Raw genomic sequence first — 56,736 nt, 5'->3', positions numbered from 1 at the left:
GATGCCGTCGCTTCACTCGCGCCCGATGAAGGAGTCCGAGCTGGAGCAGATGGTGCTGCGCAAGGAAGACGGCACCTGGAAGATCCTCACCGGCATCTGACTCCGTCGGGCCCTCACAGGCCCAACAGCGCGGCGAAGCCCTCGGGCCCCATGGCATTCAATGCCCGGGCCCGGTTGAGGTAGGTGCGGTAGTCCTTGCGCACCAGCTTGTCCGCAGGCAGCGGGGACAGGTGGTAGTCGCGGATGCGGCTCGCCGTGAAGCGCACCGCCCCGTAGAGCGCATGGCCGAAGAGGTTCGTGCGCTCCACGGCGGATAGCGGCCGGACGTCCACGTAGCCGCGAATGAAGGCCCGGCACAGCTCCGGCAGGTACTGCCCGCCGTCGAAGCACCAGGCATTGAGCGTGATGGCCACGTCCAGGCCGTAGTCCTCCCGGCACGCCATCTCGAAGTCGAAGAAGGCGCCCACGCGGTCCCCCAGCCACTTCACGTTGTCCATGAAGAGGTCCGCGTGGATGACGCCGCGAGGCTCCAGCCCCTGCCGCGCCGCGCGCGACGTCTCCATGTCGCGTTGCAGCTCACGCGCCACGGCCGCCAGCTCCGCATCCGGGTGCGCCACCAGCGCCTCCAGCCAGCCGCTCACCGTCTCCGGTCCGTAGGGATTCTCCCTCGAGCCGGAGAAGGACTGCGTGTCGCGGTGCAGCTTGCCCAGCTCCGCGCCCAGCCGCTCCAGGTGGTCGGCGGTGAGGGCCGGGTGGCGCAGCTCCTCGCCCGGCAGCCAGCGGAAGACGCTGACGCGGCCACCCTCCAGCTCCAGGAAGGTCGCGCCGTCACGCGTCGTCACCTGCACGGGCCCGGGGAAGTGGTACGCGGCCAGGTGCGCGAGCAGCGCGGATTCGAAGCGCAAATCGTCCGCGGAGCGCACCGTGGTGTGGCGCACGAAGTAGCGCCCGCTCTGCGTCTCCACGCGGTGGTTGGTGTTGATGGAGCCCTGGGGAATGGGCGTCACCTCACGCACAGCCCCGAGCCCGAATGCCTCCGCGACCCGCTCGAATGCCTCGCGGGGTAGCGCCGTGTGTACCGCCATACCTCTGACCTCCCACGTCCGTGTTCACGCCGCCGCCCCCCGTTGACAGTCGAGGGGACCGTTCCTATCTGAGCGCGGCTTCTATACCCGGCACAACGGCCGGCGCACATCCAACTCCAGCGCAGGGGACAGGTCCATGGGCACCGAAGGGCGCAAGGACTGGCAGCGGCGCGAAAGCCTCACCAGCGCGCTGGTTCAGGTGGGCGTGGTGGCGGTGCTGCTCGCGGGCGCGGTGGTTTTCTTCGTCCACCGAGGCACCGTCCGCAAGCAGACGGAGGAACACCTGCGCGCGGCCCGCACGGCCGCCATGCGTGGCAACCCCGCTGACCTCGCCCGCGCGATGACGGAGCTGGACGCCCTGTTCCAGCTCGACGCCGAGGCCCGTGACGCCCAGGCCCTGGCTGCCGACATCCAGACGGTGCTGTGGCTGGAGCACCGGCAGCCCGGCGCGGACGCCAAGGCCCGCGAGCACCTCTCCCGCGCCGCGCAGTTGGAGTCGCAGTCCGGCGAGCGCTACGGCGCCCACGCACTGCATCTGCTGGCCGCGGGCAAGTCCGCCGAGGCGGAGCAGTACCTGGCCGGGCTCGAGGCCCGCGGCGCCAACAACGCCCGGCTGACGCTGGCCCGGGCCCTGGCGCTCCAGGCGCGCGGCGACCTTCCCGGAGCGAGGCAGGCCTTCGCTCGCGCGGCGGAAGCGTCCTGGCGCGATCCACGCTTCACCACCGCGTACGGCGAAGCCCTGATGGACGAAGGCCAGTACCCGCAGGCGGTGGAGGCCTTCGCCAAGGCCACCAGTGTCAACCCGGACCACCTGCTGGCCCGCGTGTCCACCGCGCTGGCCCACACCTACCAGGGGCGCAAGATGGAGGAAGCGCAGCAGGTGCTCTCCGGCGTGGAGGCCCGGGGCGCGGAGCTGACGCCCGGACTGAAGGCCCGCGCGGGCGCGCTGAAGGCAGAGCTGGCGCTGGCTCGCGGCGCGCCCGACGAGGCCCTCTCCGCCGCGGACGAAGCGCTGAAGGCCGTTCCCGATGAGCACTACGCCCTCTTCGCCCGGGCCCGGGCCCTGGCGGTGAAGCATGACGTCCAGGCCCGCGCGGCCTTCGAGGCGGCCGTGGCCCGGCGCCGCAATGCCCCCCTGCTCTACCTGGACGGCGCGCGGGCGCTGCAGACCGCTGGTGACACCGACGGCGCGGTGGCCCTGCTGGACGCGTACGAGGCCACCTTCGGTCCGGTGCAGACCACCACCCCGGACGGCAAGAAGGCTGGCCTCTTGGAGAAGGACAGCCGCTACTGGCTGGCGCGCGGCGGCGTGCTGGAGGCCGCCTCCCGTCAGGACGATGCCCTGGTCGCCTACGACAAGGCCCTGGCGGCGCGCGGCGTGGAGCTGGCCCAGGCGCAGTACGCCAAGGGCGCGCTGCTGCTGGCGCGCAAGGACTACGAGGGAGCCCGCCCGCTGCTGGCCGCCGTGGCACCCGACAGCGGCGCGGGCACGATGGCGGAGGCCTACACCGCCATGGGGGACCTGCTCTTCGCGCAGGGCGAGCACGCCGCCGGCTGCCAGCACTACTTCTTCGGCCTCGCGCGAGAGCGGGCGCAGGGCACGCCCCGCGAGGCGCTGGCGGAGCGCGTGGAGGACATCCGGAAGCGGCTGGAGTCCGCCGGCCAGGCCAGCATGGCCAAGGCCTGGAAGGCGGAGTCGAGCTCGCTCCTAGAGTAGGTCGGTGGGGCTGATGGACTCCGGCCGGGCGCGCACCACGCGCCACTCGCCGTCCTCTTCCTTCTCGAAGGCGCCTTCGATGAGGTAGGCGTTCAGCACGCTGTCGGCGGCCAGGTGCTCCACCTTCTCCGCCTGGGAGCGGCCGAAGATGAAGCGCGCCTGGAACTCCCCTTCCGAGGGCGACACCTCGCGCACCTCCAGGTTCGTCACGAAGACGCGCACCCACTGGCCACGCAGCACCTGCGCGGTGAGGATGCCGCGCACGTCCTTCTTCGACCAGCCGCCCTGCCCGTTGGAGCGGAAGCGCTCGGAGACGTGCTCCATCACCCCGCCCACGTCCTTCGCCTCCGCGGCGCGCGTCATCACCACCACCTGGCGGCGGATGGCCTCCTCCACGGTGAGCTGCTGCCGCGGCCAGAAGTACAGCACCGCGCCGGCCGCCAGCAGCGCCAGCACACCGCCCACCACCTGAGAGCGCGTCACGTTCACCATGGCCCCCCTCACGCGGCCTCGGGCTCGAGCACCAGTTCGTCCGCGTCGATGATTTCCGCGGGCCGCAGCGCCTCGCCAATCTGCTTCAGCCGGCGGTCCGACAGCTGCTCCAGGTACGTGCGGATGTCCGGAACGGCCGTCACCAGTTCGTGGAAGGCCGCGCGCTCCAGGAAGGCCGCAGCCGTCTTGCGCGCCGCCGCCACCGTGGCCGTCGCGCGCAGGCCCGTCAGCAGGGAGATTTCGCCCGCGACCTCGCCCTCGCGCAGCATGCCCAGCGTCACCACGCCGCCCGCCGGGTCCTCCTTCTGCACCACCAGCTCACCGGCCAGCACCAGGAACAGCCCCGGCGAGTGCTCGCCCTCCACCAGCACCTTCTCCCGAGCCTGGAGCGCCCGGAAGGTGAAGCGCCGCAGCAGCGCGCCCCGCTCCGACTCCGGCATCGTCTGGAACATGGGCGAGGTGGCCATCAGGTTGCGCGCCATGCGCTGCTGCGCGAAGTCCGCCAGCACCTGCGGCACCGCGGGGTGGCTCTTGGCGACCGCGTTGAGGTGCTCGCGGCGAATCTCGAAGACTTCCGTGTCCGACACCGCGGACACCGTCGCCGTGGGCGGAGCGCCCGTCAGCAGCGCGATTTCACCGAAGATGGAGCCACCGCCGAGGAAGCCCAGCGTGCGCGCCTCGCCCTCCATCTGTCGCGTCACCTCCGCCTTGCCGGCGACCAGGACGTAGAGGGAGTCGGCGGGCTCGCCCTCGCGGCTCACCGCCTCCTCCGGCTTCACGCGGCGCCACGCCATCAGCCGCACCAGGTCCACGAAGGCATCCCGGTCCAGCTCCGCGAACAGCGGCAACGGCGGACGGCTGTTGGGGTCCGCGGCGCCGCCCGGGTCCGTCGCGGCCAGCACTTCGATGGCGCGGCTGGACAATTCCTCGCCCTGCAGCCCCATCAGGTCCGTCTCCACCTTGCCGTCGTAGAGGGTTTCGGGCGGCAGCGGCGGAGGCACCACCGCGCGGCCCGGCGCGTTGCGCACCGCGCGCGAGTGCACTCGAAACAGCGTCTCCTTCAAGCGCCGCTCGTTGGGCGCCAGGTCCAGCGCCAGCTTGCACGCGGCCATGGCGGACAACAGGTAGTCCCGGCGCAGCAAGCCCTCCGCGCAGGCGTGGTAGGCGGTGACGGCGCGCTCACGCTCGCCCAGTTCCGCCAGGCAGCGCGCGGCCAGCATCCGCGAGCGGTGGTCCGCGGGGACGCGGCGAACCGCCTCGGCGAACACGGCCAGGGCTCGCTCGAACTGGCGCTCCTCGATGAGGTCCATCCCGAGCTCACGCAGCGACGACTCGTTCATCCCTTTTCTCCCCGGCAAATCATGGTCGGCCCGCCGCCACTCACGGCTGGAGCTCGCTCAGATACATCTCCGCCTTGCGCTTGACGTCGGAGCCTTCCGAGGCCGTCTCGATGACGACCTTGAACATCTCCGCCGCGGCCTTCGGATCCCTGTCCCGCTGGATGTAGGCCCGGAGGAAGAGCTCCTCCGCCTTCTTCTGCAGGTTCTCCAGTCCTTCACGCGCCCGCCCGTCACCCGGGTTGAGCCGCAGCGCCTCGCGGAAGTGCGAGCCGGCCGCGCCCAGGTCGCCCTTCTTCAGCGCGCTCTGCCCCGCCGCCAGCGATGACGACGCGAGCTGTTCGTCGATGGTGTTCCCCAACGAGCCCCGGAAGCCAATCTGGCGGTACAGCTCCGCCGCGCGCCGCAGGGGCTTCGCCGCCGCCTCCAGCGAGTTCGAATCCAGCTTTTTCTGCCCGTCCTCCAGCGCGCGCCGGAACTGGGGAATCAGACGCTTGAGGGCCAGGGCCCGGTCCTTCACGTCCTTGTCCGCCCGGTACTTGTCCATCACCCGGTCGCACTCCAGGACGGCGCGCTGGTAGTCCCCCCCGTTGAAGCGGCGCTCCACGTCGGTGAAGGCCTCGGCGATGAACTCCTTGCGCTTCTCCTTGGCCACCTCCGCCGCGCGGGCGTTGGCGTTGCGGGTGCGGCGCGACGCATCCTGGGCCTCCTTCGCCAGCTCGGCCTCCAGGTCCGTCAGCTTCACCTCGTAGGCCGGCCGGTTCAACGGCGGCAACTGCGCGATGAGCGGGCGAATCGTCTCCGGGTCGCGCGAGGCGAAGGACTCCTCCACCTGCTGGAGCCGCCAGGCGATGTCCTTCTCCTCCAGCTCCGTCGCCAGCTTGCGGCGGATGTCATCCGTCTTCGCCGTGCCCTGCGGCGTCGCCTCCAGCTTCGCGCGCGCCTCGTCGAACTGCTTCTCCTCGATGAGGGTGCGGACGGCATCCAGCGCGGTCATCACCTCCAACTGCGTGCGCGCGCCCCGGGCCAGGTTGTCCGCGTCGATGCCCGGCACCAGCTTCTCCGCCTCGCCGACGAGGCGGACGGCGTTGGCGAAGTCATCCGCGCGCACGGACTCGCGCGCCTGCTGCATCAACACCTTCGCCTTCTCCACCTTCGGGTCCGGCGGAGGCGGAGGCGGAGGTCCGGACGGAATCAGCATCAGCCCGATGACCAGCACCACCACCAACGCGCCACCGCCGCCGATGAGCGCCTTCTGCTTGCCCGTCAGTCCACCGCTGTTCGAACGCGTCGGCGTGCTGCGGATGGGCGGACGGGGCCGGGGTACGGCCACCGCGCCCTTGCTGCCGGAGTTCTCCTTGAGCGAGTCAGGCAGCTTGTAGTTGGCGTTGGTGGCCTCGTTGAAGCGCGGGTCGTTCGGATCCACCTCGCTGCCACGCGCGGCGGCCTGGTTCTTCCGCTTCTCCTCCGCCTCGCGGGCGGCCGCCTCGCGCTCGCGCTTCTCCGCAGCCTCGCGGACCTCCGCCTGGGCGCGCAGCTCCTTGATCTGCTCCGATTCGTCCACGAAGCGCAGGCGCGTCTTGCCCATGGAGATTTCGTCTCCATGCTTCAGCAGACACTCGTCCACGCGCTGGTCATTGACCTGGGTGCCACTGACGCTGCCCAGATCCCGCATCACCACGCCGGCCTGGCCGTACACCAACTCCAGGTGTCGGCGGGACACGGACTGGTCCTCCAGCACGAAGTCGCAGTCCTTGTTGCGGCCCACCACCATCCGCACGCTCTGGAAGCGCTTCTTGCGGCCCTTGTCCGGGCCGTCCAGCACATGCATCTGCACTGGCGGTCCGGCGCGCGTGGCGTCCGCGTTGTCGTCTTCGTCCTCGTCGCGGGAGCGCCGCTCCTCCTCCACGGACTCGATGGAGGCCACGCGCGTCTCACCCGTGCGGGAGCGGCCCGGTGACTCCTCACCATAGAGGTCCGGGTTGGGCGGCCCATCGTCTGGGTAGCCGTCCTCGCCGGATGCGGGAGCGGCGAAGTCCTCGTCCTCGGACGCAGGACGGCGCCGGGAGGGGGACTTCATGGAGTCTGGGTCCTCACCCGCAGAACCACCGGAACGGCCGGCGCCAGCACGGGAAGAGGGAGGAGGACGAGGAGGCATGGGGTGGGTTCCAGTCTCGAAGCGCCGGACATCTTAGAGCGCCGTCTCCATGGTGGGAATGCGGACAGGCCGCGGATCAGGGAAAGAACGGGGGCCCTTGAGCGTTGCTCCTGGCGGCGCCCCCTCCTATGTAGGCTGTCACATACCCCATCGTCTTCACTGCGGGAGTCCCGAAATATGCCCCGAGCGTCTGCGCCCTCGAAGCGCGCCCTCTCATTGAAGCTCGCCCCACCGGTGGCCCGGCGGCCCACGCCCGTCGCCCTGCTGCCCCAGCCGCTGGTCGAGCGCCTGCTCGCCGTGGCCATGGAGCGGGGGGGCGACTTCGCGGAGGTGTACGTCGAGCGCACGCTCACCACGGCGGTGCGGCTGGAAGAATCCCGCATCAAGAGCGCGCAGACGGGCCTGGTCCAGGGCGTGGGTGTGCGCGTCATCTCCGGCGGCAAGGTGGGCTACGCCTTCTCCGACGACTGGGATGAGTCCGCGCTGCTGCGCGCGGCCTCCACGGCGGTCATGATTGCCCAGGGCGGCGGCGCCGAGCGCAGCTTCCCCGTGCGCCGCGCCGCGGTCCCCAGCCACTACCACGTCAGCCCCCCGCTGATGGACGTGGAGGTGTCGCTGAAGACGGGACTGCTCATGCGCGCCGACAAGGCCGCCCGCGCCTTCGACGCGCGGGTGAAGCAGGTCAACGGCGGCTACGTGGACCAGACCCGGCGCATCGCCGTGGCCAACACCCACGGGCGCTACACCGAGGACACCCAGGACCTGTGCCGGATTTCGGTGATGGTGGTGGCCCAGGGCACGGGCGGCGAGCGGCGCACCGGCATGTACGGCGGCGGCGGACGCGTGCCCTTCAGCCACTGGGACACCTTCTCCCCGGAGGACGTGGCCCGGGAAGCGGCGCGTCAGGCGGTGGCCACGCTGGGCGCGGTGGACTGCGTGGCCGGCCCGCAGACGGTGGTGCTGGCGCCGGGCTGGAGCGGCATCCTCCTGCACGAGGCGGTGGGCCACGGCCTGGAGGCGGACTTCATCCGCAAGGGCACCTCGCTGTTCGCTGGGAAGCTGGGTGAGAAGGTGGCGTCCGACCTGGTCACCATCATCGACGACGGCACCGTGTCCAGCGGGCGCGGCTCCATCAACATCGACGATGAGGGCAACCCCGGCGAGCGCAAGGTCCTCATCGAGAACGGCGTCCTCAAGGGCTACCTCTACGACAGCCTGAACGCACAGCTCATGGGCCAGCGCAGCACCGGCAGCGGGCGGCGCGAGTCCTTCAAGCACCTGCCCATGCCCCGCATGACAAATACCTTCCTGGCCCCGGGCGACCACGCCCCCGAGGACATCCTCAAGGAGGTGAAGCGCGGCCTGTACTGCGCCACCTTCGGCGGTGGGCAGGTGGACATCACCAACGGCAACTTCGTCTTCGAGGTCAGCGAGGCCTATCAAATCGAGGACGGCAAGCTGGGCCGTCCCGTGAAGAACGCGACGCTCATCGGCGTGGGGCCGGAGGCGCTGAAGAACGTGTCACGAGTGGGCTGCGACCCCATGCCGGACCCAGGCATGGGCATCTGCGGGAAGAATGGCCAGTCCATGCCCGTGGGCGTGGGGCTGCCCACCGTGCGCATCGACAACATCACCGTTGGCGGAACCAAGGTCGCCTGAGAGAGAGCACCAACCATGGACTACCAGCAGCTCGCGAAGAGAATCGTCCAGCGCGCCAAGCGCAAGGGTGCTCGCCAGGCGGAGGCCTTCCTGGAGGTGGGCCGCCAGAGCAGCGTGCGCGTGCACCAGGGGCAGATTGAAGACCTCACCCAGTCCACCAGCAAGGGCGTGGGCGTGCGCGTGGTGCTCAAGGACCGTCTGGGCTTCGCCTATACGTCCGACTTCGAGCCCTCCGCCGTGGACCACATCGTGGACCAGGCACTGAAGCTGGCCGAGTTCTCCGCCCCCAGCAAGCTCAACGGCCTGCCCTCCGGCAAGGATTTGGGCCGCTTCGGGGACACCGGCCTGCTCTTCGACACGAAGGTGGCCGAGCTTCCCGGAGACTGGAAGATCAAGACGGCGCTGGAGGTGGAGAAGGCGGCCCGGGCGGAGGACTCGCGCATCATCGCCTTCAACGGCGTGGGCGCCGGGGACTACGTGTCCGAGGTGTACATGGCCTCCACCGAGGGCGTGACGGGCGCGTACTCCGGCACCTACGTGTACCTGTACGCCGCGCCGGTGGCCTCCGACGGCAACGGGCTCCAGACGGGTTACTGGATGGACTACCGCCGCTTCCTGGATGACCTGGACGGGCCGGAGTCCATCGGCCGGGAGGCCACGCGCCGCGCGGTGCGGATGCTGGGCGCGAAGCGGGTGAAGACGCAGCAGGTGCCCGTGTTGTTCGACCCGCAGGTGGCCGCCTCCTTCGTGTCGGACGTGGCGGGCGCGGCGGACGGCAACGCCGTGTACCAGAAGGCCAGCCTCCTGGCCTCGCTGCTGGGCAAGCGGCTGGCGGGCGCGCACGTCACGTTGGTGGATGACGGCCTCATGCCGCGCGGACTGGCCACCGCGCCCTTCGACGGCGAGGGCGTGCCCACGCGGCGCACCCCCATCATCGAGCAGGGCGTGCTCAAGTCCTTCCTCTACGACGCGTTCACCGCTCGCAAGGCGAAGGCCCGCACCACCGGCAACGCGTCACGCAGCTACAACGGGCTGCCCTCCATCGGAACCAGCAACCTGTACCTGGAGGCGGGCACGAAGTCGCCGGAGGAGCTGCTGCGCGAGGTGGACAGCGGCTTCTATGTCACCGCCCTGCTCGGCCACGGCACCGACCCGGTGACGGGCGAGCTGTCCGCGGGCGCCAACGGCCTGTGGATTGAGAAGGGCGAGCTGACGCACCCCGTGCAGGAGGTGACGGTGGCAGGCAGCCTGCTGCAGATGCTCAAGGACCTGGACGGCGTCGGCAGCGACCTCCAGTTCCGCAGCGGCGCGGTGGGCGCGCCCACTGTCCGCTTCCGGCAGCTCACCGTCTCAGGCGAGTAGCCCACCCTTCCACGTCCCCCTACCGTGCGCCGGCGGGGGGACGTGTCAGGGCCTCCTCGTAGAACGCTTCAAGCAGCACGAGGAGGGTGCGCCCATGGCAGCGAAGTCCGCACGCAAGTCCCCCGCCGCGAAGAAGGCGGCCACGCCGCGCAAGCCCCGCCGCAAGAAGGCGGAGCCGAAGTCCCGGGGCCTGTCCCCCGCGGAGGTGGCCAGCGACTCGGTTGAGTACCCCACGGAGCTGCTGGAGGCGGTGCGCGAGGACGGCGGCGAGGTGCTCGGCGTGTACCGCGACCCGCTGGGCGGCCACCCGGTGGTGTTCTCCGTGCTGCCCATCGACAAGGTGGAGCCCACGCCCTACCAGCGCGACGTGTCCGAGCCGCACGTGAAGCGTCTGGCCAACGCCATGGAGCGGTTGGATCGCTTCCTGGACCCCGTCATCGCCGTGCGCAAGGACGGCCGGTACTGGACGCCCAACGGCAACCACCGCCTCAACGCCAGCCGGCGCCTGGGCGCCAAGGCCATTGTCGCCCTGGTGCTGCCCGAAGAGGACGTGGCCTACCAGATTCTGGCCCTCAACACGGAGAAGGCCCACAACCTCAAGGAGCGCTCGCTGGAGGTCATCCGCATGTACCGCGGCCTGGTGGGCGCGGAGCGCAAGGGGCCGGAGACGGCCTTCGCCCACCTCTTCGAGGAGCCCGCCTTCATCACCCTGGGCGCCGCCTACGAGCAGCGCCCCCGCTTCTCCGCGGGCGCCTACCACCCCTTCGTGAAGGCGGTTGAGGACTTCCTCGACACGCCCCTGGAGGACGCCCTGCCCCTGCGCGAGGCCCGGGCCCGGCGGCTGCTGGAGCTGGACGACGCCGTGGTGTCCGTGGTGGACGCCCTCAAGGAGCGGGGCCTCCAGAGCCCGTACCTCAAGAACTTCGTCGTCGCCCGCATCAACTTCCTGCGCTTCCGCAAGGATGGCGGGAAGCCGGACTTCGACGCCACCGTGGACCGGATGCAGGCCAGCGCCCGGAAGTTCAACGTCGACAAGGTGCGGCGCGAGGACATTGGCCGGATGGGCGGCGGGCCGCTGGAGCCGGACGAGGAATCCGCTTAAGGGAACACGATTTGCAGGAGGTTGCGCCCAACATGACATCCCCCACGGTCCTGGTCGTCGACGACGACCGCGCGAACCTCGACTCGGTCATCCGCATCTTCCAGCGTGAGGGCATGGCCACGCTGGCCGCCGCCAACGGTACGGAGGCGCTGGAGCTGCTGCGCCGGCCGGAGGTCGCCGCCATGGTGACCGACCTGATGATGCCCAACATGGACGGCCAGGAGCTGCTGCGCGCCGCGCGCGCCATCCGCCCGGACGTGGAAGTGGTGCTGATGACGGCCTACGGCACGGTGGAGACGGCCGTGGCGGCCATGAAGGACGGCGCCTACGACTTCATCACCAAGCCCCTCAAGCGCCACGCGCTGGTGAAGGCCATCCAGAAGGCGCTGGAGAAGCGAGCGCTGGTGGCGGAGAACCAGTCGCTCAAGGCGAAGTTGGCGGAGATGAACGCGGCGGGTGGGCGCTCCATGGTGGGCCAGTCCCCCGCCTTCCGCGCCATGCTGGACACCATCCGCCAGGCGGCCCCCTCCACCGCCACGGTGCTGCTGCTGGGTGAGTCCGGCACGGGAAAGGAGCTGGCCGCGCGCTCCGTGCACGAGTTCTCCCAGCGGGTCCGCGGGCCCTTCGTCGCCGTCAACTGCGGCGCGCTGCCGGAGAACATCCTGGAGGCGGAACTCTTCGGCGTGGAGCGCGGCGCATTCACCGGCGCGGTGGCCCGGCGAGAGGGCCGCTTCGAGCGTGCCCACGGTGGCACCCTCTTCCTGGACGAAGTCGGTGAGATGCCGCTGCCCGCCCAGGTGAAGCTGCTCCGCGCGCTGGCCGAGGGCGAAATCGAGCGGCTGGGTGGCACGCAGACGGTGAAGGTGGACGTGCGCCTCGTCGCCGCCACCAACAAGGACCTGCAGAAGGAGGTGGCCGAAGGCCGCTTCCGCGAGGACCTCTACTACCGGCTCAACGTGGTGGAGATTCGCGTGCCCGCGCTCGCCTCGCGCCGCGAGGACATTCCCCTGCTGGCGGACGCCTTCCTGCGCCGCTTCGCCGCCAAGAACGGCAAGGTGCTGCGCGGCTTCTCGCAGGAGGCGATGGGCGTGCTGGAGAATTACGCCTGGCCCGGCAACGTGCGCGAACTGGAGCACGCGGTGGAGCGCGCGGTGGTGCTGGCGCGCGGCGAGGTGCTGGACGCCAGTGACCTGCCTGAATCCGTGCGCAAGGGCCCGCTGGGCTCAGCCGGACAGCTCGTCATTCCCATTGGGACGCCCATGGAGGAAATCGAGCGCCGGGTGATCCATGAGACGCTCCGTCACACCCGCGGAGACAAGACGCTGGCCGCACGGCTGCTGGGCATCGCTGCGCGGACCATCTACCGCAAGCTGGAGCGCGAGCAGTCCACCGGGGATGGCCCCACCGCCGCGCCCCCTGGCCCCGACACCGACGACTGACAGGGCGTCACACGGCCCCCCGCCTGCTTTTGACAATTTGTCTGGCGGGGTTTCGGAAGGCCCGTCACGCGTCAGGGGCGCCTGCTATTCCGGAATAATTCCAAGTAGTTGGCCGTAGGTCCTGTCTTGCCCGCCTGGCCCGCGATGGCACCTGGCTTGCTCAATGAGGGCCCGGCTTTCTCCCGGAAGCGTGATGGAACTCTTCTTTCGAAAATACTTTTGGACGGTGAACCTGGTGTTCATCCTGCTCGTCGGATTGCTGGCGGCGAGCACGGTGAACCTGTTCGTCGAGTCCGCCATCTCCCCGGTTCCCACCGGGGGGTCGTCCGCCCGCGCGCCTTCACAGCCGCGCCGCATCGAGACGGCGATGGCGATGCTCGACCTGGACCGTCTGTCACGGCTGACGGGCATCAAGCTCCCCGAACCCGAGCCCGAGGTTCAGGAGCCCGGCGGCGCTTCGGCGGAGGTGGACCCCAACGCCGCGCCCGTGAAGAGCGGCCTGCGGGTCAAGCTGCTCGGCACGTTGGTGGCGAGCAACCCCGACTGGTCCTTCGCCTCCATCCAGGACATGACGACGCAGCGTTCGCAGACCTACATGGTGGGCAACTCCTTGCAGGGAGCCACCGTGGAGAACATCGAGCGCGAGCGCGTCATCATCATCAACGGCGGCCGCCGCGAGTACATCGACGGCAATCCGGGTGACGGCGCCTTCGTGCCGCCCTCGCCCCCGGTGGCCCAGGCCAACACCGCTCCGCCCAGTGATGGCAGTGGCATCCGCGCCACCAGCGAGAACGAGTACGAAGTCCCTCGCGCGGAAATCGACAAGACGCTCAACAACCTCAACAACGTCGCCATGCAGGCGCGCATCGTGCCCGCGTTCAAGGACGGTCAGGCGGTGGGCTTCAAGCTCTTCTCCATCCGTCCGGACTCCATCTACTCCAAGATTGGCGTCCAGAATGGTGACGTCATCCGTCGCATCAACGGATTCGACCTCAACAGCCCGGAAAAAGCGCTGGAGGTCTATTCGAAGATGAAAGACGCAGCCCGCATCGAGATCGAGATCGAGCGCAACGGTGCGCCGATCCGCAAGTCGTACAACGTCCGTTAATCACCTCCGCAGCGCCCGCTCCTCCATGAAGACGCTCCCGTCCTGGATGCTCTGCCTGTGCCTCGCGCTCGCCGTTCCCGCGCAGGCCCAGCGCCGCTCACCGCCCTCTGGTTCCGCCGGAGAGCGGAAGATTTCCCCGCAAGGCCCTGGCGCTACCAGCGCTGGTGACGCCAACGCGGGTCCCCGCCGCACGCCGACGTGCGAGGAGGCCCGCCGCAATGCCCGTTACGGCATCTACTTCGACAAGGTGGAGATCGAGAAGCTGGTCCAGACGGTCGCGGACGCCACCTGCCGCACCTTCATCCTGCCGGAGAACGTGCGCGGGAAGATCTCCATCATCGGCCCGGAGAATGGCCGGGTGGAGGTCAACGCGGACGCCTTCTACTCCGCCTTCCTCGCCGCGCTCGACGCCAACGGGCTCGCCGCCTACCAGTACGGCCGGTTCATGAAGATCGTCGACAAGCGCTCGGCGAAGCAGAACCCCATCCCGACCATCGTCGAGGAGGGTGAGCCGTACACCACCAACGAGCAGATGGTGACCAAGCTGTTCCGCGTGCAGAACGTGGAAGTGGAGCCGCTGCGCGGCGTGCTCCAGCAGCTGGTGTCCAAGGACGGCGACACGATTCCGTATCCGCCCGACACCATCATCATCAACGACGTGGGCTCCAACATCCACCGCCTGGAGCGCATCATCCACCAGCTGGACACGCGCGCCGCCAGCGACGAGATGCGCATCATCCAGGTGCAGTACGCCTCCGCGCAGGACGTGGCCAACACGGTGCAGCGCCTCTTCGAGGCCAAGGGCGCCCGCCCCGGCCAGCCCGCGGCCGCCGGGCGCAATGTGCCCCCCGCCGCGGCACAGGCCACGCCTCAAGCCGGCCAGGGCCAGGAAGGCGCCACCGGCGGTCCGGTGACGCTGTCGCAGATCATCCCAGACGAGCGCACCAACAAGCTCATCATCGTCGCCAGCCCCGCGGCCTTCGAGCGCATCCAGGACATCGTCGGGCAGATTGACATCCCCACCAGCGGCGGCGGACGCATCAACGTCTACTACCTGGAGAACGCCAACGCGGAGGAGCTGGCCAGCACGCTCCAGTCGCTGGCCCAGGGCACCGGCAACGCGCCCCGTGGCCGCACCCCGGTGCCGGCCCGTCCGCCCGGCGCCCCTGGCGGCCCCACCACGACGCAGGCGGCGGAGCTGTTCAGCGGCGAGGTGAAGATTTCGGCCGACAAGGGCAGCAACTCGCTGGTCATCGTCGCCAGCTCGGCGGACTACAAGAACATCGTCCAGGTCATCCAGCAGCTCGACAAGCCGCGCCGCCAGGTGTTCGTGGAGGCCGTCATCATGGAGGTCAACCTGGACCGCAACGCGCGGCTCGGCATGAACCTCCACAGCGGCTTCAGCCTGAGCACGTCGAACGGCGATCAGGTGCCCGGCCTCATCGGCACCAACACCTCCGGCCAGGGCCTGCCGCCGTCCCTGTCGCTCACCAGCCTGGCGTCCTACGGCGGCTTCCTCGCCGGCATCCAGGGCCCCGTCATCCCCGCGCTGGAGAAGCTGGGCATCCCGGCCTTTGGCGTGGTGCTGCACGCCATGCAGCAGAGCTCGGATGTGAACGTGCTCTCCACGCCGCACATCCTCACCAGCGACAACGAGGAGGCGGAAATCACGGTGGGACAGAATGTGCCCTTCCAGTCCGGCTTCAACCCGACCTCGCTGGGCTCGCTCGGGGCCGGCGTGGGCGGCGGCGCGGGAGCACTGGGCGGCGGCCTGCTCGGCGGCCTGGGTGGCCTGGGTTCGCTCTACGCCCCCATCACCCGTCAGAACGTGGAGTTGAAGCTGACGGTGAAGCCGCAGATCAACGAGAGCGACTACATCCGCCTGGTCATCAACCAACAGACGGAGGAGATCGCCTCCACCGACCCGGTGCTCGGCCCCACCACGTCCCGCCGCAGCGCGAAGACGACGGTCATCGCGCGGGACCAGGAGACGCTGGTGATTGGCGGCATCATGCAGGACCGCACGCTGGAGAGCGTGTCCAAGGTGCCGCTGCTGGGTGACATCCCGCTGCTGGGCCACCTGTTCCGCGACACCACGCGCCGCAAGACGAAGACGAACCTGCTCCTCTTCCTGACGCCCTACATCATCCGGGGGCCAGAGGACTTCCGCGTCATCTTCGAGCGCAAGATGAAGGAGCGGCAGCAGTTCGTGGAGCAGTTCTACGGCCAGGTGCCCGGCTACGATGTGGCGGTGGACTTCAGCCGCAAGCCCGGTCCGCTGTCGCGCATGGGCCAGAAGGTGACGCAGGAGGAGCAGCGCGCGGAGAACGGCGGTCCGGGCCTTTCCGGCGAGCGCATCATCACCCCGGCCCCGCCCCCGGCCAGCAGCCCGGGAGCCGTGCCCTCCACGCAGCGGCAGGCGCCGGCCTCCCCGGAGGATGAAGGTGGACCGGCGGTGCGGGAAGGCATGCCGCCTCCAGATGGTTCGGAAGAACCAGTGCCCGCGCCCGCCCCGCAGAACTTCGAGCAGCCCCCGCCCGAGGCCATCCAGGTCCCCGAGGCAGGAGACGCCGAACGCCTGCGCATCCAGCACATCGAGCCGGGGCCGAGGGAGTAGACGCCATGAACCTGACCGCCGACCCCGCCCTCACCAGCGCCGCCACCGGAGGCACGGTTTCCCCGCGCAACGACGCCACGCAGCTCGTGGCACACGGACAGGCCTACCTGTGTGGCCGCCCGCTGGGGGAAATCCTGCGCGCCATCGTCCCCTCGCTCACCGAGGAGAAGCTCCAGGAGGCGCTCGCCATCCAGGACGAGAAGGGGCAGCGCATTGGCGAGGCCCTCGTGGGGATGAAGGCGGTCTCCGAGGAGGACGTGGCCAAGGCCCTGGGGCACCAGTTGGACCTGCCCTACCTGGCGCGCATCTTCGCCGAAGAGGTGGACGCGGAGCTCGTCAAGCGCATCCCCATCAACTTCGCCAAGCAGTCACGCATCCTCCCGCTGTCCCTGGAGGGTGACACGGTGGCGGTGGCGGTGGCGGACCCGCTGGACACCGCCGCGCTGGACCACGTGCGTGTGCTGCTGGGCCAGAGCGTCAGCCAGCGCATCGCGCTGGGCTCCACCATCACCGACGCCATCAACAGCGTCTACGACCGCTCCGTCAACGAGACGGAACAGCTCGTGGACGAGATGGAAACGCAGGACCTGGACGCCATCGCCCACGAGCTGGACGAGCCCAAGGACCTGCTCGACGAGGACGACGAGGCGCCCGTCATCCGGCTGGTGAACTCCGTGCTGTTCCGCGCCGCCAAGGAGCGCGCCAGCGATATCCACATCGAGCCGATGGAGCGCGAGCTGCTGGTGCGCTTCCGCGTGGACGGTGTGCTGCAGGAGGTCATCAAGCCGCCCAAGCGCTACCAGAACGCCATCGTCAGCCGCGTGAAGGTCATGGGGCAGCTCAACATCGCGGAGAAGCGCCTGCCGCAGGACGGCCGCATCCGCATCAAGCTGGCCGGCCGCGACATCGACATCCGTCTGTCCACCATCCCCACGTCCTTCGGCGAGCGCATCGTCATGCGTCTGCTGGACAAGACGGCGACGCTGCTGGACCTGGCGGAAATCGGCATGAGCCAGAAGACGCTCGAGTCGATGGAAGCCGTCATCAAACGCTCGCACGGCATCATCCTGGTGACGGGCCCCACGGGCTCCGGCAAGACGACGACGCTCTACGGCGCCCTGTCGAAAATCAATACGCCCGACCTCAACATCCTCACCGTCGAGGACCCGGTCGAATACCAGCTCAAGGGCATTGGCCAGATGGCCATCAGCCCGAAGATTGGGCTGACGTTCGCGCAGGGGCTGCGCTCCTTCCTCCGCCAGGACCCGGACGTCATCATGGTCGGCGAGATTCGCGACAAGGAGACGGCGGAAATCGCCATCCAGGCCTCGCTGACGGGCCACCTGGTGCTGTCCACCGTCCACACCAACGACGCCGCCGGCGCCGTGACACGTCTGGTGGACATGGGCGTGGAGCCCTTCCTCGTGGCGTCCTCGCTCACCGGCATCCTGGCCCAGCGGCTGGTGCGCCGCGTGTGCCCGGACTGCCGCGTGCCCTTCGAGCCCACCGACGCGGAGCTCAAGGAGCTGGGCCACTCGGTGGCCTCCTTCAAGCAGCGCTACGGCGTGGACCGCATCTACAAGGCCTCCGGTTGCCCCTCCTGCAACCGCAACGGCTACCGCGGGCGAACCGGCATCTACGAGTTCCTCCCCGTGGATGACGACGTGCGCCAGCTCGTGCTGAAGAACGTGGACGCCTCCACCATCAAGCGGTCCGCCACGTCCAAGGGCATGACGACGCTGCTGGATGACGGCGCGCGGAAGATTGCCCTGGGCGAGACGACCATCGCCGAGGTGCTCAGCATCACCCAGGAGGACATGTAGCCGACCGCTCCTCCCTGGGAGGGGCCGGGGTTCCTGAACCATGCCGGTCTTCGAGTACAGAGGTCTCAATTCCGCGGGCAAGCAGATCAAGGGCCTGCTCGAGGCGGACTCACCCAAGACGCTGCGGTCCAAGCTGCGCGCCGACGGCATCTTCCTCACGGATGTGCTGGCCCAGGCCGAAGGCAGCCGCGCCGCCGTGGCCAAGGGCACCAACGCGGCGCTGGTGGCGCGCGACATCGACCTGCGCAAGCTGGGCCGGGGCCGCGTCAACACCGACGACGTGGCCATCTTCACCCGGCAGCTCTCCACGCTGCTGGGTGCGGGCGTCACGCTGGTGGAGTCGCTCAGCGCGCTGGTGGACCAGGTGGAGAAGGAGCGCTTCAAGCGCGCCCTCTCCGACATCAAGCAGCGCGTCAACGAAGGCTCGTCCCTGGCGGAAGCCATGGGGCAGCACCCGAAAATCTTCCCCAGCATCTACGTGAACATGGTGCGCGCGGGTGAGGCCTCCGGCGCGCTGGACGCGGTGCTCACGCGCCTGGCGGACTTCACGGAGAACCAGGCCCGGCTGCAGCAGAAGATTCTCAGCACCATGCTCTACCCCGCCATCATGATGGTGGTGGGCGGCGGGATCCTCGTGGCCCTCATGGTCTTCGTGGTGCCGAAGGTGACGAAAATCTTCGAGACGATGAAGGCCACGCTGCCCCTGAGCACGCGCTTCCTCATCGCCTCCAGCAACTTCTTCCAGAGCTGGTGGTTCATCCTGCTGCCGGCCATGGCGCTGGGCGTGGTCCTCTTCATGCGCTGGACGAAGAGCCCCTCGGGAAAGCCCAAGTGGGACCGCATCACGCTCAAGGCCCCCGTGGTGGGCAACCTGGTGCGCCTGCTGTCCATCTCCCGCTTCGCCCGCACGCTGTCCACGCTGCTCAAGAGCGGCGTCCCGCTGCTGGCGGCCATGGACATCGTCAAGGCCATCATGACCAACACCGTCCTGGCGGAGGTCGTCGAGAAGGCCCGCGACTCCATCCGCGAGGGCGAGAGCATCGCCAACCCGCTGAAGCGCTCCGGGGAATTCCCTCCGCTGGTGTACCACATGGTCGCCATCGGTGAGCGCTCCGGCCAGTTGGAGGAGATGCTCACCAGCGTGGCGGACAACTACGAGACGCAGGTGAACGTGCGCATCAGCGCCCTCACCTCGCTGCTGGAGCCCCTCCTCATCGTGGTGATGGGCGCGGTGATTGCATTCGTCGCGCTCTCCATCCTGATGCCGATTCTGCAGGTGAACTCGGCCATCCGGTGAGGTGTGGCGGAATGATGAACGACATGGCGGACCGTTGGATTCAACGCGTCACCCTGGCGGCAATGGTCGCCATGGCGGCGGCGCTGCTGACCGTGGGGGCCCGGTTGTACGGTCCCCAGCAACCGCGCCCGCCCGCCGGGGCGGCGGACAGCGTCCGGACGCCCTGACAAGAAGACACGACGACACAAGGGTGGCCTGCCAGAAAGTCACCCGGGATGGAGAGCACACATGCGCCAGAGCCAGAAGCAGCAGAGGAAGCAGCGCCGCAACCGCGGCATGACGCTCATCGAAATCATGGTGGTCATCACCATCCTCGGTCTCATCGCCGCGGCGGTGGGCGTGGCCGTCATCCCGCAGTTGGAGGCCGCGCGCCGGGATCGCGCCGCGCTGGACATCAAGAACATCCAGGGCGCGATGAAGCTCTACTACACGAAGAAGGGGAAGTACCCGGACACGGCCTCCGGCCTGCAAGCGCTGGTGGAGGCGCAGGCGCTCGAGCAGATGCCCAAGGACCCCTGGAACAACGACTACGTCTACATCAACGAGGGCGGAAAGCCGGTCATCATCTCCTATGGCGCGGACGGCGCCTCCGGCGGTGAGGGCAACGACGCGGATATCTCCTCCGCGGACGCGGCGACCTCCGCCAAGAAGTGACGAACAAGTCGCGCGCGACACACGTTGACAGGGCTTGGGCATGAAAGAGCACGACGCCATTCCATCCCCGACGCCCTCGCACGAGGGGCCGGACCGCCGCCGGAGACTGGGGCGGTTCCTCCTCGCGTTCGTCTTCGTGGCCGCCACGGGGCTTGCCTTCACGCTGGTCTACGTGACGGAGGACCGGACGCTGGATACCAACCAGCGCCGGGCACGCACGGACATCCGCCAGTTGGAGAGCATGTTCAAGTCCCACCACCGGCTGATGGGCCGCTTCCCCTCCCAGGCGGAAGGCTTCACGCCGCTCATCCAGGCCCGGATCCTGGACCGCGTGCCGGAGGACCCCTGGGGCCATCCGTACGTGTACTGGATGGACGGCTCCACGGGCGCCGTCATCTCCTATGGCGCGGACGGCAAGCCGGGCGGCACGGGACCTGACGCGGACCTGAGCAGTGGCGGTGTGCTGGCCGCCGGTTGGGCGGAGCCATGACGAAGCGGAGCCACCGCGCCCAGCGCGGCCTGACGCTCATCGAAATCTCCATCGCCATCATCATCGTCGCGATGCTGTTCTCCGCGGCGGTGATGGGCATCGGCTCCATCACCGGCGCCAAGGCCAAGGGCAGCGCGGGCGAGCTGGCGGGCCTCATCCGCTCGCTCTACGACTCGGCGGCGCTGCGCGGGCAGACGTGCCGGCTGGTCTTCGAGATTCCCGACCCCAAGAGCGAGCAGGCCACGCGCTATCACGCCGAATGCGCGGAGGGCGCCGTCACCACCGCGAGAGACCGCGACGAGACGCTACGCGCGGAGAACAGCGAGCGCGAGCGCGCCGCGCGCAACCGGAGCAGCGGCAGCGGCCGTGACGAGCGGCGCAACTACCTGTCCGGCGGCAGCGGGACGAACGCCCCCAGCGCGCAGGAGCTGCTGGAGGGAGAGAAGCTGCGCGTGGAGAACGCGGCCCGCTTCTCCTCCTACACGTCCGAGGAGGTCCCCGCGCGTGAGCTGCCGGCGGACGTCAAGGTCTCCGTGTGGACGCGCAACCAGCGTCAGCCGGTGGAGAACGGCGTGGCGTACCTCTACTTCTTCCCGCAGGGCTACACGGAGAAGGCCTACGTCTACGTGCAGCAGGGAGACAACGTCTGGACGCTGGACGTGTCGCCGCTCACCGGCAAGGTGCAGATTGTCGCCGAGGCGCTGGAGGTGCCGCGATGAAGCGCGCCCAGGGTTTCACGCTGCTGGAAGTGGTGGTGGCGCTCGCCATCCTCGGGCTGGCGCTGATGGCCATCTTCGACCTCAACGCGGGCGCGGTGTCCAACCACGTCTACACCAAGCGCCTCACCGTGGCGTCGCTGCTGGCCCGGTCGAAGATGACGGACCTGGAGCAGGACCTCTACGACGACGGCTTCAGCCTGGACGACAAGGAGGAGTCCGGGGACTTCTCCGATGAAGGCTGGAACCAGTTCAAGTGGCGCGCGCGCATCATCGCGCCCAAGACGGACGGCGTGACGCCGGACCAGCTCATTGGCGCCATCTTCAACCTGCCCATTGGCGACAATGCCAGCGGTGATGACCCGCTGTCCGGGCTGGCGGGCCTCTTCGGAGGCGGCGCGGGCGGCAAGGACGGCGCGTCCTCCGGCGGCCCTCAGCCCGCGGGCCTGGGCGGCATGGGCGGCGCGGCCATGGGCATGGCCCAGCCCATGTTCACGCAGATGGTGGAACAGATCACCCAGACGGTCCGCGAGGTGCACCTCACCGTCTACTGGCAGGAAGGCACGCAGGTGGAGAGCATCGACCTGGTGACACACGTCGTGTCGCTCGGGCCGGGCTCGGACCGCAACGGCGGCGCCGCCGCGGCCCAGGGCGGAGGCTCCGACAACCAGTGGGTGACGCAGGACGGGCGGCCCGTGGCCAACCCCATCCCCGGCCCCAACGGCGTCATGTTGGATCCGACGACGCGCCAGCCCCTGCGCCGCCTCTCCGACGCGCAGCAGGACCTGGGCGGCCGCCGGGGGAACATGGGCGGCGGCAGCCCGCTGGGCAACCCGATGATGCCGGGCGGCTTCCGAGGGACTCGATGATGCGGCGTCACACGCGAGGCTTCACGTTGATGGAAGTCATGGTGGCCGTCGCCATCACCGCCCTCATGGGCACGGTGGTGGCCATGGCCTTCCAGACGGGCCTGACGGCGAAGGAGACGGTGGAGGTGGACGCGGACCGCTACCGGCAGGTCCGCGTGGCCATGAACCGCATGGCGCGTGAGATTGGCTCCGCCTACGTCAGCGACCGCTACGACTCCACCCGCTTCCGGGACCAGAACGACCGGCCCAGCAACTTCGTGGGGGAGCGTGGCAAGCTGCTGTTCACCACCTTCTCGCACCAGCGCCTCTACACGGACGTGAAGGAGTCCGACCAGGCCATCGTCGGGTACTTCGTGGAGGCGTCGGAGGACCGGGAGGCCCGCGGCCGGCAGGACCTCAAGCGGCGCGTCAACGCAAACATCGACGAGCGCATGGAGCAGGGCGGCCACGTGGACGTGCTCTTCGAAGGCGTGAAGGAGCTGGAGTTCGCCTACTGGGATTCGGAGAAGAAGGAGTGGGATGACGAGTGGGACACGCGGCGGACGGAGCGCAAGTCCATCCTGCCCACCCGGGTGCGCGTGACGCTGACGGCGGTGGACGAAACGGGCAAGGAAGCCCGTTACGTCACCCAGGCCCGAATCATGCTCAACACGGAGCTGCCGAGGTACTGAGCCATGCCCCTGCCCTTCTTCCAGCAGACGCCCCGGCGGCGACGCAAGCCCCCGCCCCGCCCGGCGCGGCGGGAGCGGCGCTCGCGGGGCGTGGCGCTCATCATCGCCATTGTCTCCATCGCCCTCCTGACGGTGATTGCCACCGACTTCGCCTACAACAGCCGGGTGGACCTGCAGCTGGCGGCCAACCAGCGGGACGAAGTGCGCGCCTACTACATGGCGCGCTCGGGCATCGCGCTGTCGCGGCTGCTGCTGCGCTTCCAGAAGCAGGTGGACCAGACGCCCATCCCCAACCCGGCGGCCATCCTGGGGCAGTTGGGCATCGGCGGCACGCCGCAGGCCGGGCAGGTGCAGCCCTCCTCGCTCAACATCCAGCTCTTCAAGATGGCGCGTGTGGACTGCCACATGCTCCGCGGGCTGGTGAAGAGCGACGGCGCGGGTGGAGAAGTCTCCGCGCTGGAGCCCAAGCAGGACGACAACTTCAAGCTGGATGAAGAGGACGCGGACCCGGCGGCGCGCGAGGTCGCCTCGCAGATGACCATGCGCTCCTTCGGCGGCTTCGAAGGCTGCTTCCTGGCCACCATCTCCGACGAGGAAGAGAAGCTCAACGTGCACCGGCTCATCGCGGGCGCGGGTGACGCGCGGCCCACGGCGCTGCGGCTCATGGACATGATGGCGGACCCGCGCTTCGAGTTCCTCTGGGAGCGAGACGACGCCAACAAGGTGCGCAGCACGCCCCAGGACGTCCTCCTGGCCCTCAAGGACTGGGCGGACGACGACCGGACAGGCTCGGCGTTCAACCCGGTGGACCCGGTGAATCCGCTGCCGGGTGGGTTCTCGGATGAAGGCGCGGCCTACAGCCGTTATGAGCCCGGCTATCAGCCCAAGAACGCGCGCTTCGACAGCGTGGACGAGCTGTACCGGGTCCACGGCGTCAACGACCAGTTCATGGCGGCGTTCCGGGACCGCCTCACCGTCTATCCGGACATCAACCGCCGGCCCAACATCAACACCGACGACCCGGTGATGATGGGGCTGGCCATCATGTCGGTGGCGGACCAGACGCGGCCGGACCCGCGGCTGAGGGACCCGGTGTTCCTCAACGAGCTCATCGAACGCGTGCGCGCCGCGCGCATGTTCAGCTTCTTCGGGATGTCCGTGCAGGACTTCGTCGCGGTGGTGGAAGCCGCGGGCATCCTGGTCGACCCGGCCGTGAAGTCCAACGTCGCGGGCAACCGGCTCGTGGGCGACAAGAGTCAGACCTTCACCATCAAATCTGTGGGAGAAGCGGGCAGCGTGCAGAAGACGCTGACCGCCGTCATCCGGCTCGACGACACTCTGGGCCGGCTCCTGTACTGGAGAGAGGAATAGCATGGCCCGTATCCTTGGCCTGGACCTCGGCAGTCACGCCGTGAAGGGCGTGGTGCTGGAGGCGAAGACGAAGACGCACACCACCCATGGGTTCGCCGAGGTCCGGCGTGCCCAGGAGGGCGAGCGTGCCGACACGCTGCGAGCCGCGGTGCAGGAGCTGCTGGGCCAGCTCCCGCCGGGCAACGTGGACCAGATTGTCATCGCCCTGCCCGGCCCCGCGCTCACCACGCACTCGCTGAGCCTGCCGTTCTCCGACGCCAGGCGCATCGAGGCGACGCTGCCCTTCGAGGTCGGCAGCCAGCTTCCCTTCGACATCTCCGACGTCGTCTATGACTACCAGGTCGTGGGCCTGAAGGACGGCGAAGGCAAGGAGAAGGCCAGCGACCTGCTGGTGGGCGTGGTGCGCAAGGAAGAGCTGGCGGAGCTGCTGGCGCTGCTGTCCGAGCTGAAGGTGGACCCGCGCATCGTCACGCACCCGGGCCTGACCTACCAGAACCTGTTCCAGCAGCACCCGGGCCTCTTCCAAGGAACGGGTGAAGGTGGCGCGGTGGCGGTGGTAGACATCGGCCACGAGCGCACCTCCGTGTCGGTGGGCAAGCCCGGTGAGGGCGTCCAGTTCGCGCGCACCTTCTCCGGCGGCGGCAAGGACTTGAGCAAGGCGCTGGCGACGGAGTTCCAGACGTCGCTGGCGGAGGCGCACCACTGGAAGGAGCAGCACGGCGCGGTGGCCAGCGCGGCCCAGGGCCCGGACGCGGAGCGCGCGGCGGCGGCCTTCGTGCGCGGCCTGCAGCCGATGCTGCGCGAGCTGCGCCCCACTCTCAAGGCCTTCACGGCCCGCACCCGTCAGCAGGTGGGCGCGGTGGTGCTGTGCGGTGGCACCGCGAAGCTGCCGGGTATCGCCGAGCAACTCTCCCGGGACTTGAATCTGCCGGTGCGGGTGCTGGCGCTGCCCGCGGACGCGAAGGCGATTCCCGCGGCGGAGCAGCCCGTGGCGGCCCAGGCGTATTCGCTGTCCCTGCGCGGCAACGCGGCGGGCGTGCGCGCGCCGCGCTTCAACCTGCGCCGGGGCGAGTTCGCCTTCAAGGGCGACTTCGACTACATGAAGGACAAGCTGGGGCTCCTGGCGTCCTTCGCGGCCACGCTCATCCTGCTGCTCATCGCGTTCGGCGTGGTGCGCAACTCCGTGCTGGCGCGGCGCGAGGCGCAGGTGGACGCCGTGCTGTGTGACACCACCCAGCGAATCCTGGGCCGGTGCGAGAAGGACTACAACCGCGCGCTCAACATGCTCGCGGGCGTGGAGAGCCCGGCGGCGGCGCTGCCCCGGCTGACGGCGGTCAACCTCCTGGCGGAGGTGACGGGGCGCGTTCCGGACGACATGCCGGTGAAGTTCACCCGCATCCAGATCGACCTGAGCCGCGTCATCCTCGAGGGTGAGACGGACTCCTCGAAGCAGATCGACACGCTGTCCAACGCCATCAAGAACCACGACTGCTTCAAGGACGTCCGGCAGGGCAAGGTGGAGAAGACGCGGGACGGCAGCAAGATGTCCTTCCGCCTGGACGTGCAGGTGCAATGCCCTGGTGAGCAGGGAGGAGAGAGCTGACCATGGCCAAGCTTCAGGAAGTCTTCGCCCCCGTCCAGACGTGGTTCGAGCGGCTCAGCGACCGCGAGCGCCGCATGGTGTCCATCGCCGGCGCGGCGGTGCTGGTGTTCGTCCTGTTCGCCGTGGTGATGACGTTCACCAACAGCGCGTCCGGGTACCGCAAGCGCACCGAGGAGAAGCTGACCAAGCTGCAGGAAGTGAACACGCTGGCCGCCAGCTTCCGCGAGGCGCAGGCCAACCGTCAGTCGGTGGAGCAGCAGCTCAGGTCCAGCAACGTGCAGCTCATCAGCTACATCGAGGACAAGGCGACGCTGGCCGGCCTCCAGGTGCCCAACATGACGCCCAAGGGCGAGGTGGGCATCGGCGACGGGAAAATCGTGGAGAGCGCCGTGGAGCTGACCTTCACGGACGTGGACCTGCGCAAGCTGACCGACTTCCTGCAGACGGTGGAGAGCGGCCCCGGCGTGGTGAAGGTGAAGCTGTTGCGCATCGAGCCGCGTCCCGCGTCGGACACGCTGACGGCGTGGACCACTGTCGCCACCTACCGGATGAAGCCCTGACCCATGTCCACTGACTCCAAAGCCGCCCGCTGGAAGATTCTCCTCGGCTACGCCGCGTTCGCGGTGGTGGCCTTCGTCGTGGGCCTGCTCGTCACCTTCCCGTACGACGCCATCCGCAAGCGGCTGGTCAGCGAAGCGGCCCAGGCGGGGCTCGCGGTGCGCATCGGTTCGCTGCGCCCTGGCCTGGCGGGCATCACCGCCACCAACGTGCGCGTGAGCAAGCCGCCCCAGCCGCTGAGCGCGGACACGGTGGCGGCCCTCGCGCGGGGCGAAGGCATGCTGGGCGCCGCGGAGCTGGGCGAGCCGCTGGTGCTGGACAGCGTGGCGCTGCGCCCCGCCCTCTTCCCGCCGGGCATCGCGCTGCGCGCCAGCGTCATGGGCGGCACGCTGAGCGCCTCCGTGGGCCTGCTGGGTGACACGCGCGTCAAGGTGACGGCGGACGGGCTCCAGGCCTCCGGCGGCAACCTGCCGGCCTTCACCGGCATGGACCTGGACGGCGAGCTGAACGCGGCCCTGTCGCTGACGATGCCCAAGAGTGGCGCGCAACCGGACCTGTCCCAGGCCAACGGTGAGCTGACGCTGGACACCCGGAACATGGTCATCAAGAGCGGCAAGGTGGCCATCCCCATGGGAGGCGGCACGGCGGTGCCCATGGACCTGCCGCAAATCGACCTGGGCGCGCTCACCGGGCGCATCCAGTTCGTCAAGGGACTGGGCACGGTGGAGTCGCTGCGCCTGAAGAGCAACGAGCTGGAGGCAGTGGCCACTGGCACGCTGAAGCTGGGCAAGCGCCTGGAGTACAGCGAGCCCGGCATGGATGTGAACATCAAGCTGGACCCGGAGTTCCAGAAGCGGCTGGGCCTGGTGGGCGCGGGCGTCACCATCCTCCCGCCGGACAAGACGGACCCCAGCTTCCGCGCCGCCCGGCTCGCCGGCTTCCTCAACCGGCCGACGTTCCTCCCGCGGCGCTGAGCGCCCGCTCCCCCGCGCCCTCCTCCGGGCGCGGGGTTGAAAGCCGAACACCAGGGCGTGTAAAGCGCTCTCAGGCGCTGGACTGCTGAGAGGGCTGGGATGCCGGAGCTGGTGTTCTTTCGTCGTGGCGAGGAGGTGTTGCGGGTGGGGGTGGACCGGGCACGGCTGGTGCTCGGACGCGGCGAGCAGAGCGACGTCGCCATCCCAGACCCCGAGGTGAGCCGCCTCCAGGTCGCGTTGCTGTGGGACGGCGAGCGCTGCCGGGTGGAGGATTTGTCCGGCAAGGGCACCACCGTCGCCGGCCAGTCCATCACCCACGGCGAGCTGCCAGACGGCGCGGACCTGGCGCTGGGCCAATGGCGCGCGGTGTTCCGCATCAGCGGCGGCAGCGAAGGCGCGGACGTCACCACCGAGGTGGGCCACACGACGTCCGTCCAGTCCCGCGACACGCAGGCCCCGCGCTGGCAGCCCGCGCAGGTGCGGGTGAAGCAGGGCCTCAATGAGTCCGTGCACCGCTTCACGGGTGAAGGCTTCACCGCGGGCAAGGACGCCGGCTGCGACCTGGTGCTCCAGGACCGCTTCGCCTCCAGCCGGCACCTGAAGGTGACCCGGCGCGACAACACCTTCCACGTCGTGGACCTGCGCTCCACCAACGGGACGTGGATGGGCCCGGTGCGCGTCTTCGAGGCGGAAGTCCCGCTGCCCACCGTGCTGCGCGTGGGTGAGACGGAGCTGGTGCTGGAGCCTGCCGCGCCCACCACGCGCAAGGAGCCCACGTCCTTCCACGGCATCATCGGCGGCGACCCGTCGGTGCGGCAGCTCTCGGAGTTGATTGAGCGGGTGGCCCCGTCCTCCGCGGCGGTGACGATTCTGGGCGAGTCCGGCACCGGCAAGGAGCTGGTGGCCCGCGCCATCCACGCCTGCTCGCAGCGGGCGAACCGGCCGCTGGTGCCCGTCAACTGCGCGGCCATCTCCAAGGAGCTCATCGAGAGCGAGCTCTTCGGCCATGAGAAGGGTTCCTTCACCGGCGCCATGGGCGCGCGCAAGGGCGCCTTCGAGGAGGCCGACGGAGGCACCCTCTTCCTGGACGAGATTGGCGAGCTGCCGCTGGACTTGCAGGCCAAGCTGCTGCGCGCGCTGGAAGGCGGCGAAATCAAGCGCGTGGGCGCCAGCCGCCCGCAGACGGTGGACGTGCGCGTGGTGGCGGCCACCAACAGGGACTTGCTGGCGGCGGCGCGCGAGGGCCGCTTCCGCGAGGACCTGTACTACCGGCTCTGTGTCATCCCCCTGCACCTGCCGCCGCTGCGCAGCCGTAAGGCGGACCTGGGCTCACTGGCCGAGCACTTCGTGCGCACCTACGCCCCGCGTGGCCAGTCCGTGCGCTTCACACCCGCGGCCCTGGAGCGGCTCCAGCACCACGCGTGGCCGGGCAACATCCGCGAGCTGCGCAACGTGGTGCACCGCGCGCTGCTGCTGCGCAAGGGGCCCCTCATCGACGCGGGGGACATCTCCTTCGACCAGGAGCTGAACCGCGAGACGGGCATCGCCGTGCCGGAGCTGCCGCCGGGGATGACGCTGGAGCAGATGCTGGAGAAGCTGGAGCGTCAAATCGTCGAGGCGGCGCTGCGGCGGTACAACAACAACCGCGAGCGCGTGGCCCGCGAGTTGGGCGTGGCCCGCTCCACCCTCTTCAAGCGGCTGAAGGACTGGGGCCTCACGAAGCAGGACGAGCAGGAGTAGAGGCCGTCTTCCAGGGAGGTGGGGGTGTCAGCGGATGGACGCCCCCGCCCCGGGAAAATGTGGCCCACGGTGCATGGCCCTGAAGGGCGATAGACCCTTCAGGCAGCTCATTCGTTCCATGTCCTGTACGTCCACCCCGGCGTGTCAGGAGAGCACCCGTCATGCACGCATGCGCGCTTCCGCCGCTGTCCGAGTTGTATACCGAGCACCGCCCTCGCGCGTTGGCCATTGCCCGACGCATCGTCGGTGATACCGCCGACGCTGAAGACGTGGTGCAGGACGTCTTCGCCCGGCTCGCTCGCCGCGCCCCCGGCTACGGCGGCCGCGCGGCGTGGAGCACCTGGCTGCACCGGGTCATGGTGAACAGCAGCATCAACTGGCTGCGGGCGCGCAAGCGCCGAGACAGGCTGAGCCACGACGTCCAGGAGCCCCTGTCCCCCGAAGCCCTCGCCGTGGGCGCGGAGATGGAGCGCCACTTCGGTGAGGCGATGGAGGACATCAACGAGCAGCAGCGCCAGGTGCTCTACCTGCGCGAGGTGCGCGGCCTGAGCTACCCGGAAATCGCCCGGCTGCTGCGCATCCCCGAAGGCACGGTGAAGAGCACGCTCCACCGCGCCCGCCAGCGCACGCTCTCCCTGATGGAAGAGCGCGGCCAGCAGCCCTGAGGGCCAGGGACGGGCTCAGTCCTCGCTCTTCGAGCCGACGAACTGGTCCGCCTTCTCCTTGAAGAGGACGTTGAAGCTGGTGAGCGAGCCGTAGACGCGGGTGATGTAGCTCTGCATCTCCACCTTCTCCGCGTCCGACAGCTTCGGGTGCGCGTTGAGCTTCTGCTCCAGCACCCGAAGCCTGTCGCGCACCATGACGACCTTGTGGAACAGGCTGTCGATGGGCAGGTCCTTGGGCTGCAGCTCGGTGTTGGCGGGCACCAGCCGCATCGTGCCGCCCTCCCACTTGTTGGCCAGGGGCGGCGCGTCCAGCAAGCCGGACGCCTCCCGGAAGATGTCCATCAGCTCTTCACGCGTCATGCTCAACCCTTCCAGGTCCACCACGTCGTTGGGGTCCGCGCGACGCCGCACCACCACCGGCGCCACGCTGCGCGCGGTCCGCTCGCGCGCGGGTGCAACCGCTGAGGGGGCCGCGCTTCCCCGAGGCGTGTACTTGTCGCAAATGGGCGCGGACGGGGGAAAGTTGCCCCGCCACGAGTGCAGCCGGCACGCGCCCACCCAGCCCCGGCGCTCATCCACCGACTGCGGGCTGAACAGCTTGCAATTGCCACACACGCGCTCTTCCGGCTTGAAGACCGGAAAAGGAAGCGAGCCGTCCCCCGCGTCCGACATCAGCGCGTCTCCCCCGCCACCGGCGGGCCCTTGCGCACGCCCAGCTCGCGCAGCAGCACGTCCGCGTCCTCCACCTGGTCCAGCATCCAGAGGATGTAGCGCACGTCCACGTTGACGTTGCGAGCCACGTCCGGGTTGTAGCCGAAGTCGTTGGCCACGTTCTCCCAGACGCGGTCGAAGTTGACGCCCACGAGCTGGCCCTTGCCGTTGACGGTGGGGCTGCCGGAGTTGCCGCCGGTGGTGTCCGCGTCCGACAGGAAGTTCACCGGGATGTCCTTCAGCTTCTTGTCCTGCCACGCGCCAAAGCGCTTCGCCTCGGCGACCTTGGAGACCTTCTCCGGCACGTCGAAGGGCTCCTCGCCGGTGTGCTTGGCCAGCATGCCCGACAGCGTCGTCTGCGGCGTGTAGATGGCGCCGTCCCGCGGCGCGTAGCCCTGCACCTTGGCGAAGCTGACGCGCAGCGTGCTGTTGGCGTCGGGGGCCACCGGCTTGCCCGCGTGCGCCAGCACCGCCTTGCGCCACTCCGGCCGCAACCGCAGCGCGGCGCCCTGGCGCTTGTCCTTCACCTCGTCCAGCGCGGCCTGCTCCTTCGCCAGGTCCAGGCCGAACGCGAGCAGCGGATCCTTGCGCGCCTCGAGCTGGCCCACCGACTCGGTGGCCATCTTCATGCGCTCGTCCAGCGTCAGCACCTTGGAGCCCGCGTACATGGCGTCAATCTTCGCCAGGACGTCCTTCTCCGAGAACGTCTTGCCGAAGTGCTTGTCCACCGCGGCGATGCGCTCCTCGGCGCCCAGCGCCTGCGCGCGGCGCACGAAGGCCAGCAGCAGCTGACGCTCGGCGGGGAGGAACAGGTTCTTCTGGTCGCGCTCCAGCCGGTCCTTGATGCGGACGTGCTCGCGCTCCATGTACTCCGGGCGGCGCTCCAGGTCCGGCTTCGCGCGCTCCGCGGCCAGCCGCGACACCACCACCGCCAGGGCCGGGCCCCGCGCCAGGCGCGACGATGCGGCCAGGAGGAACTCACGGTCGAAGGACTTCGCGATGGCGGACTGTTCGACGAGCAGCGCGGCCCGCGCGTCCAGCGCCGGCTGCCACTTCGCGCCCGCCTTCTTGGCCCACACCGCGACGGCGGCTTCCGCCTCGCGCTGCTTCTCCACGATGTGGCCGCGCTTCAGGCCGGCGAGCTGACCGCCCGAGTTCTTGTAGACGTTGTGCAGGCCCTTGAGCTGCGAGGCGACGGCAATCTTGCCCGCGGGGTCCTTCTCCCCTTCCGCTTCGAGGATGCGGATGGCCTCGCCGAACACGTCGCGCATGCGCGGGTAGAGGCGGGACTGGCGCTCGGCCATCTCCTCCGCGAGCAGCGCGCGGTACGTCATGCCCGGGTAGCCCAGCACCATGACGAAGTCGTTGGGCTTCACGCCCTGGGTGGCCAGCGGGAAGAAGAATTCCGCCTTGTAGGGGACGTTCTTGTCGCTGTACGGCGCGGAGGTGCCGTCCGGCGCGGTGTACGCACGAAGGATGGCGAAGTCACCGGTGTGGCGCGGCCACATCCAGTTGTCCTCCTCGCCGCCGTACTCACCCACCGCGCGCGGCGGCGCGTAGACGAGCCGCACGTCGGTGAGCTCCACCGCATCCACCAGCGTGTAGTTGACGCCGCCATCGAAGGTGGCCACCTGGCAGCGGGTGGCGGGGCGCTTCTCGCACTCGGCGACCAGCTCCTTCTGCTTCCGCTCGATGGCCTTGTAGCGCGTGATGTCGTCCGCGTCCGCGGGCACCGCGGCGAGCACCGTCTTCGTCACATCGGTGAAGCTGCGCGGGACCTGGACGCGCGAGCCCTTGCCGGGCAGTTCGTCCTCGCGCTTGGAGGCGAGGAAGCCCTGGGTGATGAGGTCGCGCTGCGGCGTGCTGTGCTCCTGGATGACGCCGAAGGCACAGTGGTGGTTGGTGATGACCAACCCCGAGGCGGCGATGAACGCGCCCGAGCACCCGCCGACGTTGACCGCGCCCGCAAGCAGGCCCGTGCCACGCTTCGGGTCCCAGAGCTTCTTGGGGGAGACCTGGAGGCCCTGGGCGCGTAGCCACGCCGGGTCCAGCTCCAGGACCTGCTGGGGAGTCCACTTGCCTTCCCCGGCCAGAGCGGGGGCAGCCACGAGCGACAGAAGGAGGAGCGTCTTCTTCATGGTGTCCCCTCCCTACTCCGTCCGGCGCCCGCAAGCGAATCCCTTCGCCGTGACGCTTCGCGGCCAGGAGGCCGGGCTTTTTCGTGGAAGACGAACCCGGATTAAGTGTTGGGGTGTCCCAGGAGGGGAGCGACCGATGCGGACCGCCAGCGGTGCACAGCTCGATTTCGGCCGGTTGGCCTTGCTCGCCCTCATGCTGGGGGTGGGCTGGTATTTCTGGGATTCACCCGCCCTGTGGCCCATGAAGGTGCTGGTGGTGATGATGCACGAGAGCGGGCACGCCCTGGCGACGCTGCTGGTGGGCGGCTCCGTGGACCGCATCCACCTGGCGGCCAACGAGTCGGGCTCCTGCCTGTCTCGCCTGCCGCCCGGGCTGTTCGCCAAGGTGGCCGTCTACTCGGGGGGGTACCTGGGCAGCGCGGTGGCGGGCGCGGGGCTGATGCTGGCCACCTTCCGCTTCCGGCTCCGCCGCTGGGTGCTGGGCACCGCCAGCGTGTGGCTCACCGTCATGGGCCTGGTGTACGCGGGGGACGGCTTCACCCTGCTCTTCTGCCTGGGCACGGCCGTGGTGCTGGCCCTGGGCGCGAAGTTCCTGCCGGATGGGGTGGTTGACGCGCTGAACCTGTTCATCGCGGCCTTCACGGCGCTGTATGCGCTGTTCGACTTGCGCTCGGACTTGTGGAACAGCGCGGTGCGCTCGCAGAGTGACGCGGCGCTCCTGGCGGACCTCACCTACGTGCCCGCCGTGGTGTGGGCGGCGCTGTGGTCGCTGATCGCCATCGGACTGCTGGCGGTGGCGGCGTACACGTCCCTGCACGCCAGGCCCAAGGGGCTCCAGATGCCTTCCATCACGGCGCGGGCGCGACGGGTGTAGCGCCTCCGGCTATCAACCACGCGATAGACTTCTCCGATGATGCGGACATTTCTGGTCTCTGCATTCTCGGTGCTCGCGCTGTCTTTTCTGGGGTGCTCCAACGCCGCGAGGATGCCCGCGCCCGAGGCGTGGGAGTCCGCGGAGGAGATGTGCACCACCGCAGATGATGCCCATTGCGGCTCACTGCTGTGTCATGGCGACGCGTGCGGACTCTATCGCTGCGAAGACGTGCCTGGAGCTGTGGAACTGGCGCGATTCCCGCCTGCGCGTCCTCCCGCGGCGGCTGCGGCGCCTGGGCGCGGTCCCCGAAGGAATTGGGGAGGAGGCCAGAACCTTCCACGGGGCGCCGTCATGGTGTTCCCCAACTGGAACGGCGCTGCCGGCTGGGTGGTGCCACCTTCACGTGGGCTCACAGCCGGGCGGTGGGAGAAGCACCACATCTTCCCCCAGGCCAGAGACCTGGCGGAGTGGTTCAGGGATAGAGGGCTCAGGATTCACGACTACACACTTCCGATTCCTCGAGACATTCATCAGCGGATTCACAAAGGGGGAGAGAGTGGCGGGGCATGGAACCGAGCCTGGCGCGAGTTCAGACTCCGCAACGAGAACGCAAGCCCCGAGGAGATCTTCAAGCACGCCGGCGAACTCATCTACCGCTTCCAGCTCATGGGCGGGCCCATTCGCGCCTACCATTCCAAGCCAGGTACTTGAGAGATTGAGTGCATGATGCGGTTCTTCTGGATACGCGAGGAGCGGACTCCGTCCTTCAACGGCAGCTTCGACGCCACACACAAGTGGCGCCTGCCCGGCGTGAAGTGCGATGCCTGTGGAGTCACGTGGGGTGGGGCCGGGCACCAGTACCCAGGGGTGGACCTGTCTCACGTGCCCGAGCGGTCACGCTTCGTGCGCCCCTGGCCTGTTCCCGTTTCGGAGCTCGCGCAACTGCGAGCGCTGGTTCGCCCCTGGGTGCCCCCTGGCGTGCCACTTCCGCCAGGCACGCATCTGGGGCCTCTTGAAGGCACAGCCTCTGGGCGATTCGGCCCACTGACGTCACAGGGGGATATTCTGTGGGTCGTGCGACGGGATGCCCTCGAGCGGCTTCAAGCCGAAGGCGTCAGGGGGCTGCTCGGCTGCAAGACGGAATTGAGGTTTCGCCAGAAGGAGCCGCCGGAGTTGCTGGAACTCCAAATCGAACCGCGCGGCCGACTCCATGCGGACTGCCTTCCCTCCGACCTCGCTCCACCATGCGACGCCTGCGGCCGGGTCACGCTTCGATTGCCGGACGCGCCCCTTCTCGACGCAGCATCCCTGCCCATCGACCGCGATGTCTTCCGCGTAGGGGACTACGCCACCGTCATCGTTTGCACTGAACGGTTCATGGAGACAGTGCGCCAGCTCGGTCTGGAAGGAATGGCCTTTCGCGAGATTCCCACACGCGGATGACGCAGGAGTCCGCCGCCGTTCAGCGGCCCTCCATCACAGCGCGGGCGCGGCGGGTGTAGCGCGCGGGGGCCGGACGGCGTCGCGCCGGACACAGCGGCCCCTCCCACGGTCGTGCGGACGCCCCCCGTGGGTTGTCGAGTGAAGGCTGCCGCCTCATATCGAGGCCTCCGGCCCGTCCTGTCCCGTCCACCTCCGAGCCCGCCGGCCATCCAGCCCGCGAGCGGCTCCGGACGCGGCACGAGGAGAGACGATGAGACTTCCTGGCACGTGGCGCGCGTGGCTTCGCGGCGGACTCCTGCTGACCAGCGTGTGCGCCGTGGGCGGCACGGTCGCCACCCAGGCCGGGTGCGCGTCCGCGCCTGACAGCGCGGCCCGCGAGGACATCCCCCTGTCGCCCACTCCGCTCTACGGCAAGTTCGTCTGGCACGACCTCGTCACCGACAATCCCGCCGCCGCGAAACGCTTCTATCGCGACCTGTTCGGATGGGAGTTCGTGGACATCCGAGGCGGCCTCCGCCCCTACTCCCTCATCCGCGCCCAGGGGCGCTGGATTGGCGGCATCGTCCATCCGGCGAACGCCGCCGAGAAACGCGAAGGCGCGCTGTGGCTCGGCTACCTCTCCGTGCCCGACGTGGACCGCGCTGTCACCGAAGTAAGCGCGCGCGGCGGCAAGGCGCTCGACGGCCCCATCGACGTGCGGAACATCGGCCGGGCCGCGGTGGTCGCCGACCCGCAGGGCGCGGCGGTGGGCTTCGTGCGCTCCCGGCCCGGAGATCCGGCCGATACGGGCGTGCCGGATGAGGGCCAGTTCTTGTGGATGGAGTACCTGGCCCAGGACCCCGTCGCCGCGGCGGACTTCTACAAGGAGCTCCTGGGCTACGAGGTCCGAGATCGTCCACTCGGCGGCGGGCCCCACTACGTCCTCGCCCAGGGACAGCATCCCCGAGGCGGCGTGCTGGCCAACCCGGTGAAAGGCGCGCGCCCCAACTGGCTCACCTATGTCCGCGTGAAGGACCCCGCGACGCTCGCTTCACGGGCCCAGGCCCTGGGGGGCCGCGTGCTGATGGCCCCGCGCCCGGACGCACGGGGTGGCTCGCTCGCGCTCATCGCCGACCCGAGCGGCGCGGTGCTCGCGCTCCAGCGCTACCCCTTCGAAACGTCCAAGTCCGCAACGGCGCCGTGATGCGCCACCCTCGAGGAGAACCCCACGTGCAACTGCGTCGACACCCTTCCCCCCGCTCGCTGTCCTGGACCGTCCTGATGGCCGGTGCCCTCCTCACGTCCGGATGCACGGACCAGCCCGCGGGCGTCGGACTCGGCTTCACCACGCCGTCGCCCTGGAACGCCACACCTCAGATGGAGATCACGACCACCTGGAACGGCGGACCGATGTACTGGGCGCCCTGAGCGCGGCCGCTTCCTCGCCGCGCGCATGGACTGCGGGGCATGACGCGCGACGAGCAGATCATCCAGGAATGTCTTCGTGCCGCGGTCGAAGGGCCGTTCTTCCCTGACTGGGAGTTCCCGGCCCTGTTCGGATTCGACCGAGCGAAGGCCGCCATCCTCGCGTCATGGCCCGTGTGGGATGATGGCAAGGCGCAGAGCCGCGCCATCAACAACACGCTGAACAACCTGCTCGGCTACCCGCACAAGAAATGGGCCCTGTGGCCCCAGTACATCTCGGCCTCGCCCGAAGAGGTCAAGGCCGTCTTCGCACGATGGCGCAAGCCCCCCCTGGGAGGACTGAGTGCCATCGCTCGACGAAGGGGAGAATGCCTCCCCGGAGGCGGGCGGCGGACCTCACCACCGCGCCTCCGAGGAGACGGCGCATCACGCCTGCGGGGCGTGCACGCCGTTGGACAGCTCGTTGCGGACGACCTCGGACACGCGCTCGCGGACCATCTCGCCCACGCGCTCGCGGACGTCGGCGCTCACGCTCTCACGCACCGCGCTCGCGATGCGCTCGGGGTCGACGGAACCACCGCCCTGCTGCATCGGCATCATGGACGGACCGGCGCGCATCGCCTCACCGAGCGCGGACCGGACGGCCTCGGGGAGCTGCGAGCGAAGCGCCGAGTCCAGCTCCGAGCGCATGCTGCTCATGAACCGCTCACGCAGGGAGTCCGCCAACCGCGTGCGGATGGCGTCCGCCAGGCGCTCCACGTCCTGCATCCCCTGCCCCATCATCATGCCCTGCGGCATCATCCCGCCCTGCCCCATCATGCCCCGGTGACGGGCCATGGCGCCGCGCAGCATCTCGCCCATGCGCTCCCGCAGCACCTCGCGTACGCGCTCGCGGACCGCCGAGTTGATGCGCTCACGGAGGCCCTCGGACAGCCGGTCCTGCAGGGTCATCGCGATGCGCTCGGGGTCGAACGCGCCGGCGGCCATGCCGCCCCACTGGCGCGTCATGACGCCACGGAGCCCGTCGGACAGCCGCTCGCGCAGGGCCTCGCGCACGCGCTCACGCAGGCTGTACACCAGTCCCTCGTGGAGGGCCTCGGCCAGGCGCCCGCGAATGGCGTCCGCCAGCCGCTCCGCCTCGTGGGGGCTGAAGCCGGGCATGCGCTCCGACATCACCGAGCGCAGCGTGTCCGCCAGCCGCTCGCGCAGGGCCTCGCGCACGCCGTCATGCGCGGCGGTGTTGATGCGCTCGCGCAGGGACTCCAGCAGGCGGGTGCGCACCGCCTCCGCCAGCCGCTCGGTATCCGGGGCGCCGAAGCCGTGGGAGGACATCTGCCACTGCTCGAACAGCGCCGCGCGCACGCACTCGGCCAGCCGCTCGCGGATGCCGTCGCGGATGCGCTCATGCACCACGGAGGCGATGCGCTCGCGCAGCGTCTCCGACAGGCGGGAACAAAGCGCGTCCGCGATGCGCTCCGGCTCCGGCATGCCGTAGCCCTGGGGCATCATCCCATACCCCTGCGGCATCCCACCGCCGCGCTCGAACATCGCGTGGCGGATGGCCTCCCCCACGCGCTCACGCACCTCGCGGCCGAGCCGGTCCTCAATCGCGGAGACAATCTGCTCGCGAACGGCTTCGACGACCCGCTCCTTGAACGACTCACCGAACATCTGCTGCGACTGGGGAGAAAGCTGCTCCTGGAACATGAGAACGCTCCTGACTCGACGCCTGGACTGCGAGGAAACACGGCAGGAGAAAACCCCTCTCCTGCCGGGCGCGATTCAATAAACAGGCACGCATTCAGGGTAAACGTGTCGTCGGTGTGAGGCCCCGTTGGCAGCCAGACACCGGCGGCGCGGCACAGGCCAATCCTTCCTCGGCCGCATGCGGAACGCGACGAAGGCATCCACGTTGTCGAAGGCGAAGCACGGGTTCTTCCGCCGCACCGTCTCCATGGAGGCCATCGGGACGCCCGCGTAGTCGTGGCCCGGAAACAGCTTCGCGCTATCGGGCACCTTCGCCAGCACCTGGGACAGGGAGCGGTACATGTCCTCCGGGTTGCCTCCGCTCATGTCACACCGGCCGCAGCCATTGATGAACACGGTGTCCCCGGACACCAGCGCGTCACCGGCCAGCAGGTAATGCGAGCCCGGCGTGTGCAGTGCCTGGAACGTCTCAGGCCCGACGCGCACGTCATCCTCCGGCCCCAGGGGCCGCAGCGCGCCGCCCAGCTCGCGCAGCTCCGGGGAGTACTGGACCTCCTCCCGCTGTGCGAACACCGGCACGTCCCACATCGACAGCAGGTCCGGCAGCTCCGTCACACCACTGGGCAGCGCGCGCGGCCCGGGCGGAGGTGATCGCGAATCGTTCGTCCAGGGCCCGGAAAGAGGGAATCGGCCCGCGCCTTCAAACCCTGGACGTTAGAGTGGAGCCTGAAGCGGAGGAGGATATCGCGATGCGTGAACCGTACGTGCGGCAGCTCAAGCTCGGGCCCATGGACAACTTCGTCTACCTGGTGGGGCCCCGGGACTCAGACGAGGTGGTGGTGGTGGACCCCGCGTGGGACGTGGACGCCATCGCGGAGGCGGTGAAGGCGGATGGAAAGCGCGTGGTGGGCGCGTTCGTCTCGCACTGTCACTTCGACCACATCAACGGACTGCCCGACCTGCTGTCGATGTGGGACGTGCCCGTGTACGCGCAGCGGGAGGAGGTCCAGTTCTCGCCGGAGCTACGCGAGCTGGGCGGCGCGCTGCGGCCCGTGGGGCCCGGCGACGACGTGCGCGTGGGCTCGCAGGTGTTCCATGCGCTGCACACGCCGGGGCACACGCCGGGCTCGCACTGCCTGCTGGCTGGCGATGCGCTGGTCTCCGGGGACACCGTGTTCATCAACGGCTGCGGCCGGTGCGACTTGAAGGGCGGCAACCCGGAGGACATGTACCGCTCCCTGTCCCAGGTGCTGGCGAAGGTGCCCGACACGGCGAAGCTGTTTCCGGGCCACGACTACGCGGACGTCCCGGTGACGTCCATGGAGGCGGTGCGGAAGAAGAACCCGTACTTCGCCTTCGACAACGTGGATGCCTTCGTCGCGTTCCGAATGCGGCCGAGGAAGTAGCCGGGCCTGACATGCCGCGCGGCGGTGACCGGTGTCGAGCGTCCAACGGGCGTTCACACCGAGGTCACGTTTCCGGTGAGTGCGTGCCTGTCTATTGAATCGCGCCCGGCAGGAGCCCTTCGCCTGCCGCGTATCCACGAAGTCCAGGCGTCGAGTCAGGAGCGTTGGCGCTTCGCCTTCAAGCCCGCGAGCACCGCATCGCCACGCATTCACTGTGAAGCGGATGCCGACAGTAAACTGCCAGAAAGTGGCCCTCCGAAGAATGGTGAGCCCGGTGGCCTCGAAATCTTGGCACGTCAGAGAAGCGGCGCTGCGGAGTTGGCACGTCAGTCCAGATCCAATTGAGGACGCGGGGCGCATGGCCATCACGAGCTGCGCGCAGGAGGCGCCTAACGTCCTCTCGATGACGACACCCCGCCCATCGACACCATCGTCGAAGCACTCCAAACTGTCCGCAGCGGCGAGGCGCTGCTCGCTTCGAAAGTCCGCCAAGCGCGGCTCACCGAGGGCGACACGGCACGCTCGTCGAAGGACGTGACGGCGGCCGTGGACGTTTCCTTCAACCAGTGAGCACAATGGGCGCGATGCCAACCACGTGGACCGATGCCGATCCGTTGGCGTTCCTCGCTAACGTGACGCCTGCAGGGCGCCGTCGCGACGCCCAGGTGCTTCTCGACTTGATGCGCGAGGTGACCGGGCTCGAGCCGAAGATGTTCGGTCCCTCAATCGTCGGGTTCGGAGAGTACGCGTACCAGTACGCGAGCGGCCACCGTGGCACCGCACCCGCCGCTGGCTTCTCTCCGCGCAAGGCGGCAACCGTCGTCTACCTCGCTGACGGCCTCAGCGCCCACGCCAGTGCGCTCGCCAAGCTCGGTCCGCACACGACCGGCACCGGATGCCTGTACATCAAGGACCTCACGAAGGTCGACCTCGACGTGCTCACTGGCATCGTCCGCGCCTCGCTCAAGACGCTCACCGCAGGGACCTACGGAAAGCGCGCCCACGAGGACTGAACGACCGCTGACCGGTCCCCGGAGGTCGCCTTGTCGCGGCTGTGCCTCCCCAGAGGCATCTCGCCGTGGCCACGCGGCCCGATTCCGTCGACTACACCGACAAGGATTTCGACGCCCTTCGCGACGCGATGAGCAAGCGTCGCCTCGCGGCGGTGCTCGTCGCGACGTACTGGCAGAAGGGCACGGCCAAGGCACGCCCATAACCCCCACGAGCTGAGTTCGGGCGCCGGCCCTCCCACCGCCCACTCCACACCGAAGGCCCGCCGTCAGGTAGCGGTAACGGCGACGGTGCCGAACCGAGCCAAGCCCCCGGTAGCTTGGCGCGGCTGGCTCAACGCCACCCGCGGAGCCGGACCGGCCGCGATGGGCCACGGGGCCACCCGGGCAGCGCTTCGCCCCTGAGCCTGCGCGCGCATCGAAACCATGCGACTTCCCCCACCTAAGCCTCACTCGAACACCCGGGACTTGATGCGGTGGGCCCCTTCCCTCTTGAATAGGCCCTTTTTGCCCCTGGGGAGGTCTCCACGTGAAGCGCCCATTGCTCCTTTGCACCCTGCTCGCCGGCACCGCCTTCGCCGCCAAGGAGCGCGCCACCTTCCGCTATGCCGCGCCTCCGGACGGGGAGCGTCCCGTCATCGTCAACGCCGTCATTGGCCCCCAAGGCAGTGACTTCGCCATGCGCCTGCGCTTCGACAAGGTGCCGTGGGGCGACGAGTGCAAGAGCCGCTGCGCCAACGCCACGCTGCTGCTCGACACCGACAACAGCAAGCAGACGGGCCTGCGCCTGGCGACGAAGAATGCGCCCGGCAACGGCGCCGACGTCGCCGTCGTCATCCAGGGCGTGCGCGACTACGCGAAGCAGGAAGGCGCCCCGCCCGTGAGCTGGCTGCGGGTGAAGGTCCGCCTGCTCGGCAGCGAGGCCTCCTCCGTGGATGACGGCGAGTTGCTGGCCGAGTTCAACCACCGCCAGGACCCCGAGCGGCTCCACGTGGACGGAGAAACCATCTACCTGCTGGTGGACGCCACCAGCGCCGCCCTGCCCTCCGCTCGCAAGGCCCGCGTCGTCTACCAGCCGCCCGGCGCAAAGCCGCTCCAGGCCACCATTCCTGGAATGATTGGCGGCGGGAGCGGCAAGGGCGTGCGCATCTTCAAGGACGGTTCGTGGGGGAAGGCCCGCGACGCGACGCCCTAGGGCGTCCACCTGCCGCCAGGGGGACGAGCCGTCCTGTCCTACCCGCACCCACCGTCCCGCCGCATGCCCCAGCCAGGAGGCCCCCGACCTCGGAATTCCGCGGGGTTGGAGTGGGGTTCTGCTGGCAAATAGGACTGGACAGACGTATAGGTGGGCACTGTTGGAGAGTGCGCAACCCCCCGAATTCGTTCCCAATGTCAGGGTGGCATGGTAGTCCCGGCGCCCTGTTACATACCTCTGCCCCCCAACGTGAGGAGTGCGCGGGTCGCGCGCCGCGTTCGGGGTGCGGGGCGTTCTCACCTGTGGATTGACGACCATGCTCGCAGAAGCCGAATCGAAATCGCGAAAGAAGCAGGGGGCCGGGGGAGGCAGCGGTGGCGGCGGGAGTGGCGGCGGCGCGGGTGGCAACGGCGACGGCTCCGTGCCGGCTTCGCTCGCGGACGAGGCGCGCCGCCGGTACATCAACTACGCCCTGTCGGTCATCACCTCGCGCGCCCTGCCGGACGTGCGTGACGGCCTCAAGCCGGTGCAGCGCCGCATCCTGTTCGGCATGTTCCACGACCACCGGCTGACGCACGAAGCCAAGTACCAGAAGTCCGCCAAGGTGGTTGGCAGTGTCATGGGTCAGTACCACCCGCACGGTGACGCCTCCATCTACGAGGCGCTGGTGCGCATGGCGCAGGACTTCTCGTTGCGCTACCCGCTGGTGGACGGCCACGGCAACTTCGGCTCGCTCGACGGCGACGGCGCGGCGGCCATGCGCTACACCGAGTGCCGTCTGGCGATGCTGTCCAGCGAGCTCCTGACGGAGCTGGGCAAGAAGACGGTGGCCTTCCGGCCGACCTACGACGGCACGCTGCAGGAGCCGGTGGTCATCCCCGCGCGGGTGCCGCAGTTGCTGATGAACGGCACCACGGGCATCGCCGTGGGCATGGCCACCAACATCCCGCCGCACCACCTGGGCGAGCTGGTGGACGCGCTGGTGGCGCTCATTGAGAACCCGCAGCTCCTGACGAAGGACCTGCTCAAGTGGGTGAAGGGTCCGGACTTCCCCACCGGCGGGCAGATCCTCAACGACAAGAAGGAGCTGCGCGACATCTACGAGTCGGGCCAGGGGAGCATCCGCATCCGTGGTGAGTACAAGCTGGAGGACCTCAAGCGAGGCGGCCAGCAAATCGTCATCACCTCCATCCCCTACACGGTGAACAAGTCCACGCTGGTGGCCAAGTTCGGCGACCTGGTGCGCGAGCGGAAGCTGCCGCTCATCACCGACGTGCGCGACGAATCCACCAAGGACGTGCGCATCGTCCTGGAGCTGAAGAAGGACGCCAACCCCGAGCTGGTGATGGCGTACCTGTACAAGCAGACGCCGCTGCAGACGAACTTCGGCGTCAACCTCACCTGCCTGGTACCCATCAAGGACAAGCCAGAGTTGAGCACGCCCGAGCGGCTCAACCTCAGGGACATCCTCTGGTACTTCCTCACCTTCCGCTTCGACGTGGTGACGAAGCGCTTCGAGCACGAGCTGGGCGAGCTGCTGCGGCGCGTCCATATCCTGGAGGGTTTCGAGAAGGTCTACGACGCGCTCGACGAGATGATCAAAATCATCCGCGCGTCGGAAGGAAAGCAGGACGCGGCCCGGAAGCTCATCGCCCGCTTCAAGCTGGATGAAGCCCAGGTGGACGCCATCCTGGAGATGAAGCTCTACAAGCTGGCCCGCCTGGAGATTCTCGTCGTGGAGAAGGAGCTCAAGGAGAAGCGCGCCGAAATCAAGCGCATCCAGGGCATCCTCAAGGACAAGAACAAGGTGTGGGGCACCGTCCGGGACGAACTGGGCGAGATGAAGGCCCGCTACAACGACAAGCGTCGCACGCGCATTGGCGGCGCGGGCTCCGAGGAGATGGAGTTCAGCGCCGAGGCGTTCATCGCGGACGAGGACGCGCACGTGGTCATCACCCGCGACGGCTGGGTCAAGCGCGTGCGCGAGGTGAAGGACCCGTCCACCACGCGCCTGCGTGAAGGCGACGCGGTGATGGCGGTGCTGGCCGGCAGCCTGAAGGCGAACCTGGTGCTGTTCAGCAACTTCGGCACCGCGTACGTCACCCGCTTCAACGACGTGCCCGCCTCCACGGGCTACGGCGAGCCGGTGCAGAAGTTCTTCAAGTTCGACGACGGCGAGCGCGTGGTGTCCGCCCTGTCGCTGGACGCGCGGCTGCCGCGCCCGCAGAAACTGGTGGGCGTGACGAAGCAGGGCATGGGCATGCGCTTCCTGCTGGAGCCGCACCTGGAGGTCTCCACGCGCGCGGGCCGCCGCTACGCGAAGACGGGCGAAGGCGACGAAATCATCGGCGTGCAGCCGGTGACGGACCGCGACCTGTTGGCGGTGCTGACGGAGAAGACCAGCGCCCTGGTGTGCAAGGTGGCGGAGGTCAACGAGCTGGCCGGCCCGGGCAAGGGCGTCACCGTCATCAAGGTGGACGGCGGCGACCGCGTGGTGGACTTCCTCGCCGTGTCGCCCGCGCAGAAGGACGCGAAGCTGGAGTTCGAAACGCAGAAGGGCCGCAAGCTGCACCTGTCCCCGGCGAAGTACGAGGTGACGGGCCGCGGCGGCAAGGGCCATGAGATGTCGAAGCGCGACGCCGTGAAGGAGGTGGCGCGTGCCGTCACCTTCATCCCGTTGCCCGAGAAGAAGGACTAGGCAGAGGACGCCATGGCGACGAAGAAGGAAACCTACACAGGCGCGGACATCCAGGTCCTGGAAGGCCTGGAGCCGGTGCGCAAGCGCCCGGCCATGTACATCGGCGGCACCGACAGCACGGGGTATCACCACCTGCTGTGGGAGATCCTCGACAACTCGGTGGACGAGGTCATCAACGGCTTCGCCACCACCGTGGAGGTGACGCTCCACAAGGACGGCCGCAGCGTCACCATCGTGGACAACGGGCGTGGCATCCCCGTTGACATCATGCCCAAATACAAGAAGCCGGCCGTGGAGGTCATCCTCACGACCCTTCACGCGGGCGGCAAGTTCGAGCAGGGCAACTACATCCACTCCGGCGGTCTGCACGGCGTGGGCAGCTCGGTGGTGAACGCGCTGGCGCGCAAGCTCGTCGTGGAGATCAAGCTCCACGGCAAGAAGCACGTGCAGACGTTCGCGCGCGGCAAGGCCACCAGCACGCTGAAGGTGGATGGCGCCGCGCGTGGCACGGGCACCTCCGTCACGTTTGAACCGGACCCGGAGATTTTCGGCGAGAAGCTGAAGTTCGACGCGGAGCTGGTGCGCGAGCGGCTGGAGGCCAAGAGCTACCTGCACAAGGGCATGACGGTCGTCTGGAAGGACGAGACGTCCAGCCCGCCCACGTCGGTGACGTACAAGCACGACGGCGGCATCGCGGAGTACCTCACCAAGGTGGTGACGGAGCGGAACAAGCCGCTGGTGCCCGCGGGCAGCGCGGCCTTCTACCACGCGCGTGACAACGGCGTGCGGCTGGAGGCGGCGCTGGCGTGGACGGAGGCCACCGACGAGCACATCCGCTCGTATGTCAACGGCATCCCCACCCCACTGGGCGGCACGCACGAGGCGGGTCTGCGCAGCGCGGTGGTGAAGGCGGTGCGCAACTACATCGAGACGCACGGCATCGCGCCCAAGGGCGTGACGCTCACCGCGGAGGACATCCGCGAGGGCATCACCGCCATCCTGTCCACCTACGTGGTGGAGCCGCAGTTCCAGGGCCAGACGAAGGGGCGGCTCAACAACCCCGAGGTGTCCGGCCAGGTGGACGGCGTGCTGCGTCCGGCGCTGGAGAAGTGGCTCAACGACAACAAGTCCATCGCCGAGTCAGTGGTGGCCCGCATCGTCCTTGCCGCTCGCGCGCGCGAGGCCAGCCGGGCCGCGTCGCAGGCGGTGAGCCGCAAGACGGCGGTCAGCCACCGGCTCAACCTGCCGGGCAAGCTGGCGGACTGCTCGTCCACGGACCCGGGCCTGAGCGAGCTGTTCATCGTGGAAGGTGACTCCGCAGGCGGCTCCGCCAAGCAGGGCCGGGACAGGCGCACCCAGGCCATCCTCCCGCTGCGCGGCAAGGTGCTCAACGCGGAGCAGGCGTCCACCGACAAGGTGACGACGAACAAGGAGCTCCAGGACATCGTGTCCGCGCTGGGCTGCGGCATCGGCTCCGACTTCGACATCAGCAAGCTGCGCTACGGCCGCGTCTTCCTGCTGATGGACGCCGACAGCGACGGCCACCACATCGCCACGCTGCTGCTCACCTTCTTCTACCGGCACCTGCGCCCGCTGATTGAGAGCGGCGCCATCCACATCGCCCAGCCGCCGCTGTACCGCGTGGACATCGGCAAGGAGACGTACTGGGCGCTGGATGAGCCGGACCGCGACCGCATCATCAAGGAGAAGACGAAGGGCAACGCCAAGCCCAACATCATGCGCTTCAAGGGACTGGGCGAGATGACGCCCGACGAGCTGAAGGAGACGACGCTCGACCCGAAGCACCGCATGAGCCTGCGCGTCACCATCGACAAGCCCCTGGAGACGGACCGGCTCATCAACGACTTGATGGGCAAGGACGTCAGCGCCCGCTTCAGGTTCATCATGGAGCGCGCCAGCGAGGTCCAGGACCTGGACGTCTAGTCAGGACGGAATCACCGTCGCGGGTCCCTCCCACCCCGGAGGGGCCCGCGCGCAGCAGGGCTTTTGAGACGGAGCCCCGGCTCGGCTAGCATTCGCGCCGTGACTACGTTCCGCCGAACCTCCCTGCTCCTCGCGTTCATGCTGGCCACCTCTCCCGCCTATGGGCAGTCCACGCGGAAGAAGAAGTCCAGCAAGAAGCCCCCCGCCACCACTCAGCCGGTGAAGACGACCAAGGCGCCCGCGGCGGACGACGCGGATGGCGATGAATCCGTCGAGCCCCAGGCTTTCGGTTCTCCGAACGGGGACGAGGAGACGGCCGTCACGCCGCTGGTGTCGCCGGACGCTCCGACCGTGGCCAAACCCGCGGCGGCGCCAGGTGCCTCGGGTGAGCCGGCGGTGGCCAGCGCGGCGGTGACGGCCTCCGGGCCGGTGGCGCTCTTCGCGGTGGCTCGGACGTCCGCGGAGGAGGATGCCGCGGTGAAGCTGGAGGACGAGCTGCTGAGCCGGCTCAAGGCGAGCGGCGTGGCGCTGGTGGACCTGGGCGCGGCCTTCCCGCCGTCCCCGCCGGTCTCGCTGACGCGCGCGGACACGCTCTTCGAGCAGGGTCGCACCGACTACGACAACCTGGACCCCGAGTCCGCCGAGGCGAAGTTCCTGGCGGCGGCGGAGGCCTACACGAAGCACCCGGCGGAGCTGAGCCCGGAGCGGCTGGCCAAGGCCTACCTGTTCCTGGGCGCCTCGCGGATGCTCAACGGCGACTCCACCGGAGCCCTGGACGCGTTCAAGCGCGCGGTGGTGGCGGAGCCGTCCACGTCCCCCGACGCCGCCCTCTTCGGGCAGGACGTGCTGAAGACCTTCGACCAGGCCCGCGCCGACGTGAAGGCGCGCCCGGCCGGCACGCTGGTGGTGGAGTCGAAGCCGGCGGGCGCCAGCGTCCTCGTGCGAGGCCAGGAGCTGGGCGTCACGCCCCTCAAGGGCGTGGAGATGCCGGCGGGCCAGCACCCGGTGGTGGTGTCCCTGCCCGGCTACTCGGCCTTCTCCCAGTACACAGAGGTGGCGTCCGCCAAGAGCACCGAGGTGAAGGCGACGCTGGAGCCCACCCCGGGCCTGTCCGCCGTGCGTGACGCGGCGGTCCACGCCAGCACGGAACAGGCCTTCGAGCGGGACACGCCGCCGCCCGAGGCACGCGCCATTGGGGAGCGGCTCAACGCCCGTTACGTGGTGCTGGCGGCGGTGGCTCGCGGGGACAAGGGCCACCTCCAGGCCGAGCTCCAGGCGTGGGACCTGCGCTCCAACGCGCGGCTGCGCGGCGTGGAGATTGCCCTGGCGCCGGGCGCGAAGAAGAACGGCCCGGACGCGGCGGCGGACCAGGTGCGCGCCTTCGTCAACGGCGTCGCGGCGCCCCGCGTGGCGGAGAGCAATTCGTTCTCCACCCTCATCAAGCGCCCGTGGTTCTGGGCGGTGGTCGGCGGCGCGGCGGCGGTGACGGCCGGGGCCGTCTACGTGGCGACGTCTCAGGACAAGGGCCGCCCGTTCAACCCCGTTTCTGGTGGAGTCGGGTTCTGAGGCAGCGCCGCGTGTTGAATGCCCGGACCGCCACCCGCGTCGCCTGTTTCAAAGGTCACCCCATGAAATCCGCCCTCGCCCTCCTCCTCCTCCCCGCGCTGACCCTCGCGGCCCCGCCCCAGGCGCGCCGCGTCAGCACCCTCCTGGTGCCCATGGACCCGGCCTCCGAGGCGTCCAGCGTGCAGATGGAGGGTTACATGAACGACGCCCTCTCCAACTTCGCCGGCATGACGGTCCGCAAGTCGGAGGAGCTGTTCGGCATGCCGGAGGACCCGGAGGCCAAGGCCTCCCTGGAGCGCGGGCGCAAGGGGTACTCGGAGAGCCTCTCCGCCTTCGACAAGAAGGAATACGAGGAGGCGGAGCGCAAGGTGCGCGCCACCCTGAAGGAGCTTCAGGGGGCCGCGGGCGCCATGCGCGGGTGCTCGCCGCTGTGTGACGCGCTGGCGCTGTACGCCGCCGTGCTGCACCTGCGCGGCGAGGTGGAGGAGGCGAAGCTGGCGCTCATCGACCTCATCGCGCTGTCCCCTACCCATGAGCTGTCCCCCAAGCGCTTCTCGCGCGAGTTCCTCGCCCTGCGCGTGCAGGTGGCCACCAGCCGCACGTCCCAGCTACGCGGCTCCGCCACGGTGAACTCGCGGCCCTCGGGCGCGCGCGTGTACGTGGACGGCGAAGTCGTGGGCTACACGCCAGTGACGCTGCCCGCGCTGCCCATTGGCAAGCACCTGCTGCGCGTGGAGCGCCCGGGCTTCCGGCAGTACGGACAGTTCATGGAGGTGGCCACCGACGACGCCGAGGTCACCGCCAAGCTGGTGCCTACCTCTGCGTACAAGGCCTTCGACGTGCAGTTGGACCGGGTGGCGGGCGAGGTGAACCGCGCCGGTGAGAAGGCGTCTGGCGTGGCGGCCATGGCGCAGTCGCTGGGGCTGGACCGGGTCATGGTGGGCACCCTTCGCGCCAATGGCGAGGGCACCGACCTGACGCTGGGCTACTACGACGCGCGCACCGGTCAGCGGCTGGCGGGGCGGCGCATGGCCGTCCAGGGCGATGAGTTCGGCCAGTTGAAGCAGGAGATGGAGCGGGTGGTGAACCACCTGGTGAACAACATCGGCGAGAAGGTGACCAAGAGCCGGGACCCGCTGGACAACCGCGGGGGCATGGAAGACTGGTCGTCCGAGGACCGGGGCGGCCGTGGCAAGGCGCAGGACAAGAAGAGCAAGCCCGGCGACGACCCGCTCGACGGTGTGTCCGGAACCGAGGACTGGTAACGCTGAGCGCTTGTCCCGGGACGGCTGATGCCTAGAGTCCCGGGGCGTATGCGCCTGCTCGCCCTCCTGCTCCTCCCCAGCCTCGCGCTCGCCCAGACGAGTGTCGTCAGCCAGCCCGCCCTGCCCTCCCGGGGGCTGGCGCTGCCGCCCACGGGCGCCGCGCTGGTGGATGAAGCCACCGCCCTGTCGCTCAACCCCGCGGGCCTGGGCTTCGTCAACGGCAGTCAGCTCTTCTACCTGCACGAGCGCAACCTCGTGCATGACGGCCTGGGAGACGGCGTCTTCCTGGCCACGCGCCTGCTCGGCCTGGGCCTGGGCGGCGCCATGGAGTGGATTCGCGGACGGGCGGAGCCGGACTACCGCCGCACGTCCCTGGGTCTCTCCCTGGGCACGCGCACGCTGCAGCTCGGCGGTTCGTGGCACGCCTACGGTTCATCCCACCGGGACATCGACGCGCTGGACACCTTCGACGTGGGCCTCACGGCGCGCCCCATGCGGGCGCTGTCGCTGGGCGCGGTGGTGCGCGACATCAACGCCCCCACCGAGGGCACGCTGGCACTGAAGCGGCAGTACAACCTGGGCGTGGGCGTGCGCCCGCTGGATGAGCGCTACACGCTGGGCGTGGACTGGCTCTTCTCCGAGGGCGCCTTCCGCCAGGGCCAGGCGACGTACACCGTCAACGCGGAGGTGATTCCGGGCCTCCGCCTGGGCGCGGGCGTGTCGCACGGCTTCACCTCCGGGGTGCCCATCGCGCTCCAGGTGGCGGCCACGGTGGACACCTCGCACCTGGGCCTCACCTACGCGGCGGGCGGGACGAATGCGGGGCTGGACCACCTGGTGGCGGTGCGCCTGTCGTCGGAGACCTACCGCTCCATCGCGCCGCGCGGCGGCGTGGTGACGCTGCTGGACTTGAATGACGCATTGAGCGGCGGCACCAGCCCCGTCCTCTCATGGTTGGGCGTCACCGAGGCGGACCCGTACCTGCGGCTGACGCGGTGGCTGGACCTGGCCACCCAGGACGACCGGCTGGCCGGCGTGGTGGTGAAGATGGAGAGCCTGCCCGGGGTGAGCTGGGGCAAGGCGGAGGAGCTGCGTCAGGCGCTGCTGCGGCTGCGCGCGTCCGGCAAGCGGGTGATGGCGGTGGTGCTGTCCACGGACGACCTGGGCTACTTCGTTGCCTCGGCGGCGGACCGCATCTACGCGCTGCAGGAGTCGATTCTCTACATCAACGGCCTGGCCGTGCACCTCCAGACGTACGGCGGGACGATGGAGAAGCTGGGCGTGCACTGGGACGTGGCGCGCGTGGGCCGCTTCAAGACGGCCCCGGAGCAGCTTTCCCGCACCGAGCCCAGCGACGCGTCCTTGGAGTCCACGAACGCCTACCTGGACACGGAGGTGGCCGTCTACGAGAAAGCCGTGCAGGAGGGCCGCAAGGTGCCCGTGGAGCGGCTGCACGCGCTGTGGGCACTGGGCCTGCCCCATCCGAAGCGCGCGGTGGAGCTGGGGTTGATGGACGGCATCATCTCCTCGACGGAGCTGGACAAGAAGGTGGCGGAGCTGGTGCCGGGTGGACGCTTCAGCACCACGTACGCGCCGCGCGACGAGCGCGACGGCCGCTGGGCCCGCCGGCGCCGCATCGCCGTGGTGCCGGTGCTGGGCGACATCATCGGCGGCCGCAGCCGCGAGGACCCGCTGGGCTTCAGCCGCCTCGCGGGCGCGGAGACAGTCATTCGCGCGCTGGAGCAGGCGCAGTCGGACCCGAGCGTGGCGGCCATCGTCGTGCGCGTGGACTCGGGCGGCGGCGAGGTGCTGGCGTCCCACCTGATGTACGAAGCCGTGATGGAGGCGGCCAAACACAAGCCCGTCGTCGCCTCCATGGGAGACATGGCCGCGTCCGGTGGCTACTACGCCGCCATTGGCGCGCACGAGGTGTTCGCCCTGCCCACCACGCTGACGGGCAGCATCGGCGTCTTCTACATCAAGCCCGCCGTCGAGGGCCTGCTGAGCGGGCTGTTGGGCGTGCACCAGGAGAGCCTGACCCGCGCGCCGCTGGCGGACATCCTGGACGTGTGGCGCCCCTGGACGCCGGAGGAGCAGGAGGCGGCCCAGGCGTGGGCGGACGCCTCCTACGACAGCTTCATCACCGAGGTGGCGCTGCGGCGGAGGATGGACAAGGCGAAGGTGGACGAGGTCGCCCGGGGCCGGGTGTGGAGCGGCCAGGACGCGCTCGCCCGCGGACTGGTGGACAAGCTGGGTGGCCTGCTGGAAGCGGTGGACTCCGCGCGGATGCGGGCCGGAATCCCTCCGGACGAGGAGCTGGACCTGGTGGTGATGGGCGAGGCGCGGGGCTTCTTCTCCGCGCTGGGCGGTGAGCCCGGGGTGCGCGCCGCGCTGTCCCTGCTGCCCGCACAAGAGCCCGCCCTGCCTGAGTCCCTGCGGGCGCTGGCCCGCTCGGCCGGCCTGAATCTGATGTTGCTCCAGCCGGGCGTGAAGGCGATGTTGCCCTTCCAGATAACCGTCCGCTGAGGTCCTGGCGGCGGCCCTGAATCAACAGGTGGGGGGTCGGCCGGACGACACCGCGCGAAAAAAGCGGCGGCGCCGTCCCCGGCCTCTGTTACTGTTACCCCTGCACTCCGGACGGCTTTGGGCCGCCAGGGTGCTCCAGGAAACGGCGGTTCGGCCTGCTCGTCACCAGGGCCCCGCGTCCGCTTCCTGTCCCACGGCCTGAGTCACCTTGCGTCCCCGCCCTCCTCGTGGAGCGGCCGCCCGGGGCGCACACAGTCTGGAACGTTCATGAGCGAAAACCCCGATAACCGCGACCCACGTGATGCCCCCCCCGTTCCCGCCGCCCGCGCCGTGGCGCCGCCCGAGCCGGACGATGACGGTGGCGACGAGGGCGACGACGAGGGGCCCGACGACGGTGATTCCGGCGGGGGCGCACAGGGTGGCGCCCCCGGGCAGCCTGGCCAGGCCACCGGCCGCCGCCGCCGCCGTCGGCGCCGTCGCCGTGGCGCGCAGGTCCTCTTCACCCCGGACGGCCAGGCCTACCGGATGCAGCCTGGAGCGGACGGCCAGCAGGTCCAGGTGTTCCTCACGCCGCAGGAGCTGGAGCAGTACCGCCAGCGACAGGCGCAGCAACAACAGCAACAGCAGCAACCACCGCAGCCGGCGCACGGCGGCGGGGGCCAGCAGCACGCCCGCCACGCGCAGCACGGGGGCGGCGGCCAGCAGGCCTCGCAGCAGGCGAACCTGTCGCCGGTGGAGGGCGTGCTGGACACGGAGGCCAAGGGCCCCAACGCCTTCCTGCGCCAGCTCAAGCGCAACCTGCTGGCGGCGCCGGATGACCCGGAGCTGCCGAAGAATCTGGTCCAGAAGCTGCGCCTGCGGCAGGGCCAGTACATCACCGCTTTCGCGCAGATGCGGGGCCACAAGGGCGTCATCCAGAAGGTGGACACGGTGGACGGCCGGCCGCTCGAGGGCGCGCCGCGGCTGCCGCACTTCGCGGACCTGACGTCGGTGGACCCCACCGAGCGGCTCAAGCTGGAGAACGGTCACAAGGAGATGGTGACCCGGGTGCTGGACCTCATCTCGCCCATTGGCAAGGGCCAGCGCGCGCTCATCGTCGCCCCGCCCAAGACGGGCAAGACGATCATGCTCCAGCGCATCGCCCAGGCCATCCTCTCCAACCACCCAGAGTGCCACGTCATGGTGGTGCTCATCGACGAGCGTCCAGAAGAAGTGACGGACATGCGGCGGGGCATCAAGGCGGAGGTCCTGGCCTCCAGCTCCGACCGCCCCACCGCGGACCACCTCAAGGTGGCGGAGCTGGCCCTGGAGCGCGCGCGCCGGCTGGTGGAGTCCGGCAAGGACGTGGTCGTCCTCCTGGACTCGATTACGCGTCTGGCCCGCGCCTTCAACAAGGAGGTCGACAACTCCGGCCGCACCATGACCGGCGGCGTGGACAGCCGCGCCCTGGAGCGCCCCAAGCGCCTCTTCGGCGCCGCCCGCGCGACGGAGGAGGCCGGCACGCTGACCATCATCGGCACGGCGCTCATCGACACCGGCAGCCGCATGGACGAGGTCATCTTCGAGGAGTTCAAGGGAACGGGTAACTCCGAGGTCACCCTGGACCGGCTCCTGGCGGAGAAGCGCGTCTTCCCGGCCGTCAACATCGCCCAGTCCGGCACGCGCAAGGAGGAGAAGCTCTTCACCCTGCGCGAGTACGAGAAGGTGAAGAAGCTGCGGCAGATGCTCTTCTCCGTGAAGCCGGTGGAGGCCATGGAGGCGCTCGTGAAGCGGCTGTCCCGCTACACGTACAACGACGAGTTCCTCGACGAGCTGTAGTCCCCCGCTTCGGGAGTGGTACGGCGGGCCCGGGTGTGCGTTAAGGTGGCGGCATGATTCAAGGCTCGGGCCGCTGCCACTACCACCCGGAGCGCGCCGGCCTCGGCGTCTGCGTGGAGTGCCGGCGTGTCATCTGCCGGGAATGCACCACGCAGTTCGAGGGCATCAACCGCTGCGCCAGTTGCCTGGACCAGCGCCTCAAGGCGCTGGAGGGCCCGGGTGAGCGCCGCGAGTGGTCGGCGGGCAACGTGGTGCTGGCGCTGATGAGCCTGGCGCTCGTCTTTGGCGGCATCCTCCTGCTGGCCCAAGTGGCGGCGAGCTAGCCCATGGCCGTCTCCGCGCTCGAACTCCGCCCGCGCAACGCGGTGGCCTTGATGGACGCCGCGCTGCGCCTGTGTACCCGCAACGCGGGCGTCTGGGCCCTCACCCTGCCCGGCGGCGCGGCCGTGGTAGCCGCCATGTTGTACCTGGCGGAGTCGGTGCGCATGGGCTGGCCGCTCGTGGTGCCTTCGCTGCTGCTGACGCTGGCGTGGTTCCTCCGGGGCCTGGGCCAGGGCGCGACGTGCCATTACGTGCAGGAGCTGCTGCTGGGCACCCAGGGCGAGCCTTCCGCGTGGGCTTCGCTCAAGGCCGCGCTGGCCCGGATGCCCGCGCTCTTCATCGCCGTGGCGTACCTGCTGGGCCTCAACACCCTGGTGGTGATGGTGACGGGAGGCTTCGGCTACATCCTGCTGCAGTCCCACGGGGTGGGCTACGCGGCGGTGATGCAGGGGCGAGGCAGCCCGCTGAAGCTCTACGGCACGTGCTCACGGCTGCTGGGACCCGCGCGCGGCACCGCGCTGTGGGTCCGCGCCCTCATGTCCGTGCAGGTGCTGGCCTTCTTCAACCTTCACATCGCCTTCAACTTCCTGCTGTTCCTGGGCCGCAAGCTGGTGGGCGTGGACCTGACGTTCGCGGAGCGCTTCGCCTCGCTGGACAACGGCCAGTGGCTGATCTTCCTCGCGGTGACGACGTTCGCCCTCTTCGAGCCGGTGCGCGCCGCGACGGCCACGCTGCTGCTGGTGGACGGGCGCGTGCGTCAGGAAGGGCTCGACCTGCTGGCCAGCGTCCAGCAGCTTCCGTCCCGGGATTTGGGGCGCCCCCTGCCTCCGCCGGGAGCGGCGCGTGGCGCGGCGATGCTGGCGGTGGTGTTGGGCCTGGGCCTGCTGACGGCGGCGCCGGCCCATGCCCAGGACACCGAGGACGCGAAGCCCCTGGCCCCCTCCGAGGCGCTGCGGCGGCTGGGCGAGGTCGCGGAGGCGTGTGAGGCCTCGGCGGATGAGGACGCCGCGGACCTGTACGCGCCCCTGGAGTCCCTGGGGCCCGGCGAAGCCGTGAAGCTGGACCGCTTCGTCCGCCGCGTGGAGCGGCAGGCCTTCGACGAGGAGGACTGCGACAAGGCCCGCGCCACGCTGACGCAGGGGCTCACCACGATGGGCGCCACCGTGGACGCCCAGGCCCGGGCGGATGCACGTGCCGCCACCGCGCGGGCGAAGGACATCCTGGCCCGGCCCGAGTTCGCGGAAGCCGCGCCCAAGGCGGAGAAGGACGCCCCCGAGCCCGCGGCCCCACCCGAGACGCCAGGCTGGTGGCAGCGCTTCATCGACTGGCTGGGGGAGCAGCTGAAGAAACTGTTCGAGCGGGAGCCGGCGGAGTCCAGACAGCAGACTGCGCAGCCCATCCTAAGCGGCATGAATGTGGCCAACGTGCTGGTGGTGGTGCTGGTGACACTCACCCTCGCGGTGCTGGGCATGGTGCTGCTGCGGGCGCTGAACCGCGACAAGCGCCGCACGGATGCCGCGGGAGTGCAGGTGTCCACGGTGGACGCGTCCACGCTGGCGGGGGATGCCCACCACGCGCTGTCACGCCCTCCCGAGGGCTGGGCCCACCTGGCGGACGAACTGGCGGCGCGGGGGGCCTACCGCGAAGCGGTGCGCAGCCTCTACCTGGCGCTGCTGTCCCGGCTCCACCGCGACGGCGCCATCCTCTATGACGAGACGCTGAGCAACTGGGACTACCTATCTCAATTCCGGGGCCGCGCGGAATGGAAGGCCCCCTTCCGAGAGCTGACGCGGCGCTTCGACTTCGCCTGGTACGGCAACCTGCCGGTGGGCGTGGACGGCTACCGCGAGTTCCGCGCACTCACCGAGCCCCTGCTGGCCGCGCCGTCACGCCCGGAGGTGGCCGGTGCGTGACCGTTTCCCGCTGCTGGTGGTGGGGGGCCTGCTGCTCACCGCGGTGCTGACCACCTTCCTGGTCCGAGGCGCCCGGCGCAACACGTTCGCGGACACGCTGTCCACGTACCGCGCGCAGGAGGACGGCGCGCGGGCCCTGTTCCTGCTGGCCCAGGAGAGCGGCTTGCCGGTGACGCGCCGCATGGCGGACCTGCGCATCGTGTCCGGACTGGGCACGCCGGTGCTGCTGGCGGTGGAGGTGTCCGGCGCCTACGAGGACGACCCGGACCAGACGGCGCTGGCCGCCGAGCCCGACGCGGGCCTGGCCGACGAACATGTCCCCCGCACCGGCTTCAACGCCTTCCGCGCGGCCGCGCTGGACGACGATGAAACCGAGCAACTGCTGAAGCACGTGCGCGAGGGCGGAAGCGCCATCTACGTGCCGTGGGGCTCACGCGAGAACCCGGTGCTGCAAGCCTTGAACGTGAAGCTCTTCAAGGCGGACACCACCCTTCCCATGCGCACGCTGGTGCCGCCCCAGCCCACGCCGTACACGCTGGGCGTGGAGCGCGTGGAGGCGAAGGTCCAGGCCTACCTGGAGCTGCCCCAGATGGCCGTCCCCGTCCTGGAGGATGAGCGGCTGGGCATGTTCGTGGCGGCGGTGGTGCCGTACGGGCAGGGCCGCGTGCTGGTGGTGGGCGCCCCGGAGCTGGCGATGAACCAGGCCCTGGCGCGCGCGGACAACGCGCAGTTCTGGCTCAGCGCCCTGGCGTCAATCGGCCCCGGCCCCATCGAATTCGATGAGTTCCACCACGGCTTCACCAACGAGCGCTCGGTGGTGGACTTCGCGCGCCGCTACGGCCTGCACTTCGCGGTGTTGCAGTTCCTGCTCGGCGTGGCCCTGTGGTCGGTATCGCTCAAGCGCTTCGGCCGTCCGCGGCCCCCGCCCGAGTCCTCGCGCGTGGGCGCCACCGACGCGCTCTTCGCCATGGGCCGGCTCTATCGCGAGGGCCGGCACCACGGATTCTCCGCCCAGCTCATCCTCCGGGGCCTCACCCAGGACCTGGCCCTGCATGCGGGCCTGCCCGCGCATGCGTCCGCGGACGCGGTGACCCACGGCCTGCGCGAGCGTGGCCGCGCGGACCTGGCCCAGGGGCTCGAGGAGCTCACCACGGACAGCCGCGCGGTGACGCGCGACACGGACCTCCAGCAGCTCGCAGAGCGCGCGGCGCGGCTGCGACAACGCCTTCATTCCGCCGGCGCCGCCCGGCCCAGCCCTCCCGAAACGACATGAACGACACCCTGTCCGCC

At 69.5% G+C, this 56,736-nt stretch carries 48 protein-coding genes (1 of these 48 only partly in view); 40 read left to right on the top strand and 8 right to left on the bottom strand.

Translation table 11 applies throughout. The features are described 5' to 3' along the window. Positions 1-100, top strand: the final stretch of a protein-coding gene (locus FMQ63_RS19690) for a nuclear transport factor 2 family protein (protein ID WP_011552596.1). 368 nt of this gene lie to the left of the window's left edge; the window shows 100 of its 468 coding nt (coding positions 369-468); the start codon falls outside the window, past its left edge; the stop codon is at positions 98-100. Between the two features lie 13 nt (positions 101-113). Here the strand turns inward: FMQ63_RS19690 and FMQ63_RS19685 are convergent, their stop codons facing one another. Further along, positions 114-1,085 (bottom strand): homoserine kinase, encoded by a 972-nt coding sequence (locus FMQ63_RS19685; protein ID WP_011552595.1) that lies wholly within the window; start codon positions 1,083-1,085, stop codon positions 114-116. A gap of 136 nt (positions 1,086-1,221) precedes the next feature. Between FMQ63_RS19685 and FMQ63_RS19680 the strand changes: the two genes are divergently transcribed. Further along, positions 1,222-2,802 (top strand): tetratricopeptide repeat protein, encoded by a 1,581-nt coding sequence (locus tag FMQ63_RS19680; protein ID WP_011552594.1) that lies wholly within the window; start codon positions 1,222-1,224, stop codon positions 2,800-2,802. On the opposite strand, the gene FMQ63_RS19675 is transcribed toward FMQ63_RS19680, so the two are convergent. The 3 genes from FMQ63_RS19675 to FMQ63_RS19665 are packed head-to-tail and all read right to left on the bottom strand — an operon-like array spanning position 2,794 to position 6,789. After that, on the bottom strand, positions 2,794-3,294 hold the full coding sequence (locus FMQ63_RS19675; RefSeq protein ID WP_171442529.1) for a hypothetical protein: 501 nt from the start codon (positions 3,292-3,294) through the stop codon (positions 2,794-2,796). The genes FMQ63_RS19680 and FMQ63_RS19675 overlap by 9 nt on opposite strands. 8 nt (positions 3,295-3,302) lie before the next feature. Further along, complete coding sequence (locus tag FMQ63_RS19670) at positions 3,303-4,634, bottom strand: cyclic nucleotide-binding domain-containing protein (RefSeq protein ID WP_026113978.1); 1,332 nt, start codon at positions 4,632-4,634, stop codon at positions 3,303-3,305. 40 nt (positions 4,635-4,674) lie between these two features. Continuing rightward, on the bottom strand, positions 4,675-6,789 hold the full coding sequence (locus FMQ63_RS19665; RefSeq protein WP_011552591.1) for an FHA domain-containing protein: 2,115 nt from the start codon (positions 6,787-6,789) through the stop codon (positions 4,675-4,677). Positions 6,790-6,966: 177 nt separating this feature from the next. On the opposite strand from FMQ63_RS19665, the gene FMQ63_RS19660 reads away from it, so the two are divergent. The 20 genes from FMQ63_RS19660 to FMQ63_RS19570 all read left to right on the top strand — a co-directional run bounded on the left by FMQ63_RS19660 (position 6,967) and on the right by FMQ63_RS19570 (position 29,507). Beyond that, on the top strand, positions 6,967-8,448 hold the full coding sequence (locus tag FMQ63_RS19660) for a TldD/PmbA family protein (RefSeq protein ID WP_011552590.1): 1,482 nt from the start codon (positions 6,967-6,969) through the stop codon (positions 8,446-8,448). 15 nt (positions 8,449-8,463) lie between these two features. Next, positions 8,464-9,810 (top strand): TldD/PmbA family protein, encoded by a 1,347-nt coding sequence (locus tag FMQ63_RS19655; protein ID WP_011552589.1) that lies wholly within the window; start codon positions 8,464-8,466, stop codon positions 9,808-9,810. A 94-nt stretch (positions 9,811-9,904) separates the two neighbouring features. Further along, positions 9,905-10,912 carry a ParB/RepB/Spo0J family partition protein gene (locus FMQ63_RS19650; protein WP_020477628.1) on the top strand — a complete coding sequence of 336 codons (1,008 nt, stop codon included), beginning with the start codon at positions 9,905-9,907 and terminating at the stop codon, positions 10,910-10,912. A 32-nt stretch (positions 10,913-10,944) separates the two neighbouring features. Next, on the top strand, positions 10,945-12,351 hold the full coding sequence (locus FMQ63_RS19645; protein ID WP_011552587.1) for a sigma-54 dependent transcriptional regulator: 1,407 nt from the start codon (positions 10,945-10,947) through the stop codon (positions 12,349-12,351). Positions 12,352-12,544: 193 nt separating this feature from the next. Continuing rightward, positions 12,545-13,459, top strand: coding sequence for a type II secretion system protein GspC (gene gspC / locus FMQ63_RS19640; RefSeq protein WP_026113979.1), 915 nt, complete (start codon positions 12,545-12,547; stop codon positions 13,457-13,459). A 25-nt stretch (positions 13,460-13,484) separates the two neighbouring features. Then, positions 13,485-16,076 (top strand): type II secretion system secretin GspD, encoded by a 2,592-nt coding sequence (gene gspD / locus FMQ63_RS19635; RefSeq protein ID WP_011552585.1) that lies wholly within the window; start codon positions 13,485-13,487, stop codon positions 16,074-16,076. A 5-nt stretch (positions 16,077-16,081) separates the two neighbouring features. Continuing rightward, positions 16,082-17,899, top strand: a complete 1,818-nt coding sequence (gene gspE, locus FMQ63_RS19630; protein ID WP_011552584.1) for a type II secretion system ATPase GspE — start codon at positions 16,082-16,084, stop codon at positions 17,897-17,899. 40 nt (positions 17,900-17,939) lie between these two features. After that, the gene (gene gspF, locus FMQ63_RS19625; RefSeq protein ID WP_011552583.1) at positions 17,940-19,196 is read left to right on the top strand and encodes a type II secretion system inner membrane protein GspF; all 1,257 of its coding nucleotides are present in this window, start codon (positions 17,940-17,942) and stop codon (positions 19,194-19,196) included. Between the two features lie 11 nt (positions 19,197-19,207). Further along, positions 19,208-19,363, top strand: a complete 156-nt coding sequence (locus tag FMQ63_RS37485; RefSeq protein WP_162295072.1) for a hypothetical protein — start codon at positions 19,208-19,210, stop codon at positions 19,361-19,363. Positions 19,364-19,424: 61 nt separating this feature from the next. Continuing rightward, positions 19,425-19,850: a type II secretion system major pseudopilin GspG gene (gspG, locus tag FMQ63_RS19620; RefSeq protein ID WP_011552581.1), complete on the top strand. Its 426-nt coding sequence runs from the start codon at positions 19,425-19,427 to the stop codon at positions 19,848-19,850. Positions 19,851-19,890: 40 nt separating this feature from the next. Next, positions 19,891-20,340 carry a type II secretion system protein GspG gene (locus FMQ63_RS19615; protein WP_171452252.1) on the top strand — a complete coding sequence of 150 codons (450 nt, stop codon included), beginning with the start codon at positions 19,891-19,893 and terminating at the stop codon, positions 20,338-20,340. Then, entirely contained in the window at positions 20,337-21,059 is a 723-nt protein-coding gene (locus tag FMQ63_RS19610) for a prepilin-type N-terminal cleavage/methylation domain-containing protein (RefSeq protein ID WP_043612272.1), read from the top strand. The genes FMQ63_RS19615 and FMQ63_RS19610 overlap by 4 nt, the downstream gene beginning before the upstream one ends. After that, positions 21,056-21,925, top strand: a complete 870-nt coding sequence (locus FMQ63_RS19605; RefSeq protein ID WP_011552578.1) for a prepilin-type N-terminal cleavage/methylation domain-containing protein — start codon at positions 21,056-21,058, stop codon at positions 21,923-21,925. Before FMQ63_RS19610 ends, FMQ63_RS19605 begins: the two co-directional genes overlap by 4 nt. Continuing rightward, positions 21,925-22,596, top strand: a complete 672-nt coding sequence (locus tag FMQ63_RS19600) for a type II secretion system protein GspJ (RefSeq protein ID WP_026113980.1) — start codon at positions 21,925-21,927, stop codon at positions 22,594-22,596. The genes FMQ63_RS19605 and FMQ63_RS19600 overlap by 1 nt, the downstream gene beginning before the upstream one ends. Positions 22,597-22,599: 3 nt before the next feature. Continuing rightward, positions 22,600-23,967, top strand: coding sequence for a general secretion pathway protein GspK (locus FMQ63_RS19595; protein WP_011552576.1), 1,368 nt, complete (start codon positions 22,600-22,602; stop codon positions 23,965-23,967). A gap of 1 nt (position 23,968) precedes the next feature. Next, the gene (gene pilM, locus FMQ63_RS19590) at positions 23,969-25,570 is read left to right on the top strand and encodes a pilus assembly protein PilM (protein ID WP_011552575.1); all 1,602 of its coding nucleotides are present in this window, start codon (positions 23,969-23,971) and stop codon (positions 25,568-25,570) included. A gap of 2 nt (positions 25,571-25,572) precedes the next feature. Then, complete coding sequence (gene gspM, locus FMQ63_RS19585; protein WP_011552574.1) at positions 25,573-26,130, top strand: type II secretion system protein GspM; 558 nt, start codon at positions 25,573-25,575, stop codon at positions 26,128-26,130. 3 nt (positions 26,131-26,133) lie between these two features. Beyond that, positions 26,134-27,102 (top strand): type II secretion system protein GspN, encoded by a 969-nt coding sequence (gene gspN / locus FMQ63_RS19580; RefSeq protein WP_011552573.1) that lies wholly within the window; start codon positions 26,134-26,136, stop codon positions 27,100-27,102. A gap of 99 nt (positions 27,103-27,201) precedes the next feature. After that, entirely contained in the window at positions 27,202-28,842 is a 1,641-nt protein-coding gene (locus tag FMQ63_RS19575) for a sigma-54-dependent Fis family transcriptional regulator (RefSeq protein ID WP_011552572.1), read from the top strand. A 161-nt stretch (positions 28,843-29,003) separates the two neighbouring features. Further along, positions 29,004-29,507, top strand: coding sequence for an RNA polymerase sigma factor (locus FMQ63_RS19570; protein WP_011552571.1), 504 nt, complete (start codon positions 29,004-29,006; stop codon positions 29,505-29,507). A gap of 15 nt (positions 29,508-29,522) precedes the next feature. Here FMQ63_RS19570 and FMQ63_RS19565 read toward each other — a convergent pair whose 3' ends face one another. Together FMQ63_RS19565 and FMQ63_RS19560 are read right to left on the bottom strand one after the other, a co-directional pair. Beyond that, positions 29,523-30,179 (bottom strand): hypothetical protein, encoded by a 657-nt coding sequence (locus tag FMQ63_RS19565; protein WP_011552570.1) that lies wholly within the window; start codon positions 30,177-30,179, stop codon positions 29,523-29,525. Then, positions 30,179-32,356 (bottom strand): S46 family peptidase, encoded by a 2,178-nt coding sequence (locus FMQ63_RS19560; RefSeq protein WP_011552569.1) that lies wholly within the window; start codon positions 32,354-32,356, stop codon positions 30,179-30,181. Before FMQ63_RS19560 ends, FMQ63_RS19565 begins: the two co-directional genes overlap by 1 nt. A gap of 136 nt (positions 32,357-32,492) precedes the next feature. On the opposite strand from FMQ63_RS19560, the gene FMQ63_RS19555 reads away from it, so the two are divergent. The 5 genes from FMQ63_RS19555 (at position 32,493) to FMQ63_RS19535 (ending at position 36,080) form a co-directional block, all read left to right on the top strand. Further along, positions 32,493-33,230: a M50 family metallopeptidase gene (locus FMQ63_RS19555; RefSeq protein ID WP_011552568.1), complete on the top strand. Its 738-nt coding sequence runs from the start codon at positions 32,493-32,495 to the stop codon at positions 33,228-33,230. Between the two features lie 36 nt (positions 33,231-33,266). Then, the gene (locus FMQ63_RS19550) at positions 33,267-33,941 is read left to right on the top strand and encodes a TIGR02269 family lipoprotein (RefSeq protein ID WP_011552567.1); all 675 of its coding nucleotides are present in this window, start codon (positions 33,267-33,269) and stop codon (positions 33,939-33,941) included. 12 nt (positions 33,942-33,953) lie between these two features. Then, positions 33,954-34,673 carry a double-CXXCG motif protein gene (locus FMQ63_RS19545; protein WP_011552566.1) on the top strand — a complete coding sequence of 240 codons (720 nt, stop codon included), beginning with the start codon at positions 33,954-33,956 and terminating at the stop codon, positions 34,671-34,673. 250 nt (positions 34,674-34,923) lie between these two features. Further along, positions 34,924-35,856, top strand: a complete 933-nt coding sequence (locus FMQ63_RS19540) for a VOC family protein (RefSeq protein ID WP_020477627.1) — start codon at positions 34,924-34,926, stop codon at positions 35,854-35,856. 26 nt (positions 35,857-35,882) lie between these two features. Further along, positions 35,883-36,080 (top strand): hypothetical protein, encoded by a 198-nt coding sequence (locus tag FMQ63_RS19535; RefSeq protein ID WP_043612277.1) that lies wholly within the window; start codon positions 35,883-35,885, stop codon positions 36,078-36,080. A 423-nt stretch (positions 36,081-36,503) separates the two neighbouring features. On the opposite strand, the gene FMQ63_RS19530 is transcribed toward FMQ63_RS19535, so the two are convergent. Further along, complete coding sequence (locus FMQ63_RS19530; RefSeq protein WP_011552563.1) at positions 36,504-37,784, bottom strand: hypothetical protein; 1,281 nt, start codon at positions 37,782-37,784, stop codon at positions 36,504-36,506. Between the two features lie 75 nt (positions 37,785-37,859). Continuing rightward, entirely contained in the window at positions 37,860-38,399 is a 540-nt protein-coding gene (locus FMQ63_RS19525) for a hypothetical protein (protein WP_011552562.1), read from the bottom strand. A 134-nt stretch (positions 38,400-38,533) separates the two neighbouring features. Between FMQ63_RS19525 and FMQ63_RS19520 the strand changes: the two genes are divergently transcribed. The 13 genes from FMQ63_RS19520 to FMQ63_RS19465 all read left to right on the top strand — a co-directional run bounded on the left by FMQ63_RS19520 (position 38,534) and on the right by FMQ63_RS19465 (position 56,719). Then, entirely contained in the window at positions 38,534-39,190 is a 657-nt protein-coding gene (locus FMQ63_RS19520) for an MBL fold metallo-hydrolase (protein ID WP_011552561.1), read from the top strand. 584 nt (positions 39,191-39,774) lie between these two features. Further along, positions 39,775-40,203 carry a DUF1801 domain-containing protein gene (locus tag FMQ63_RS19515; protein ID WP_225909921.1) on the top strand — a complete coding sequence of 143 codons (429 nt, stop codon included), beginning with the start codon at positions 39,775-39,777 and terminating at the stop codon, positions 40,201-40,203. Between the two features lie 65 nt (positions 40,204-40,268). Beyond that, positions 40,269-40,406 (top strand): hypothetical protein, encoded by a 138-nt coding sequence (locus FMQ63_RS37480; RefSeq protein WP_020477625.1) that lies wholly within the window; start codon positions 40,269-40,271, stop codon positions 40,404-40,406. 323 nt (positions 40,407-40,729) lie between these two features. Beyond that, positions 40,730-41,395: a hypothetical protein gene (locus tag FMQ63_RS19510; RefSeq protein WP_011552557.1), complete on the top strand. Its 666-nt coding sequence runs from the start codon at positions 40,730-40,732 to the stop codon at positions 41,393-41,395. 316 nt (positions 41,396-41,711) lie between these two features. Continuing rightward, positions 41,712-44,093, top strand: coding sequence for a DNA topoisomerase (ATP-hydrolyzing) subunit A (locus FMQ63_RS19505; protein ID WP_171452251.1), 2,382 nt, complete (start codon positions 41,712-41,714; stop codon positions 44,091-44,093). A gap of 12 nt (positions 44,094-44,105) precedes the next feature. Next, positions 44,106-46,037 carry a type IIA DNA topoisomerase subunit B gene (locus tag FMQ63_RS19500; protein WP_011552555.1) on the top strand — a complete coding sequence of 644 codons (1,932 nt, stop codon included), beginning with the start codon at positions 44,106-44,108 and terminating at the stop codon, positions 46,035-46,037. A gap of 99 nt (positions 46,038-46,136) precedes the next feature. Beyond that, positions 46,137-47,603 carry a PEGA domain-containing protein gene (locus tag FMQ63_RS19495; RefSeq protein WP_225909920.1) on the top strand — a complete coding sequence of 489 codons (1,467 nt, stop codon included), beginning with the start codon at positions 46,137-46,139 and terminating at the stop codon, positions 47,601-47,603. Between the two features lie 62 nt (positions 47,604-47,665). Beyond that, positions 47,666-48,868 (top strand): PEGA domain-containing protein, encoded by a 1,203-nt coding sequence (locus FMQ63_RS19490; RefSeq protein ID WP_026113924.1) that lies wholly within the window; start codon positions 47,666-47,668, stop codon positions 48,866-48,868. Positions 48,869-48,916: 48 nt separating this feature from the next. Continuing rightward, complete coding sequence (gene sppA, locus FMQ63_RS19485) at positions 48,917-51,394, top strand: signal peptide peptidase SppA (RefSeq protein ID WP_026113925.1); 2,478 nt, start codon at positions 48,917-48,919, stop codon at positions 51,392-51,394. Positions 51,395-51,661: 267 nt separating this feature from the next. Continuing rightward, complete coding sequence (gene rho, locus FMQ63_RS19480; protein WP_020480701.1) at positions 51,662-53,212, top strand: transcription termination factor Rho; 1,551 nt, start codon at positions 51,662-51,664, stop codon at positions 53,210-53,212. A gap of 53 nt (positions 53,213-53,265) precedes the next feature. Continuing rightward, a complete protein-coding gene (locus FMQ63_RS19475) occupies positions 53,266-53,535 on the top strand; it encodes a hypothetical protein (RefSeq protein ID WP_011552550.1) in 270 nt (89 codons plus the stop codon). Positions 53,536-53,538: 3 nt separating this feature from the next. Beyond that, positions 53,539-55,446, top strand: coding sequence for a DUF4129 domain-containing protein (locus FMQ63_RS19470; RefSeq protein ID WP_011552549.1), 1,908 nt, complete (start codon positions 53,539-53,541; stop codon positions 55,444-55,446). Continuing rightward, complete coding sequence (locus tag FMQ63_RS19465) at positions 55,439-56,719, top strand: DUF4350 domain-containing protein (RefSeq protein ID WP_011552548.1); 1,281 nt, start codon at positions 55,439-55,441, stop codon at positions 56,717-56,719. Before FMQ63_RS19470 ends, FMQ63_RS19465 begins: the two co-directional genes overlap by 8 nt. Positions 56,720-56,736 lie beyond the last annotated feature (17 nt).

The sequence above is a fragment of the Myxococcus sp. CA005 genome, from assembly GCF_006518205.1.
Taxonomy (GTDB): domain Bacteria; phylum Myxococcota; class Myxococcia; order Myxococcales; family Myxococcaceae; genus Myxococcus; species Myxococcus xanthus.
The sequence above is the reverse complement of the archived record's forward strand: the minus strand, read 5'-3'. Positions and strand labels throughout refer to the sequence as shown.

What these genes read in the sequence shown, in the direction of transcription:
- FMQ63_RS19560 (WP_011552569.1), bottom strand. Translation starts at nt 32,356, where the DNA reads ATGAAGAAGACGCTCCTCCTTCTGTCGCTCGTGGCTGCCCCCGCTCTG.
- FMQ63_RS19505 (WP_171452251.1), top strand. Translation starts at nt 41,712, where the DNA reads ATGCTCGCAGAAGCCGAATCGAAATCGCGAAAGAAGCAGGGGGCCGGG.
- FMQ63_RS19530 (WP_011552563.1), bottom strand. Translation starts at nt 37,784, where the DNA reads ATGTTCCAGGAGCAGCTTTCTCCCCAGTCGCAGCAGATGTTCGGTGAG.
- FMQ63_RS19595 (WP_011552576.1), top strand. Translation starts at nt 22,600, where the DNA reads ATGCCCCTGCCCTTCTTCCAGCAGACGCCCCGGCGGCGACGCAAGCCC.
- FMQ63_RS19555 (WP_011552568.1), top strand. Translation starts at nt 32,493, where the DNA reads ATGCGGACCGCCAGCGGTGCACAGCTCGATTTCGGCCGGTTGGCCTTG.
- pilM (WP_011552575.1), top strand. Translation starts at nt 23,969, where the DNA reads ATGGCCCGTATCCTTGGCCTGGACCTCGGCAGTCACGCCGTGAAGGGC.
- FMQ63_RS19645 (WP_011552587.1), top strand. Translation starts at nt 10,945, where the DNA reads ATGACATCCCCCACGGTCCTGGTCGTCGACGACGACCGCGCGAACCTC.
- FMQ63_RS19600 (WP_026113980.1), top strand. Translation starts at nt 21,925, where the DNA reads ATGCGGCGTCACACGCGAGGCTTCACGTTGATGGAAGTCATGGTGGCC.
- FMQ63_RS19685 (WP_011552595.1), bottom strand. Translation starts at nt 1,085, where the DNA reads ATGGCGGTACACACGGCGCTACCCCGCGAGGCATTCGAGCGGGTCGCG.
- FMQ63_RS19475 (WP_011552550.1), top strand. Translation starts at nt 53,266, where the DNA reads ATGATTCAAGGCTCGGGCCGCTGCCACTACCACCCGGAGCGCGCCGGC.
- FMQ63_RS19540 (WP_020477627.1), top strand. Translation starts at nt 34,924, where the DNA reads ATGAGACTTCCTGGCACGTGGCGCGCGTGGCTTCGCGGCGGACTCCTG.
- sppA (WP_026113925.1), top strand. Translation starts at nt 48,917, where the DNA reads ATGCGCCTGCTCGCCCTCCTGCTCCTCCCCAGCCTCGCGCTCGCCCAG.
- FMQ63_RS19675 (WP_171442529.1), bottom strand. Translation starts at nt 3,294, where the DNA reads ATGGTGAACGTGACGCGCTCTCAGGTGGTGGGCGGTGTGCTGGCGCTG.
- gspE (WP_011552584.1), top strand. Translation starts at nt 16,082, where the DNA reads ATGAACCTGACCGCCGACCCCGCCCTCACCAGCGCCGCCACCGGAGGC.
- FMQ63_RS19610 (WP_043612272.1), top strand. Translation starts at nt 20,337, where the DNA reads ATGACGAAGCGGAGCCACCGCGCCCAGCGCGGCCTGACGCTCATCGAA.
- FMQ63_RS19670 (WP_026113978.1), bottom strand. Translation starts at nt 4,634, where the DNA reads ATGAACGAGTCGTCGCTGCGTGAGCTCGGGATGGACCTCATCGAGGAG.
- rho (WP_020480701.1), top strand. Translation starts at nt 51,662, where the DNA reads ATGAGCGAAAACCCCGATAACCGCGACCCACGTGATGCCCCCCCCGTT.
- FMQ63_RS19500 (WP_011552555.1), top strand. Translation starts at nt 44,106, where the DNA reads ATGGCGACGAAGAAGGAAACCTACACAGGCGCGGACATCCAGGTCCTG.
- FMQ63_RS19605 (WP_011552578.1), top strand. Translation starts at nt 21,056, where the DNA reads ATGAAGCGCGCCCAGGGTTTCACGCTGCTGGAAGTGGTGGTGGCGCTC.
- FMQ63_RS19515 (WP_225909921.1), top strand. Translation starts at nt 39,775, where the DNA reads ATGCCAACCACGTGGACCGATGCCGATCCGTTGGCGTTCCTCGCTAAC.
- FMQ63_RS19655 (WP_011552589.1), top strand. Translation starts at nt 8,464, where the DNA reads ATGGACTACCAGCAGCTCGCGAAGAGAATCGTCCAGCGCGCCAAGCGC.
- FMQ63_RS19490 (WP_026113924.1), top strand. Translation starts at nt 47,666, where the DNA reads ATGAAATCCGCCCTCGCCCTCCTCCTCCTCCCCGCGCTGACCCTCGCG.
- gspF (WP_011552583.1), top strand. Translation starts at nt 17,940, where the DNA reads ATGCCGGTCTTCGAGTACAGAGGTCTCAATTCCGCGGGCAAGCAGATC.
- FMQ63_RS19520 (WP_011552561.1), top strand. Translation starts at nt 38,534, where the DNA reads ATGCGTGAACCGTACGTGCGGCAGCTCAAGCTCGGGCCCATGGACAAC.
- FMQ63_RS19680 (WP_011552594.1), top strand. Translation starts at nt 1,222, where the DNA reads ATGGGCACCGAAGGGCGCAAGGACTGGCAGCGGCGCGAAAGCCTCACC.
- gspN (WP_011552573.1), top strand. Translation starts at nt 26,134, where the DNA reads ATGTCCACTGACTCCAAAGCCGCCCGCTGGAAGATTCTCCTCGGCTAC.
- FMQ63_RS19470 (WP_011552549.1), top strand. Translation starts at nt 53,539, where the DNA reads ATGGCCGTCTCCGCGCTCGAACTCCGCCCGCGCAACGCGGTGGCCTTG.
- FMQ63_RS19565 (WP_011552570.1), bottom strand. Translation starts at nt 30,179, where the DNA reads ATGTCGGACGCGGGGGACGGCTCGCTTCCTTTTCCGGTCTTCAAGCCG.
- FMQ63_RS19660 (WP_011552590.1), top strand. Translation starts at nt 6,967, where the DNA reads ATGCCCCGAGCGTCTGCGCCCTCGAAGCGCGCCCTCTCATTGAAGCTC.
- FMQ63_RS19575 (WP_011552572.1), top strand. Translation starts at nt 27,202, where the DNA reads ATGCCGGAGCTGGTGTTCTTTCGTCGTGGCGAGGAGGTGTTGCGGGTG.
- FMQ63_RS19650 (WP_020477628.1), top strand. Translation starts at nt 9,905, where the DNA reads ATGGCAGCGAAGTCCGCACGCAAGTCCCCCGCCGCGAAGAAGGCGGCC.
- gspC (WP_026113979.1), top strand. Translation starts at nt 12,545, where the DNA reads ATGGAACTCTTCTTTCGAAAATACTTTTGGACGGTGAACCTGGTGTTC.
- FMQ63_RS19570 (WP_011552571.1), top strand. Translation starts at nt 29,004, where the DNA reads ATGCACGCATGCGCGCTTCCGCCGCTGTCCGAGTTGTATACCGAGCAC.
- gspM (WP_011552574.1), top strand. Translation starts at nt 25,573, where the DNA reads ATGGCCAAGCTTCAGGAAGTCTTCGCCCCCGTCCAGACGTGGTTCGAG.
- FMQ63_RS19615 (WP_171452252.1), top strand. Translation starts at nt 19,891, where the DNA reads ATGAAAGAGCACGACGCCATTCCATCCCCGACGCCCTCGCACGAGGGG.
- FMQ63_RS19665 (WP_011552591.1), bottom strand. Translation starts at nt 6,789, where the DNA reads ATGCCTCCTCGTCCTCCTCCCTCTTCCCGTGCTGGCGCCGGCCGTTCC.
- gspD (WP_011552585.1), top strand. Translation starts at nt 13,485, where the DNA reads ATGAAGACGCTCCCGTCCTGGATGCTCTGCCTGTGCCTCGCGCTCGCC.
- gspG (WP_011552581.1), top strand. Translation starts at nt 19,425, where the DNA reads ATGCGCCAGAGCCAGAAGCAGCAGAGGAAGCAGCGCCGCAACCGCGGC.
- FMQ63_RS19545 (WP_011552566.1), top strand. Translation starts at nt 33,954, where the DNA reads ATGATGCGGTTCTTCTGGATACGCGAGGAGCGGACTCCGTCCTTCAAC.
- FMQ63_RS37485 (WP_162295072.1), top strand. Translation starts at nt 19,208, where the DNA reads ATGATGAACGACATGGCGGACCGTTGGATTCAACGCGTCACCCTGGCG.
- FMQ63_RS19550 (WP_011552567.1), top strand. Translation starts at nt 33,267, where the DNA reads ATGATGCGGACATTTCTGGTCTCTGCATTCTCGGTGCTCGCGCTGTCT.